The organism is Anaerobacillus alkalidiazotrophicus (genome assembly GCF_001866055.1).
Window position 1 is genome coordinate 1 of sequence record NZ_MLQS01000029.1, and the last position, 44,516, is coordinate 44,516.

41 protein-coding genes, 1 rRNA gene, 3 pseudogenes and 1 riboswitch are annotated in these 44,516 nt (G+C 36.0%); of the genes and pseudogenes, 40 read left to right on the forward strand and 5 right to left on the reverse strand.

All coding sequences use genetic code 11. The features are described from left to right. Window positions 1-111: 111 nt before the first annotated feature. Window positions 112-227, forward strand: a 5S ribosomal RNA gene (gene rrf, locus BKP45_RS15990). 413 nt (window positions 228-640) lie between these two features. Here rrf and BKP45_RS22215 read toward each other — a convergent pair. Beyond that, window positions 641-718: pseudogene (locus BKP45_RS22215) on the reverse strand (acetyltransferase); the annotation flags it as partial. Between the two features lie 318 nt (window positions 719-1,036). On the opposite strand from BKP45_RS22215, the gene BKP45_RS15995 reads away from it, so the two are divergent. The 14 genes from BKP45_RS15995 to purD all read left to right on the forward strand — a co-directional run bounded on the left by BKP45_RS15995 (window position 1,037) and on the right by purD (window position 15,060). After that, window positions 1,037-1,576, forward strand: a complete 540-nt coding sequence (locus BKP45_RS15995) for a DUF2179 domain-containing protein (RefSeq protein WP_139193857.1) — start codon at window positions 1,037-1,039, stop codon at window positions 1,574-1,576. Between the two features lie 8 nt (window positions 1,577-1,584). Continuing rightward, window positions 1,585-1,788 (forward strand): NETI motif-containing protein, encoded by a 204-nt coding sequence (locus BKP45_RS16000; protein WP_071390701.1) that lies wholly within the window; start codon window positions 1,585-1,587, stop codon window positions 1,786-1,788. Window positions 1,789-1,871: 83 nt separating this feature from the next. Next, window positions 1,872-1,973: riboswitch (purine riboswitch) on the forward strand. Window positions 1,974-2,178: 205 nt separating this feature from the next. Continuing rightward, complete coding sequence (gene purE, locus BKP45_RS16010; protein WP_071390703.1) at window positions 2,179-2,667, forward strand: 5-(carboxyamino)imidazole ribonucleotide mutase; 489 nt, start codon at window positions 2,179-2,181, stop codon at window positions 2,665-2,667. A gap of 5 nt (window positions 2,668-2,672) precedes the next feature. Continuing rightward, window positions 2,673-3,806, forward strand: a complete 1,134-nt coding sequence (gene purK / locus BKP45_RS16015; RefSeq protein ID WP_071390737.1) for a 5-(carboxyamino)imidazole ribonucleotide synthase — start codon at window positions 2,673-2,675, stop codon at window positions 3,804-3,806. Between the two features lie 4 nt (window positions 3,807-3,810). After that, a complete protein-coding gene (gene purB, locus BKP45_RS16020) occupies window positions 3,811-5,106 on the forward strand; it encodes an adenylosuccinate lyase (RefSeq protein ID WP_071390704.1) in 1,296 nt (431 codons plus the stop codon). A 77-nt stretch (window positions 5,107-5,183) separates the two neighbouring features. Continuing rightward, window positions 5,184-5,903: a phosphoribosylaminoimidazolesuccinocarboxamide synthase gene (gene purC, locus BKP45_RS16025; RefSeq protein ID WP_071390705.1), complete on the forward strand. Its 720-nt coding sequence runs from the start codon at window positions 5,184-5,186 to the stop codon at window positions 5,901-5,903. Further along, entirely contained in the window at window positions 5,896-6,150 is a 255-nt protein-coding gene (gene purS / locus BKP45_RS16030) for a phosphoribosylformylglycinamidine synthase subunit PurS (RefSeq protein WP_071390706.1), read from the forward strand. The genes purC and purS overlap by 8 nt, the downstream gene beginning before the upstream one ends. Then, window positions 6,147-6,830, forward strand: a complete 684-nt coding sequence (purQ, locus tag BKP45_RS16035; RefSeq protein WP_071390707.1) for a phosphoribosylformylglycinamidine synthase subunit PurQ — start codon at window positions 6,147-6,149, stop codon at window positions 6,828-6,830. Before purS ends, purQ begins: the two co-directional genes overlap by 4 nt. Then, entirely contained in the window at window positions 6,814-9,030 is a 2,217-nt protein-coding gene (gene purL, locus BKP45_RS16040) for a phosphoribosylformylglycinamidine synthase subunit PurL (protein WP_071390708.1), read from the forward strand. Before purQ ends, purL begins: the two co-directional genes overlap by 17 nt. After that, window positions 9,015-10,436: an amidophosphoribosyltransferase gene (gene purF, locus BKP45_RS16045; protein WP_071390738.1), complete on the forward strand. Its 1,422-nt coding sequence runs from the start codon at window positions 9,015-9,017 to the stop codon at window positions 10,434-10,436. Before purL ends, purF begins: the two co-directional genes overlap by 16 nt. A 116-nt stretch (window positions 10,437-10,552) precedes the next feature. Further along, window positions 10,553-11,593 carry a phosphoribosylformylglycinamidine cyclo-ligase gene (gene purM / locus BKP45_RS16050; RefSeq protein ID WP_071390709.1) on the forward strand — a complete coding sequence of 347 codons (1,041 nt, stop codon included), beginning with the start codon at window positions 10,553-10,555 and terminating at the stop codon, window positions 11,591-11,593. Beyond that, entirely contained in the window at window positions 11,590-12,177 is a 588-nt protein-coding gene (purN, locus tag BKP45_RS16055) for a phosphoribosylglycinamide formyltransferase (protein WP_071390710.1), read from the forward strand. Before purM ends, purN begins: the two co-directional genes overlap by 4 nt. A 6-nt stretch (window positions 12,178-12,183) precedes the next feature. Beyond that, the gene (gene purH, locus BKP45_RS16060; RefSeq protein ID WP_071390711.1) at window positions 12,184-13,716 is read left to right on the forward strand and encodes a bifunctional phosphoribosylaminoimidazolecarboxamide formyltransferase/IMP cyclohydrolase; all 1,533 of its coding nucleotides are present in this window, start codon (window positions 12,184-12,186) and stop codon (window positions 13,714-13,716) included. 75 nt (window positions 13,717-13,791) lie between these two features. Then, window positions 13,792-15,060, forward strand: coding sequence for a phosphoribosylamine--glycine ligase (gene purD / locus BKP45_RS16065; RefSeq protein WP_071390712.1), 1,269 nt, complete (start codon window positions 13,792-13,794; stop codon window positions 15,058-15,060). Window positions 15,061-15,184: 124 nt separating this feature from the next. Here purD and BKP45_RS16070 read toward each other — a convergent pair whose 3' ends face one another. After that, window positions 15,185-15,457: a YgaP family membrane protein gene (locus tag BKP45_RS16070; protein ID WP_071390713.1), complete on the reverse strand. Its 273-nt coding sequence runs from the start codon at window positions 15,455-15,457 to the stop codon at window positions 15,185-15,187. A gap of 209 nt (window positions 15,458-15,666) precedes the next feature. On the opposite strand from BKP45_RS16070, the gene BKP45_RS16075 reads away from it, so the two are divergent. The 15 genes from BKP45_RS16075 to gatB all read left to right on the forward strand — a co-directional run bounded on the left by BKP45_RS16075 (window position 15,667) and on the right by gatB (window position 34,599). After that, on the forward strand, window positions 15,667-17,409 hold the full coding sequence (locus BKP45_RS16075) for an adenine deaminase C-terminal domain-containing protein (protein WP_071390714.1): 1,743 nt from the start codon (window positions 15,667-15,669) through the stop codon (window positions 17,407-17,409). Window positions 17,410-17,449: 40 nt separating this feature from the next. Then, window positions 17,450-18,490 (forward strand): DUF3048 domain-containing protein, encoded by a 1,041-nt coding sequence (locus BKP45_RS16080; protein ID WP_071390715.1) that lies wholly within the window; start codon window positions 17,450-17,452, stop codon window positions 18,488-18,490. 19 nt (window positions 18,491-18,509) lie between these two features. Continuing rightward, on the forward strand, window positions 18,510-18,827 hold the full coding sequence (locus BKP45_RS16085) for a YerC/YecD family TrpR-related protein (protein WP_071390716.1): 318 nt from the start codon (window positions 18,510-18,512) through the stop codon (window positions 18,825-18,827). Window positions 18,828-18,988: 161 nt separating this feature from the next. Continuing rightward, window positions 18,989-19,261, forward strand: a complete 273-nt coding sequence (locus BKP45_RS16090) for a hypothetical protein (protein WP_071390717.1) — start codon at window positions 18,989-18,991, stop codon at window positions 19,259-19,261. Window positions 19,262-19,606: 345 nt separating this feature from the next. Continuing rightward, complete coding sequence (gene pcrB, locus BKP45_RS16095) at window positions 19,607-20,290, forward strand: heptaprenylglyceryl phosphate synthase (RefSeq protein WP_071390718.1); 684 nt, start codon at window positions 19,607-19,609, stop codon at window positions 20,288-20,290. A gap of 98 nt (window positions 20,291-20,388) precedes the next feature. Beyond that, a complete protein-coding gene (gene pcrA, locus BKP45_RS16100; RefSeq protein WP_071390719.1) occupies window positions 20,389-22,623 on the forward strand; it encodes a DNA helicase PcrA in 2,235 nt (744 codons plus the stop codon). 61 nt (window positions 22,624-22,684) lie between these two features. Then, window positions 22,685-24,685, forward strand: coding sequence for an NAD-dependent DNA ligase LigA (gene ligA / locus BKP45_RS16105; protein ID WP_071390720.1), 2,001 nt, complete (start codon window positions 22,685-22,687; stop codon window positions 24,683-24,685). A 125-nt stretch (window positions 24,686-24,810) separates the two neighbouring features. After that, the gene (locus tag BKP45_RS16110) at window positions 24,811-26,004 is read left to right on the forward strand and encodes a CamS family sex pheromone protein (protein WP_071390721.1); all 1,194 of its coding nucleotides are present in this window, start codon (window positions 24,811-24,813) and stop codon (window positions 26,002-26,004) included. A gap of 522 nt (window positions 26,005-26,526) precedes the next feature. Continuing rightward, complete coding sequence (putP, locus tag BKP45_RS16115) at window positions 26,527-28,008, forward strand: sodium/proline symporter PutP (RefSeq protein WP_211272984.1); 1,482 nt, start codon at window positions 26,527-26,529, stop codon at window positions 28,006-28,008. Window positions 28,009-28,255: 247 nt separating this feature from the next. After that, entirely contained in the window at window positions 28,256-28,927 is a 672-nt protein-coding gene (locus tag BKP45_RS16120; protein ID WP_071390723.1) for a PspA/IM30 family protein, read from the forward strand. A 9-nt stretch (window positions 28,928-28,936) separates the two neighbouring features. Beyond that, on the forward strand, window positions 28,937-29,470 hold the full coding sequence (locus BKP45_RS16125) for a hypothetical protein (RefSeq protein ID WP_071390724.1): 534 nt from the start codon (window positions 28,937-28,939) through the stop codon (window positions 29,468-29,470). Window positions 29,471-29,483: 13 nt separating this feature from the next. Continuing rightward, window positions 29,484-31,016 (forward strand): flotillin family protein, encoded by a 1,533-nt coding sequence (locus BKP45_RS16130; RefSeq protein ID WP_071390725.1) that lies wholly within the window; start codon window positions 29,484-29,486, stop codon window positions 31,014-31,016. Between the two features lie 374 nt (window positions 31,017-31,390). Beyond that, complete coding sequence (gatC, locus tag BKP45_RS16135) at window positions 31,391-31,681, forward strand: Asp-tRNA(Asn)/Glu-tRNA(Gln) amidotransferase subunit GatC (protein WP_071309505.1); 291 nt, start codon at window positions 31,391-31,393, stop codon at window positions 31,679-31,681. Between the two features lie 14 nt (window positions 31,682-31,695). Beyond that, window positions 31,696-33,153: an Asp-tRNA(Asn)/Glu-tRNA(Gln) amidotransferase subunit GatA gene (gene gatA / locus BKP45_RS16140; RefSeq protein WP_071390726.1), complete on the forward strand. Its 1,458-nt coding sequence runs from the start codon at window positions 31,696-31,698 to the stop codon at window positions 33,151-33,153. Window positions 33,154-33,165: 12 nt separating this feature from the next. After that, on the forward strand, window positions 33,166-34,599 hold the full coding sequence (gene gatB / locus BKP45_RS16145) for an Asp-tRNA(Asn)/Glu-tRNA(Gln) amidotransferase subunit GatB (RefSeq protein WP_071390727.1): 1,434 nt from the start codon (window positions 33,166-33,168) through the stop codon (window positions 34,597-34,599). Window positions 34,600-34,803: 204 nt separating this feature from the next. Here gatB and BKP45_RS16150 read toward each other — a convergent pair whose 3' ends face one another. Then, window positions 34,804-36,069: a DUF418 domain-containing protein gene (locus tag BKP45_RS16150; RefSeq protein WP_071390728.1), complete on the reverse strand. Its 1,266-nt coding sequence runs from the start codon at window positions 36,067-36,069 to the stop codon at window positions 34,804-34,806. 506 nt (window positions 36,070-36,575) lie between these two features. On the opposite strand from BKP45_RS16150, the gene BKP45_RS16155 reads away from it, so the two are divergent. The 5 genes from BKP45_RS16155 (at window position 36,576) to BKP45_RS22220 (ending at window position 40,946) form a co-directional block, all read left to right on the forward strand. Further along, window positions 36,576-37,496, forward strand: coding sequence for a diacylglycerol kinase (locus tag BKP45_RS16155; RefSeq protein ID WP_071390729.1), 921 nt, complete (start codon window positions 36,576-36,578; stop codon window positions 37,494-37,496). A gap of 147 nt (window positions 37,497-37,643) precedes the next feature. After that, entirely contained in the window at window positions 37,644-38,171 is a 528-nt protein-coding gene (locus BKP45_RS16160; RefSeq protein ID WP_071390730.1) for an RNA polymerase sigma factor, read from the forward strand. Beyond that, entirely contained in the window at window positions 38,172-38,972 is an 801-nt protein-coding gene (locus BKP45_RS16165; RefSeq protein ID WP_071390731.1) for a hypothetical protein, read from the forward strand. It begins immediately after the preceding gene. 148 nt (window positions 38,973-39,120) lie between these two features. Further along, complete coding sequence (gene rlmD / locus BKP45_RS16170; protein WP_071390732.1) at window positions 39,121-40,503, forward strand: 23S rRNA (uracil(1939)-C(5))-methyltransferase RlmD; 1,383 nt, start codon at window positions 39,121-39,123, stop codon at window positions 40,501-40,503. A 260-nt stretch (window positions 40,504-40,763) separates the two neighbouring features. After that, a complete protein-coding gene (locus tag BKP45_RS22220) occupies window positions 40,764-40,946 on the forward strand; it encodes a hypothetical protein (protein ID WP_139193858.1) in 183 nt (60 codons plus the stop codon). 195 nt (window positions 40,947-41,141) lie between these two features. Here the strand turns inward: BKP45_RS22220 and BKP45_RS16175 are convergent, their stop codons facing one another. Both BKP45_RS16175 and BKP45_RS16180 read right to left on the reverse strand, forming a co-directional pair. Further along, window positions 41,142-41,351: a helix-turn-helix transcriptional regulator gene (locus tag BKP45_RS16175; protein ID WP_071390733.1), complete on the reverse strand. Its 210-nt coding sequence runs from the start codon at window positions 41,349-41,351 to the stop codon at window positions 41,142-41,144. Window position 41,352: 1 nt separating this feature from the next. Continuing rightward, window positions 41,353-41,649, reverse strand: a complete 297-nt coding sequence (locus tag BKP45_RS16180; RefSeq protein ID WP_084788045.1) for a DUF6442 family protein — start codon at window positions 41,647-41,649, stop codon at window positions 41,353-41,355. A 651-nt stretch (window positions 41,650-42,300) separates the two neighbouring features. On the opposite strand from BKP45_RS16180, the pseudogene BKP45_RS21770 reads away from it, so the two are divergent. From BKP45_RS21770 to tnpA (BKP45_RS16190), 5 genes and pseudogenes are all read left to right on the forward strand, one after another. Beyond that, window positions 42,301-42,462 (forward strand): annotated as a pseudogene (locus BKP45_RS21770) (iron chelate uptake ABC transporter family permease subunit); the annotation flags it as partial. Then, window positions 42,462-42,619, forward strand: a pseudogene (locus tag BKP45_RS21775) (ATP-binding cassette domain-containing protein); the annotation flags it as partial. The pseudogenes BKP45_RS21770 and BKP45_RS21775, both read left to right, overlap by 1 nt. Window positions 42,620-43,182: 563 nt before the next feature. After that, entirely contained in the window at window positions 43,183-43,611 is a 429-nt protein-coding gene (locus BKP45_RS16185; protein WP_071390734.1) for a reverse transcriptase-like protein, read from the forward strand. A 213-nt stretch (window positions 43,612-43,824) separates the two neighbouring features. After that, a complete protein-coding gene (gene tnpA / locus BKP45_RS22680) occupies window positions 43,825-43,986 on the forward strand; it encodes an IS66 family insertion sequence element accessory protein TnpA (RefSeq protein ID WP_169824143.1) in 162 nt (53 codons plus the stop codon). Between the two features lie 127 nt (window positions 43,987-44,113). Continuing rightward, window positions 44,114-44,512, forward strand: coding sequence for an IS200/IS605 family transposase (gene tnpA / locus BKP45_RS16190; RefSeq protein WP_071390735.1), 399 nt, complete (start codon window positions 44,114-44,116; stop codon window positions 44,510-44,512). The last annotated feature ends 4 nt before the right edge of the window (window positions 44,513-44,516 follow it).

A 44,516-nucleotide genomic window follows, 5' to 3' on the forward strand; every position in this document is an offset into this window, starting at 1 on the left:
GATACTAATCGGTCGAGGACTTATCCTAAAATAAGAATTGAATTCACACTCAAGAAACTTATATGTATGTTATCTAGTTTTGAAAGAATGATTTCTTTCAATTAAATAATATCTAGTGGCGATAGCGAAGAGGTCACACTCGTTCCCATGCCGAACACGATCGTTAAGCTCTTTTGCGCCGATGGTAGTTAGGGGCTTCCCCTTGTGAGAGTAGGACGTTGCTAGGTAAAATGAAAAACACATTCCGATCGGATGTGTTTTTTTGTGTTTTCGGAAATCGAATATTTGCGTTAAGTGGTGCTGCATCTGCGTCTGCTAGTATCGCTTTGAAGTAAGTTTCCTCGATGCAAAGCAGCACGTAGTAAATTCAAAGAAGCAACTCATGAAGTGATTGAAGTCAGTAGCTTTTCTGCGTCTACGAGCATTGCTCCGATGAAGGCTTCCTTGATGCAAAGCAGCCATGTAGCCATTTCAAAGAAGTAACTCATGAAGTGATTGAAGTCAGTAGCTTTTCTGCGTCTCCTAGTATTGCTTCGAAGCGTGATTCCTCGTCGCAAAGTAGCATGTAGATAATTTCGATAAATAACTCACGGTGAGACTGAAGTAAGCCACACGATGAGAATTTTAAAAGTAAATATATTGTATAGATATGTACACCTGATGCAATAAAACAATTATCTCCTATCCGTACCTCGCAAACATCAAGAATAACGCAATCATTTGTATCACATTGATTATGTATAACTAAGGTGTTTTATAAAGCTGAACTTCAATCAGTGGGGGTCTTACTGCCCCTTAAGAGTGGGATAAATTACAATCTCGGGTAAAAGTGCTTCAAAGTTTATAACAACAAAAAGTTTTTTTAGGGGACATAAGGAATTGGATATCCTAATAATGGATCATAACATTTCCTTTTCATTCATTACTATTCATGTTATTCTTAACAGGATTTCGAAGGGTGCTAAAGCAATATCAATGGTACGAGGTGCGAAGGACTAGTATTCTTTCGATTAAATGTAATAAAGGAGGGTGTACAATGATTGAGTCAATATTAAATACCGCACTTGGAATGATTGTAATTATCTTAGCTATTAATATTGTTTATGTGACACTGTTTACGATACGTATGATCTTCACACTAAAGGGTCAACGATACTTTGCCGCATTAACAAGTATTGTAGAGGTAATTATTTATATTATAGGACTTGGATTAGTGCTTGATAATTTAAATCGAGTAGAGAACCTAATAGCATACGCAATCGGTTATGCTATAGGTGTTTTAGTAGGAATGAAAATAGAGGAAAAATTAGCATTAGGTTATATTACGGTAAATGTAATTACGAAGGAGTACGAACCGGATATTCCTAATGCTTTAAGAGATAAAGGTTATGGGGTTACTAACTGGGTTGCATATGGACGTGAAGGTGAGCGTATGATGATGGAAATTTTGACTTCAAGAAAATCGGAAAAATCACTATATAAAACCATTAAAGACTTAGATCCTAAAGCTTTTATAATCTCACACGAACCGAAGACTTTTTTTGGTGGGTTCTGGGTTAAAGGAATTCGGAGGTAGATTAAGTAATGGAAAAAAAATTAAAAAAGAAAAAGTTTTTTGTAGAGGAAGGCGAGACGCTTTCTCAATGTTTACACAGAATGGAAAAAGAAGGGTATTCACCAATTCGAAGAATGGAAGAACCTGTTTTTCATGAAATAAAAAAAGATGGAAAACTTGAAAAGGAAGTAAAAAAGCAAAGCATAGTATTTGAAGGGAAGTTAATAGAGTAAAAACGAACGATGTAAGCGTGTTAACCAAAAAACGTTCGATTTTTGATTGACAAATCTTCTTACAAACTGCTAAGATAAAACTGAAAAGAATACGTGAATTTCCTCATATAATATTGGGAATATGGCCCAGAAGTTTCTACCTAATGACCGTAAATCATTGGACTATGAAGGAAAGCAAATATACTTGTAGTTTATGGGGCATGTTAATTAAACGTTTATTTAATTTATGAAAGAGGTAAATTCTCTTTATAAAATAAAAACCCCATTTCTATATATTTAACTACAAATATAAGTCCAAGGATTGCTTTCTTCCATAAAGAATCAATACTTGGACTTTTTATTTTGGGTACAATATCAAATAGATTATTAGCTAATTTATAGGAGGGTTTTATGTCTAAGCCATTAGTTGGTGTAATCATGGGAAGTACTTCTGATTGGGAAACGATGCAGCATGCCTGTAACATTTTGGATGAATTAAAGGTTCCATATGAAAAAAAGGTTGTTTCAGCTCACCGCACTCCTGATCTAATGTTTAGTTATGCAGAAAGTGCAAAAGATAGAGGATTAAAAGTTATCATAGCAGGTGCAGGTGGTGCTGCTCATTTACCTGGAATGGTAGCAGCAAAGACTACTTTACCGGTTATCGGTGTACCAGTTCAATCTAAGGCACTTAATGGTCTAGATTCTTTACTTTCCATTGTACAAATGCCTGGTGGAATACCAGTAGCAACCGTTGCTATTGGGAAAGCAGGAGCAGAAAATGCGGGACTTCTAGCTTCACAAATGTTAGCGAATCAATTCTCAAAAATTGATGAAGCGGTACAAGCTAGAAGAGAGGCAATAACGAAACGAGTATTAGAAAGTAGTGAAGATCTGTGAGAGAAATGATCTTACCAGGAAGTACAATTGGTATTTTAGGTGGCGGTCAGTTAGGAAGAATGATGGCAATCTCAGCGAGAGAGATGGGTTTTGGAATAGCTGTACTTGAGCCAAGTGAAAATTCTCCATGTGGACAAATTTCAGACCTAGAAATTTTAACTGCTTATGATGATTTAGCTGGGGCAAAACAGCTCTTAGATAATTGTGATGTATTAACATATGAATTCGAAAATATTGATAGCTACACGGCTAATTGGCTTGAACAAAATGGAAATCTACCACAAGGAAGTAACTTACTTTCAACTACACAACACCGTGGTAAAGAAAAAAAAGCAATTGAAGCAACAGGAGTTAAAGTTGCTCCGTACCATCTAATTATGACAAAGGAAGATTTATTAGAGGGCGTTAACAAGTTAGGTTTACCTGCTGTTTTGAAAACTTGCAGAGGTGGATATGACGGAAAAGGACAATTTATCATTAGAAAAATTGAGGATATTGAAAAAGCCTATGAAGAGTTATCTACTCGCGGTGAACTCGTTTTAGAAAAATGGATTACTTTTGAAAAAGAGTTGTCTGTAATTGTATCTAGAAATAAAGCGGGGGAATTAAAAACATTTCCTGTCGCTGAAAATATCCATAAAAATAATATTTTGCATATGTCAATTGTTCCTGCTCGAGTTACTCAAGAAACGATAGGTAAAGCTGAACAGGTTGCTCTTCATTTAGCACGAAGCTTTGAATTAGTAGGAACTTTAGCTGTAGAAATGTTTTTAACACCTACAGGAGAAATTTATGTCAATGAATTGGCACCTAGACCGCACAATTCAGGGCATTACACAATCAATGCTTGTGAAACGTCGCAATTTGATCAACATATACGTGCAATCTGTAACTGGCCTTTAGGTAATACAAATTTACTTAAGCCGGCTGTTATGGTTAATATATTAGGGGAACATTTACCACAAGTACTACAAAGTGTACCAAACATGGAGCAATGTCATCTTCACCTTTACGGAAAAGAAGAAGCAAAGCAAGGAAGAAAGATGGGACATTTAACAGTGCTTGGCACTACTATAGATGAAGCAATGGAAGTAGTAGAAGCATTAAAAATTTGGAATGAAGAAAAGATGGGGGTTTAAACAGATGATTGAACGTTATACGAGACCGGAAATGGGAGCGATTTGGACAGACGAAAATCGTTTTAAAGCTTGGTTAGAGGTAGAAATCGTGGCTTGTGAGGCTTGGGCTGAATTGGGAGATATCCCAAAGGAAGATGTAAAAAAAATTAGAGAAAATGCTTCCTTTGATATAAAACGAATTTTAGAAATCGAAGAAGAGACAAGACATGATGTTGTAGCTTTTACCAGAGCGGTCTCAGAAACGCTCGGTGAAGAAAGAAAGTGGGTTCATTATGGCTTAACTTCAACAGATGTTGTTGACACAGCTATTTCTTATTTATTAAAGCAAGCAAATGAAATTTTAGAAAACGATATTAAAAATTTTATTGAAATTTTAAAAAATAAAGCAATTGAACATAAAGACACCGTAATGATGGGACGTACTCATGGGGTTCATGCTGAGCCTACAACGTTCGGATTAAAGCTTGCTTTATGGTATGAAGAAATGAAACGTAACCTAGAAAGATTTAAGCAAGCTGCAGAAGGTGTACGTGTAGGAAAGATTTCTGGAGCTGTTGGTACGTATGCAAACATTGATCCTTTTGTTGAACAATATGTTTGTGAAAATTTAGGGCTTGAGCGTGCTTCAGTTTCTACACAAACATTACAACGTGATCGTCATGCTAATTATATCGGCACACTCGCTTTAATTGGTGCTTCTATTGAAAAAATGGCTGTAGAAATTCGCGGGCTTCAAAAAAGTGAAACGCGTGAGGTAGAAGAGTTCTTTGCTAAAGGTCAAAAAGGATCTTCAGCAATGCCTCATAAGCGTAACCCGATCGGTTCTGAAAATATGACTGGACTAGCTCGTGTTTTACGTGGCCATATGGTTACTGCCTATGAAAATGTTGCACTTTGGCATGAAAGAGATATTTCTCATTCTTCAGCAGAAAGAATTATCATTCCAGATGCAACAATCGCCCTAAACTATATGTTAAATCGCTTCGGAAATATCGTGAAAAACTTAACGGTATTCCCAGAAAATATGAAGCGTAATATGACGAGAACATACGGATTAATCTACTCTCAACGTGTTCTTTTATCTCTTATTGATAAAGGGATGGTTCGTGAAGAAGCTTACGACTTAGTACAACCAAAGGCAATGGAAGCTTGGGAGCGTGGAGTTCAATTCCGTGAACTTGTAGAAGCAGATGAAAAAATTACATCTTTACTAAGTGAAGAAGAGATTAACGATTGTTTTGACTATAATCACCACTTAAAACATGTAGATACAATTTTTGAAAGAGTAGGATTGAAGTAATTTACAATTGAAGAGTGTAGAACGGTCTTAAATGTTAAGTGTTCTGCACTCTAAACCAAGATTTTGGAGGGCGAAACGTGAATAAAAATGGGCTTTTATACGAAGGCAAAGCAAAAAAGATTTATCAAACCGATGATCAAGATGTTTTGTGGATAGAATACAAAGACGATGCCACTGCTTTTAATGGGGAAAAAAAGGATAAAATTGCTGGTAAATCTAGATTGAATAATCTAATTACTTCCCAAATCTTTCAAAGCTTAAAGGAAGCGGGAATTAATAACCATTTTATTGAAAATCTATCAGATACTGAGCAGCTAGTACGTAAGGTGACGATCATTCCGCTTGAAGTAGTTGTTCGTAATGTAGCAGCTGGAAGCCTTTCAAAGAGACTTGGTTTGGAGGAAGGCGTTCAATTAAATACAACTATCGTTGAACTGTACTATAAAGATGACGCGCTTGGTGACCCTCTAATAAATGAAGATCATATCCGGCTTTTAGATATAGCAACCCCAGAACAATTAGAGATCATGAAAACTAACGCACTTAAGGTTAATGAGTTTTTATTAAAGTTATTTAAGGAAATAAACGTTCGGTTAATTGATTTTAAATTAGAATTTGGAATTACAGACAATGGAGAAGTTTTACTAGCTGATGAAATTTCTCCGGACACTTGTCGTCTGTGGGATATGGAGACAAATCAAAAGTTTGATAAAGATTTATTTCGACGAAACCTTGGCAGCTTAACAGAAGGATATGAAGAAATTTTAACAAGACTAGGAGGAACATCAAATGTTTAAAGTAAAGGTTTATATCACGTTAAGAGAAAGTGTTCTTGATCCACAAGGAAGTGCAGTAACAACATCGCTTCATGCTCTTACGTATGACGAAGTACAAGAAGTACGTATCGGTAAGTATATGGAGTTAACATTAAAGAAAAATGATAAAGATGTGGACGTTCGTGTGAAAGAAATGTGTGAGAAACTATTAGCTAATACAGTTATTGAAGATTACCGTTATGAAATTGAGGAGGTTATTCCTTCATGAGATTTGCATGTATCGTTTTTCCAGGGTCAAACTGTGATGTAGATATGTACCACGCTATTCGTGATGAACTTGGAGAAGAAGTAGAGTACGTTTGGCATTCTGAAACGGATTTAGATCGATTTGATGCTATTCTTCTACCTGGTGGTTTCTCATATGGAGATTATCTTCGTTGTGGAGCGATTGCTCACTTTTCAAACGTAATGGAGTCAGTGAAAAAAGCAGCTGAAGCAGGAAAGCCAGTACTAGGAGTTTGTAATGGATTTCAAGTTCTTGTCGAATCAGGTTTACTACCTGGTGCATTGATTCGTAATAAAAACCTTAAATTTATCTGTCGTCCTGCTACTCTTGTTGTTGAAAATAATGAAACGATGTTTACTTCTGGATATGAAAATAAACAAGAGATTATTATTCCTGTTGCCCACGGTGAAGGGAATTATTACTGTGATGCTGAAACGTTAAAAGCTTTAGAAGCTAATAATCAAATTGTTTTCCGTTATAAAAATAACTTTAACGGGTCTATTAATGACATTGCAGGAATTACGAACGAAAAAGGTAATGTTCTTGGCATGATGCCTCACCCAGAGCGCGCTGTAGATCAATTGATTGGTAGCGCCGATGGTCTGAACTTATTTAAATCAATTTTAAGAAACTGGAGGGAAGCACATGTCCTTAACGTTTAAAGAACCAACAGCAGAAATGATAAAAGAAAAACGTCTCTATGCCGACATGGGCTTAAGTGACGATGAGTTTCAATTAGTTGAAAATATTCTTGGTCGCCTTCCGAATTGGACAGAAACTGGATTGTTTTCTGTTATGTGGAGTGAACACTGTTCTTATAAGAATTCAAAAGTATTACTAAAAAAATTCCCCATCACTGGTGAGAGAGTACTTCAAGGGCCAGGAGAAGGAGCGGGTATCATCGATATTAACGATGAGCAAGCCGTAGTTTTCAAAATAGAGAGCCATAACCATCCATCAGCGATTGAACCGTATCAAGGTGCTGCAACTGGCGTGGGAGGAATTATTCGTGACGTTTTCTCAATGGGTGCGCGTCCAATTGCTTTATTAAATTCACTTCGCTTCGGTGAGTTAAAAACTCCGAAGGTTAAGTATTTGTTTGAAGAAGTAGTAGCTGGAATTGCTGGCTACGGTAACTGTATCGGTATCCCAACTGTTGGTGGAGAAGTTCAATTTGATCCTTGTTATGAAGGAAATCCACTAGTAAATGCAATGTGTGTTGGTTTAATTGATCATAAAGATATTCAAAAGGGTCAAGCAAAAGGTGTTGGCAACTCAGTGATGTACGTTGGTGCAAGTACTGGTCGTGATGGTATTCATGGTGCAACGTTTGCTTCTGAAGAATTAGATGAAGATTCAGATGCAAAGCGTCCGGCGGTTCAAGTTGGAGATCCTTTTATGGAAAAACTTCTCCTTGAGGCTTGTCTTGACTTAATTAAGTCAGATGCATTAGTAGGTATCCAAGACATGGGTGCTGCTGGGCTTACTTCTTCTTCAGCAGAAATGGCGAGTAAAGCAGGATCTGGGATTGAATTAAACTTAGATGAAGTTCCACAACGTGAATTAGGAATGACTCCATATGAGATGATGTTATCAGAATCTCAAGAGCGCATGTTAATTGTTGTGAAAAAAGGCCGTGAAGCAGAAATTAAAGAAATTTTTGATCGTTGGGGTTTATTATCCAAAATTGTTGGTAAGGTAACAGATGATAAAAAGCTACGTCTAATCTTTAAAGGTGAAGTCGCGGCTGAAGTACCTGTAGATGCATTAGCAGAAGATGCACCAGTGTATCATAAACCATCTCGTGAACCGGAATATTTCCAAAAGTTCCAACAACAAGAAGAAGTGGTACCGAAAGTAAATGATGTGAAAGAAACGTTATTAAGCTTATTGGCTCAACCGACAATCGCTAGTAAAGAATGGGTTTATGACCAATATGATTATATGGTTCGTACTAATACAGTTGTATCACCAGGATCTGATGCAGCAGTACTTCGCATTCGTGATACAAATAAAGCACTAGCTATGACTACCGATTGTAATTCTCGTTATTTATATCTAGATCCTGAAACTGGTGGGAAAATCGCAATTGCAGAAGCGGCTAGAAATCTGGTTTGTTCAGGTGCAACACCACTTGGGGTAACAGACTGTTTAAATTATGGTAATCCAGAAAAGCCTGAGATTTTCTGGCAACTTGAAAAGTCTACTGACGGATTAAGTGAAGCATGTCGTGTTCTTGAAACACCTGTTATCGGTGGAAATGTTTCTCTTTATAATGAAAGAAGTGGGGTAGCAGTTTACCCAACTCCTGTTATTGGAATGGTTGGACTTATCGATAACGTAGATTACATTACAACACAAAGCTTTAAAAATGTAGGAGACCTTATTTACTTAATTGGTGAAACAAAACCTGAATTTGGTGGTAGTGAGCTACAAAAACTACTTGATGGTGAGATTTCCGGTAAGTCTCCAAGTATTGATTTAGACGTTGAAAAAGAACGCCAACAACAGTTATTAACGGCAATTCGTTCAGGCGTAGTTGCATCAGCCCATGATGTTGCTGAAGGTGGTCTTGCTGTCGCAGTTGCTGAATGTATGATGGACGGAAATGTTGGTGCTAAAGTCTCATTTAGCGGTGAAGCTGTAACAGCATTATTTGCAGAGAGCCAAAGTCGTTTTGTTGTGTCAGTTTCAAAAGATAAAAAAGCAGAATTTGAACGTTTAGTAAATGCAACATGTATCGGTGAAGTTGTTGAATCAGGTCTTACAATTGTAAATGAAAGTGGTGAACCTGTTATTCAAGCGGAAACAAAAGAATTGCAAGAGGCTTGGAAAGGAGCTATTCCATGTTTGCTGAAATAAAAGGTCTTAATGAAGAGTGTGGAGTCTTTGGAGTATGGGGACATCCTGATGCTGCACAAATAACATACTATGGATTGCACAGCCTTCAACATCGTGGCCAAGAAGGAACTGGAATCGTTGTTACTGATGGTGAGACTTTAAATATTCATAAAGGTACTGGACTTGTAACTGAAGTGTTCTCTAAAGGAGAAATTGAGACGTTACATGGGAATGGTGCAATTGGTCATGTCCGTTATTCGACTGCTGGTGGTGGCGGCTTGGCTAATACCCAACCTTTATTATTTAAATCGCAAACAGGTAGTTTAGCATTAGCCCATAATGGAAACTTAGTAAATGCAAATAAGTTAAAACTTAAACTTGAAGAACAAGGAAGTATATTTCAAACGACTTCAGATACAGAAGTACTAGCACATTTAATTAGACGTAGCAGTGATTTACCGCTTGAGGAGAGAATGAAAAATGCTCTAAAACAAATTGAGGGTGCTTTTGCTTTCATGGTTATGACTGAAAATCAATTAATGGTTGCTCTTGATCCGAATGGATTGCGTCCACTTTCCATCGGTCGTTTAGGAGAAGCTTATGTATTTGCGTCAGAAACATGTGCTTTTGATGTTGTGGGAGCTACATTTGAACGGGAAGTAAAGCCTGGAGAATTAATCATTTTAAATGAAGAAGGTCTTCGTTCGGAACGCTTTGCTGACCCAATTCACCGTTCGATTTGTAGTATGGAGTACGTTTATTTTGCTCGACCTGATAGCAATGTAGATGAGATTAATGTTCATAGTGCTAGAAAAAGTTTAGGTAAACAACTTGCTATTGAATTCCCTGTAGAAGCAGATGTTGTTACTGGAGTCCCTGACTCAAGTATTTCAGCAGCGATTGGTTATGCTGAAAAGTCAGGTATTCCGTATGAGTTAGGATTAATTAAAAACCGTTACGTAGGTAGAACGTTCATTCAACCATCACAGGAACTTCGTGAACAAGGGGTGAAAATGAAGCTTTCTGCAGTACGTGGGGTTGTAGAAGGAAAACGTGTGGTAATGATTGACGATTCGATTGTACGTGGTACGACAAGTAGAAGGATCGTTACCTTGTTAAGAGAAGCTGGCGCAACAGAAGTTCATGTTCGTATTAGCTCACCACCAATTACAAATCCTTGTTATTATGGAATTGATACGTCAACAACGTCTGAACTTATCGCATCTTCACACAGCATTGAACAAATCAGACAAGAAATTGGTGCGGATACCCTCGCTTTCTTAAGTGTAGAAGGTTTATTGAAAGGAGTAGGTAGAAGTACTGATCAAGTTAACAACGGTCAGTGTCTTGCTTGCTTTACAGGAAAGTATCCTACTGAGATCTATCGTGGAAACAAAAATGAAGAAACAAAATTAGTGAAATGCTAATTTAAAAATATAGATTATTGAATGTAGAGTTTAGAATGAATAGGGTTGAGAAAGGTATTGATGCGCTTCTCAGCCCAATTCTACATTCTACATTTACATTTAACTTGGAGGTAACTATGTCTAGTGCATATAAACGAGCAGGAGTAGATATTGAAGCAGGATATGAAGCTGTAGAACGTATGAAAAAGCATGTGAAAAAGACAATCCGTCCTGAAGTTTTAGGTGGTTTAGGTTCTTTTGGAGCAATGTTTGACCTTACTAGTTTTAAGCATTTAAACGAACCTGTTTTAGTATCTGGTACAGACGGTGTAGGAACGAAATTAATGCTAGCATTTATGCTGGATAAACATGACACAATTGGAATCGATGCAGTAGCAATGTGCGTGAATGATATCGTTGTTCAAGGAGCTGAACCACTTTACTTTCTAGATTATATTGCTTGTGGGAAGGCTGAACCAGTAAAGATTGAAGCAATCGTAAAAGGCATTGCAGATGGTTGTGAGCAGGCAGGCTGTGCGCTTATTGGTGGTGAAACAGCTGAAATGCCAGGTCTTTATGGTGCTGATGAGTATGATCTTGCAGGTTTTTCTGTAGGTATTGTAGATAAATCAAAATTATTAACAGGCGAAAAGATTAACGAAGGTGACGTTATTGTAGGACTTTCTTCTAATGGCCTACATAGTAACGGTTTTTCTTTAGTGAGGAAAGTACTTTTAGAAGAAAGTAACTTAGATTTACAAAAGCAATATGGTAACCTTGAAAAGTCATTAGGTGAAGAATTGTTAACACCAACACGAATTTATGTGAAGCCGATTTTAGAAGTACTTAAAAAGTTTAATGTGAAAGGTCTTTCTCATATTACTGGTGGTGGTTTTTATGAGAATATTCCTAGAACCTTACCTTCTGGGTTAGGGGCAGAGATTGACTACGGCTCATGGCCAATTCAACCAATTTTTGACCTGCTGAAAGAAAAAGGCGAAATTACTTTTCAAGACATGTTCTCAACTTTTAACATGGGAATTGGGATGGTAATGGTTGTCTCTGAGGAGGAAGCTGTATCTGCTATTAAAGAGCTTGAGAAACTAGGAGAAAAAGCATATATTATTGGTCGTGTCTCTAAAGAAGAGGGAGTTCACATTGGGGGATTAGCAGAATGAGAAAGATAGCTGTTTTTGCATCAGGAAGTGGTACGAATTTTCAAGCCATTATCGATGCTACTTTAAGTGGACATTTGAAAGCAGAGATTGCTTTACTCGTCTGTGACAAACCTAATGCGCTAGCTATTGAAAGAGCAGAAAAGAATAATATAGAAGTTTTTCAGTTTATTCCGAAAAACTATGAGAATAAAGAAGCCTTTGAAAATGAAATTTTAAATAAATTGCAAGCTTTAAATGTTGAGTGGATTGCTCTAGCTGGTTACATGAGACTAATCGGTCAAACGTTACTAAAAGCTTATGAAGGTCGAATGATTAATATCCACCCTTCGTTGCTTCCGTCTTTTCCAGGAAAAGATGCGATTGGACAAGCTTATGATGCCAAAGTAAAAGTAACAGGTGTAACTATTCATTTCGTAGATGAAGGAATGGATACCGGTCCAATTATTGCTCAAGCACCAGTTTTTATTGAAGAAAATGATTCTATTGAAGAAGTTCGTTCGAAAATTCAAACAGTTGAACATAAGCTTTACCCTGAAGTATTAGAAAGTGTATTAAATAAACAGAAAGTCGAAAGAGAGGTTTAACAACAAATGAAACGTGCCCTAATTAGTGTGTCAAATAAAGAAGGCATTGTCCCTTTTGCTAAACAATTAGTCGAGCTTGGAGTAGAGATTATTTCTACAGGTGGAACAAAGAAAGCAATCCAAGAAGCTGGAATCCCTGTTATTGGTATTTCTGATGTTACTGGATTTCCAGAAATCCTAGATGGCCGTGTAAAAACGTTACACCCAAATATTCACGGTGGTTTACTGGCGATGAGAGAAAGTGCTGATCACTTAAGTCAATTAGAAAAGCACAACATTCAGCCAATTGATTTAGTTGTTGTCAATTTATACCCGTTCCAAGCAACGATTGCTAAGCCAGACGTAACATTTGCTGATGCGATCGAAAATATTGATATTGGTGGTCCAAGTATGCTTCGTGCTGCCGCCAAAAATCATAAGCACGTTACAGTTGTTGTTGATCCTACAGATTATGAAACTGTTGTTTCACAATTAAAAGAGGAAGGTTCTGTGAATAACGAAACTCGTGCACGCCTTGCTGCAAAAGTGTTCCGTCATACTGCTTCTTATGATGCTGTGATTGCAGAGTATTTAACGAATGAAGTTAAAGAAGAATCACCAGAGTCTTTAACAGTTACTTTTGAGAAAAAACAAGATTTACGTTACGGAGAAAATCCACACCAAAAAGCTGCTTTTTACAAAAAGCCATTAGGAGCAGAAAGTTCAATCGCTAAGGCAACTCAATTACATGGAAAAGAGCTTTCATACAATAATATTAATGATGCAGACGCAGCATTAGCATTAGTTAAAGAATTTACTGAACCAGCAGTTGTAGCAATAAAGCACATGAATCCATGTGGTGTTGGTGTAGGTGAAACAATTGAACAAGCTTATGATAAAGCATATTCTGCTGATCCAGTTTCAATTTTCGGTGGTATTGTTGCTCTTAACCGAGAAGTAGATGCAAATACAGCACTAAAAATGAAAGAAATCTTCTTAGAAATTATTATTGCACCTTCATTTAGCGAAGAAGCACTAGAAATTTTAACTTCAAAGAAAAATTTACGTTTATTAACTTTACCTATTACAACTGAAGCAAAAGTGGAAAAGCGTTTAACGTCAATTCACGGTGGTCTTCTCGTTCAAGATGAAGATACATTCGGTTTAGAAGAAGCGAATGTAACAGTTCCTACGAAGCGTGAACCAACAGAAGCTGAATGGGCAGCGTTAAAAATGGCATGGAAAGTAGTTAAACATGTGAAATCTAACGCAATTGTTTTAGTAAAAGACGATATGACTGTAGGAGTTGGAGCTGGGCAAATGAACCGTGTTGGTTCAGCAAAAATCGCGATTGAGCAAGCCGCAGGAAATGCAAGTGGGTCCGTTATGGGATCTGATGCCTTCTTCCCAATGAATGATACAGTAGAAGCTGCAGGTTTAGCTGGTGTAACTGCGATTATCCAACCAGGTGGTTCGATTCGTGATGAAGATTCAATTAAAAAAGCTGATGAGTTAGGAATAGCTATGGTATTTACAGGAGTAAGACACTTTAAACACTAGAATGTAGACCTTGTTTAAGGTTACTTTTATTACGTAACTAAAACATTTTACATCAATAAAAAGGTGGGAAACAGTTTGAAAATTTTAGTTATCGGTAGCGGCGGTCGTGAGCACGCAATTGCGTGGAAAGTTGCTCAAAGTAAAAAGGTAGAGCAAGTGTTTGTTGCTCCGGGTAATGATGGAATGACTGATGTTGCAAAGCTCGTTCCTATTTCTGAAAACGATCATACGGCAATTATCGATTTTGCCAAGCAAGAAAAAATTGATTTAACGATTGTAGGACCGGAAGTCCCTTTATTGAACGGACTTGTAAATGATTTGCAAGAAAATGGTTTACTTGCCTTCGGACCAAGAAAAGAAGCAGCTCTTATTGAAGGAAGTAAATCTTTTGCTAAAGAAATCATGAAAAAATACGATATTCCAACTGGTTTCTTTGAAACATTTACAACCTTTGAAGATGCTAAAGCTTATGTTGAAGAAAAAGGCGCGCCAATTGTTATTAAAGCCGATGGATTAGCAGCAGGTAAAGGTGTCGTTGTTGCTATGACAAACGAAGAAGCAATTTCTGCTCTAGAAAATATGTTGCAAAAAGACGCATTCGGTGACGCTGGAAAAAAAGTTGTTATCGAAGAATATTTAGCAGGAGAAGAACTATCTTTAATGGCTTTTGTTCATGATGAAGTCGTTATTCCAATGGTAGGAGCTCAAGACCACAAACGTGTCTTTGATGGAGATGAGGGGCCTAACACAGGAGGGATGGGTGCATACTCCCCAGTTCCTCAATTCAGCCAAAACGATGTTGATGATGCTGTTGAGAAGATTCTTATTCCTATGGCAAAAGCAATGAAACAAGAAGGTAGATTGTTCACAGGAATTCTTTATGCTGGATTAATGATGACAAGTAACGGAGCAAAAGTAATTGAATTTAATGCTCGTTTTGGTGATCCTGAAACCCAGGTTGTTTTACCAAGATTAGAAAATGATCTTGTTGATGTATTACTAGGGTTACTAAATGAAGAAAAAGTAGAGCTAACTTGGTCTGATAACGCTGTTGTTGGTGTAGTTTTAGCATCACAAGGTTACCCTGGTAGCTACGAAAAAGGTAAGAAGTTTACTGGGTTAGACAAGTTAGAAAAGGAAACATTGACTTTCCACGCTGGTACAAAGAAGGTTGATGGAGATTTTGTTACTAACGGTGGACGAGTATTATTACTTGCAAGAGCAGATCGTGACTTACTTGAAGCACAAAAAGCCGTTTATAAAGAATTAGTTCATATACAATCAGATGCTTTGTTTTATCGCAAAGATATTGGTAGCAAAGCGATTAAGACAATGAAAAAATAAAAAAAATGCTGACTCGAGATTCATGAGTCAGCATTTTTTGTTTGGGAATGCTTAAGTGGCAACAGTCCCGCTATCAGCTGTAAAAACAGTGATATTCGGACTCTCTGTCCACAAAAATCCCATTTTAACTAGGATTAATCAAGTTGTCGTATTGTTTGTCGTCTTTTTCATGCGCGTTTGTCATTTCTTCCATTCTCTCTTCAAAAAAATATGTTAATGGACAAAAACGGGTCATTCCTTCGGCAACTTTTAAAGCCCCCATCATAATTACCAATAATGGAGTATTACTAAAAGGACGTTTTACTAATTTTGATGTTCCCCAAGCTAGCATTGTAAATCCGCAAGTAATTCTTATTAATCCGTTAATTAATCCAATGTTAGGTGTAACTTTTTTCATGAAATGTCACCTTTCCTTCTGTTGTTAAATTTTATTTTGTAAATAAACTTTGATGTGCTAAATATAAAAAATATGTTACGATAGTAGAAACAAAATTTATCAAAAGTTAACAAGTATATGAAAAACTAGAGAGTCTTTTTCCGTGAAGACTTTCACATAGTTTCTACAATAGTTGAAATAAAGACAATTAAGAATTGGGTGATACAAAAATGGCTTACAGACTAGAGCGTTGGTCCAAAAAACAAATACGTAAGCAGCTTCAAATCATTCGAGGTGATGTTGCACCGACTATTGTTTTGAAAAATGCCACGTATTTAAATAACGCAAGAAAAAAATGGTTAAATGCAAATATTTGGATGTATGAAGATCGTATTATTTATGTGGGTAAAGATATGCCTGTAAAACTAGAGAAGACTGAGATTATTGACTGTAGTGATCGCTTTGTTGTTCCAGGGTATATTGAACATCATGCTCATCCCTTCCAGTTATATAATCCCCAATCATTTGCTGAATATGCATCTGTAAGAGGAACGACAACATTAGTAAATGATAACTTGATGCTGCTTTTAAACTCAGACAAAAAGAAAGCGCTTACTCTAATGGGGGGACTAGACGAACTTCCTACTACAATGTTGTGGTGGTGTAGATATGATGCGCAAACAGAATTTGTGCAGGAAGATAATGTTTTTTCCTACTCAAATATGAAAGCCTGGTTAGAACATCCACTTGTTGTTCAGGGGGGAGAACTTACTTCATGGCCAAAAGTATTGCTCGGCGATGATAGCATTCTCCACTGGATGCAAGAAACTAAAAAGCATTCTAAACCAATTGAAGGACATTTTCCAGGAGCTTCTGAAAAAACGTTAACTCAGATGGCACTTTTAGGAGTTAATAGTGATCATGAAGCAATGACTGGTGAGGAAGTATTAATGCGATTAGATATGGGGTATACGACTTCGTTACGTCACTCATCAATCCGTCCAGACTTACCAAAGTTACTTGAAGAATTAAAAGAGCTTGGTCTAGATGACTTTAGTCGTGTTTTAATGACAACTGATGGATCAACACCGAGTTTTTATGAACAAGGAGTTATGGATCTATTAATAAAGATTGCATTAGAAAAAGGAATTCCAGATACAGAAGCTTATGCGATGGCTACTTATAACGCAGCAAGACATTATAATTTAGATGATAGTTTAGGAATGATTGCCCCAGGGAGAATTGCACACATTAACATATTGGAAAGCAAGGATAAGCCTCTTCCTATTTCCGTCCTGGCTAAAGGACAATGGGTGAAAAAGGATGGAGTTAATTGTTATCCAGTTACAACATTCTCATGGGCTGACTATGATATTAATCCACTAGTAATAGATTGGGAATTAACGGAAGATAATTTACATTTTTCGATGCCACTCGGAATCGAAATGGTGAATTCAGTAATACTAAAACCGTATCAAATTGCTACTGATGTAACCCAGACGGAAATTCCTGATGATAGCTATGAATGTTATTTTATGATGGTTGATAAAAAGGGAAATTGGCTAATCAATACAGTGATCAAAGGTTTTGCTAATCATATATCTGGATTTGCCAGCTCATTTTCCAATACTGGAGATATATTTATCATTGGAAAAAATAAGAAAGATATGCTCCTAGCATTTCAGCAGTTGAAAAAGCAGCAAGGTGGGATCGTCTTAGTTGAGAATGGGGAAGTTATTAATACTGTTGAACTAGGTTTATATGGAGTAATGTCCGTTAAACCAATGGAAGAAGTAATGAAAGAAGAGAGAGAATTAACGAATGCATTAAAAGAGAGAGGTTATCTTTTTGATGACCCAATTTATAGTCTTTTATTCTTTAGTTCAACTCATTTACCATATATTCGTGTCACACAAAAGGGAATTTTCGATGTGAAAAAGAAAACTGTACTCTTTCCTTCGATTATGCGTTAAACTATAAAAGTAAAGAAAAAAGTAAAAGGAAGGTTTTTGTATGAAAAGGCTCACGTTTGGATTGGTTTTGTTAGTTATTATGGTATTTGTACTCGGATGTAATAAAGATGAAGATTCAAGTGCAGTTGAAACAGAAATTAGTCCGGAAGAAACTGTTGATACACCAGAACCAGAGCCTATTAAGGAAGAACCTCAAAATACTTTCCCGTTAACTGGCGTAGCTACAGATGACGATATCGATTATCGAGTATTTGGTGTAATGATCGAAAATTCCCGTGCGGCAAGACCGCAATCGGGATTATACCAAGCTGATTTGGTGTATGAAGTCTTATCTGAAGCTACAATTACTCGTTTACTTGCATTCTATCATAGTGAAAAACCTGAAATTATTGGACCAGTTAGAAGTGCGAGAGATTATTATATTAACTTAAACAATGGTTATAATGGTATTTACGTTTCTGCGGGGGGGAGCCCGCAGGCGTTTGCTATGTTTGAACGTGGACAAGTAGACTATATCAGTGGACTGGAATTTGATGGTAGTTATTTTTATCGTTCATCTGCTAGAAAAGCACCGCACAACATGTATACAACATATGATGACCTTATAAAAGCAGCAGAACGTAAAAATAGGTCCTTAATAGATGAAGTACCTTCATTACCATTTTTAGAAGAGGGTATAGCTGTGCAAGGAAAACAGGCTTCGGAAGTTGCAATCAATTACGGCAGTAGTTCCAATAATGTAGTATATAAATACGATGATGAGAACAATAAGTACATTCGTATCATTGGTGGAAAGCAGAGTCTTGATCTTGAGACTGAAAATCCAGTCTTAATTGATAACCTATTTATCGTGGAGATGACTCATAAAGTAATTGATAAAGTTGGTCGTAGAGAAATTGATATCTACTCTGGTGGGAAAGGCTTATTACTTCAAAATGGTGTTTATCAAGTTGTTGAATGGAAAAACGAAGGTGGACAAATATTACCGTTTCAAAATGAGAAAAGTTTAGGTTTCGTCCAAGGAAAAACGTGGATAAATGTTGTTCCTCATTTAGATGGAAATGTAAGCATAATAGACTAATTAGGGAGGGTGAAGAAGAGTGCAAATTGATAAATTAAGAGGAAAAGAGTTAGATCAATTATTCTCAGCGATCCTAAGCCTTAAGGACTTAGAGGAATGCTATCAATTTTTTGATGACCTTTGTACAATTAATGAAATTCAATCACTTGCTCAACGTTTAGAAGTAGCTAGAATGCTTCGTGAAGGCTTTACATATCAAAAGATTGAAGCTGAAACTGGTGCAAGTACAGCAACGATCTCTAGAGTGAAACGTTGTCTTAACTATGGTAATGATGGTTATGAAATGACATTAGAGAGAGTTAAAAACGAAATGAAAAATCAACTGAATAGTGATTAAGAAAAAATCCGGTATTGTTGTAAACAACGAATGCCGGATTTTTGATGTTTTAATAAAAAAATATTTAGCTTTTCGATAATAACTTTGTGTGTAAGCATAATCAAAACTTTCCTCAACTACATAGTATGATTATAAAGTAGGACAAAAAGGAGAGAGTGTAAATGAGTCGTTATTACGATCTATGCTGTCAACATAAAGGTAAAGTTGTTACAATTTATGAAAGAACAGGTAAGGTTCATGTTGGTAAAATTGTTGATGTAGATCAACAATACGTGTATATTCAGCCAGAGACTAGAGGAGTAAGAGGGTTTGGTTACGGATATTATGGTTACCCCGGTTACTATCCATACCCTTATCCTTATTATCCTGTTTGGCCTGTTGCACTAGCTGCAATTGGAGGTTTTGTTTTAGGTGCTGCTTTATTTTGGATTTAAATCATCCGCAAAAGGTGGAGTTAGGTCTAACAGCCGAACTTTCACCTTTTTTTTTTGTCCACTCTTAAGGGGGAGTTAATCCAATGATATTTAACTATACCTATTTTGAAACAAGCAATTAAAATCTAAGTATTATAGTTATTAGCGTGGGAAATCTGTATTATGAAATTCATTTAACGATAATTTATTATATGTTTTAATGAAGTGATTTCTTTATGTAAATATTCCTAAATTGAAAATATTTCTTGAATGATGAGTGAGTAAGTATTTTTTGTTATAATAATCGAATGAGGAAATTTGATTAACTGAAGATAACTCTGAAGGTATAAAAAAGGAGCCCGAAAAATGCTTGAATATCATGAATGGAAGCACGTATTTAAACTTGATCCTAATAAGGAAATTAGTGATAAAGATTTAGAAAGTATATGTGAGTCAGGAACCGATGCGATCATTATTGGTGGTAGTGATGGTCTGACTGAGGATAACGTATTAGACTTGCTGATGCGAGTAAGAAGATACTCAGTACCGTGTGCACTTGAAGTTTCTTCAATTGAGACTGTGACTCCAGGCTTTGATTATTACTTTATTCCATCAATTTTAAATAGTAGTTCGACAGAATGGATCATAGGGCTTCATCATAAAGCTGTAAAAGAATTTAGTGCGGTTATGAACTGGAATGAAATTCTGATGGAAGGCTACTGTGTTTTAAATCCAAATAGTAAAGTTGCTACATTGACGGAAGCTAAAGCGAAATTGACTGAAGAAGACGTTGTAGCCTATGCTGAAATGGCTGAAAAGATGTATAAATTACCAATATTTTATCTTGAATATAGCGGTATTTATGGTGACGTCGAGGTTGTAAAAGAAGTGAGTGATGTACTTGAGAAAACACAGTTATTTTATGGAGGCGGAATAGTGACGTTGGAACAGGCAAAAGAAATGGCGCAATATGCGAATACAATTGTTGTTGGTAATATTATTTATGAAGATATTAAACAAGCTCTTTCAACTGTTCGATGTAAAGATTAGATGAATTTTTTATCGAAACAAATTTAAATTGAGTTTGCTCTTACTTATAAATTGCATTAAAATAAAAGAGAACATACGTTTTGGTGGTGGGTGAAAAAATGAATGCACAATCAATGTTAGATGGATTGAATAAGGAACAAAGACAAGCAGTGAAGCATACGGATGGTGCTTTGTTAATTATGGCAGGTGCCGGATCGGGAAAAACGAGAGTATTAACTAATCGAATTGCTTATTTAATTGGTGAAAAAGAAGTTGCCCCATGGTCGATATTGGCAATAACGTTTACAAATAAAGCTGCTAAGGAAATGAAGGAACGTGTAAGAAAGATTATTGGACCAATGGCGGAGGATATATGGATATCAACGTTCCACTCGATGTGTGTCCGTATTTTAAGAAGGGATATAGATCGAATCGGTCTCAAGCGCAACTTTACAATTTTAGATCCAGGCGATCAGTTATCAGTTATTAAACAAATATTAAAACAAAAAAATATTGACTCAAAGAAATTTGAACCAAAAAGCTTGTTAGGCAGTATTAGTAGTGCAAAAAATGAATTAAAAACAGTGAAGGACTATGCCAAAATTGCTAAAGGGCCATATGAAACAACAGTTTCTGAAGTGTATGAGGCATATCAAAAAGAATTACGTAAAAACCATGCGTTAGACTTTGATGACTTAATAATGACGACGATACAGTTATTTAAACAAGTTCCTGAGGTACTTGAGTTTTATCAACGAAAATTTCAATATATCCACGTTGATGAGTATCAGGACACCAATAGAGCTCAGTATATGTTAGTGAGAATGATTGCTGAACGATTTAAAAATATTTGTGTTGTAGGTGATTCAGACCAATCAATTTACCGTTGGCGCGGTGCAGATATTACTAATATTTTATCGTTTGAAACGGACTATCCAAGTTCTACAACAATTATGCTAGAACAAAATTACCGCTCAACAAAAACAATTCTTAAAGCAGCCAACGAAGTAATTAATAATAATTTAAATCGTAAACCTAAAAACCTATGGACTGAAAACCAACAAGGTGAAAACATCGCTTGTTTTGTGGGCGATAATGAACATGATGAAGCATATTTCATTGTCGGGAAAATTAAAGAGTTAATGAATCAACATGACTATAAGCTTTCGGATATGGCTATTTTGTACCGAACAAATGCCCAATCTCGTGTGATTGAGGAATTACTTGTAAAATCTAATATTAATTATAATATCGTTGGTGGGACAAAGTTCTATGATCGTAAAGAAATTAAAGATGTTTTAGCGTATTTACGTGTTGTCGCTAATCCGGATGACGATATTTCGTTACGAAGAATTATTAATGTGCCTAAGCGAGGAATAGGTGCTGCTACTATAGATAAAATTGCAGATTTTGCTGCTTCGCAAGGGATTTCTATATTTCAAGCGCTACATGAAGTTGAACAATTAGGGTTAAGTAAAGGCGCTACAAATAAACTCGCGTTGTTTATCGACCAAATGCGAGGGTGGGTTGAATTAGAAGAATATTTATCTGTTACTGAACTTGTAGAAGAATTGTTAGAAAAAACAGGTTATCGAGAAATGCTCAAAAATGAAAAAACAATTGAAGCCCAAAGCAGACTTGAGAATATCGATGAATTTTTATCTGTTACAACAGAATTTGAAAAAAGAAATGATGATAAGTCGTTAGTAGCCTTTTTGACAGATTTAGCTCTTATTGCTGATATCGATAAGGTAGATGAAGAGGAGGAAGATCAAAAAGATTCAGATCGAGTATTACTAATGACACTTCATTCGGCAAAAGGATTAGAGTTTCCTGTCGTATTTTTAATTGGTATGGAAGAAGGAGTTTTCCCACATAGTCGTTCCTTGTTTGAAGAAGAGGAAATGGAAGAGGAACGAAGACTTGCATATGTTGGTATTACCCGTGCTGAACAGCGTTTGTACCTTTCTTGCGCAAAGATGAGAACTTTATTTGGACGTACAAATACGAATCCGCAATCACGATTTATTAATGAAATCCCTAGTGAAATGTTAGAGTCGCTAAATGAGAAAGAAGAACCAGCGCGGGCGAAAACCTCTCGATCTATTGGTGGAGGGTTTGCATCGCCGCAAAGGCCGAGAATGTCTACTATTTCAAAACCGCAAATGACAACAACAGGTGGAGATCAATTCACTTGGTCGGTTGGAGATAAAGCCGAACATAAAAAATGGGGAGTTGGAACGGTTGTCAGTATGAAAGGTTCAGGGGAAAATGTTGAGTTAGATATTGCCTTCCCTCAACCAATTGGAATAAAACGCTTAGTAGCTAAATTTGCCCCTATAAATAGAGTATAAATGCAAAAGGTAGAATGGCGCTAAAATAACAATCTACATTTGCAAAGGAAGGACGAGTAAAATGAATCGTATTAAAGCTGAAGAAAAATTAGGTCAATTAAGGGAAAAGCTTGAAGAATACGGTTATCACTATTATGTTTTAGACAACCCCATCGTGTCGGATTCTGACTATGACAAAATGATGCAAGAACTCGTTAGGATTGAAAGCGAGTTCCCGGATCTTGTAACTGAAGATTCCCCTTCTGTTCGTGTGGGAGGAGCTCCATTACCTCATTTTGAAAAAGTTGAGCATGAAATTCCTATGTTAAGTTTAGGAAATGCATTTAATGAGCAAGATCTTCGTGATTTTGATCGAAGAGTTACGGAAGGTGTTGGAGAACCTGTCTCATACGCATGTGAATTGAAAATTGATGGACTTGCTGTTTCTTTAAAATATGAAAAAGGTCGTTTTGTACTTGGCGCAACAAGAGGAGATGGAACAACAGGAGAGAATATCACGCAAAATTTAAAAACTGTTCGATCAATACCGATGCGTTTAAAGGAAGAAGTTGACATTGAAGTTCGTGGAGAAGCTTTTATGCCAAAGCAATCATTTGAGAAGTTAAATGAGGCAAAACGAGAAGCTGGTGAAGAACCGTTTGCTAATCCACGAAACGCTGCAGCGGGTTCATTACGCCAATTAGATCCTAAAATTGCTGCGAAACGAAACTTAGATATTTTCCTTTATTCAGTTGCTCAGATTAAAGAAAAAGTGTTACCGTCTCATACCGATGCATTAGAGTATATGAGTAAACTTGGTCTCAAAACAAATAAAGAAGCAAAGCATTGTAAGAATATAGATGAAGTTATTGAGTATGTAGAGGGTTGGTTAGATCGCCGTCCTCATCTTTCCTATGAAATTGATGGCATTGTCATTAAAGTAGACTCTCTTGAAGCGCAGAAAAAGCTAGGGTTTACTGCAAAAAGCCCGAGGTGGGCAATTGCTTTTAAATTCCCTGCTGAAGAAGTTGTGACAACTCTTGAGGGAATTGAATTAAGTGTAGGACGTACTGGAGTAGTTACACCAACTGCTTTATTAACTCCTGTTCAAGTAGCTGGAACAACAGTGAAAAGAGCATCATTACACAACGAAGATTTAATCCGCCAAAAAGATCTTAAAATAGGTGATAAAGTTGTTATTAAAAAGGCTGGAGATATAATTCCTGAAGTTGTTAATGTATTAGAAGATGTAAGGACCGGAGCAGAAGAAGAGTTTCATATGCCAACCCAATGTCCGGCTTGTGAAAGTGAGTTAGTACGTTTAGAAGAAGAAGTGGCTTTACGTTGTATTAACCCGAAATGTCCAGCCCAAATTCGTGAAGGATTAATTCACTTTGTCTCAAGAAATGCAATGAACATCGATGGGTTAGGTGAAAGAGTAATTACTCAATTATTTGACCATGGATTGATCCAAGATGTTGCAGACCTCTATAAACTAAAGAGAGATGAACTTCTAAAGTTAGAAAGAATGGGTGAAAAATCAGTAGAAAACCTCTTATATGCTATTGAGGTTTCAAAAGAGAATTCTTTAGAGAAATTATTGTTTGGACTAGGAATTCGTTTTGTCGGAGCAAAAGCGGCAAAAACATTAGCACAACATTTTGAAACGGTAGAAGGAATTCAAGCAGCTACAGAAGGAGAGCTAACAGCCATAAATGAAATTGGAATAAAAATGGCTGGTTCAATTTATAGTTATTTTGAAAAGCCCGAGGTTACTAACTTAGTTAACGAATTAAAATCGTTAGGAGTAAATACTGAGTACAAAGGAAAGAAATTAGAAATAACTGGTGATTCCATTTTCTTAAATAAAGTTATAGTATTAACAGGTAAGCTAGAAATCTTAACAAGAGAAGAAGCAAAAGAAAAAATAGAATTATTAGGTGGAAAAGTAACTGGTAGCGTTAGTGCTAAAACAGATCTTTTGATTGCTGGAGAAAAAGCTGGTTCAAAGTTAACTAAAGCCGAAAGCTTAGGAATAGAGGTTTGGGATGAAGCTAAGTTAATAGAAGAGTTAAATAAATGACGAAACGGTGGTGGTTCATGTAATTGGGCCTCCTTCCGTAACTTTTCAAACTTATTTGCATGGTACGTTTTTTTAGCTTAGCCTCGCAGTTGCTATGCTTTTCTACAAGAGGAGGGTTGTTTTTTATGAAAAAATTATTCGGTTTATTACTGGTCTTTATTTTTGTTTTATCTGGCTGTTTAAACGTCTTGGTTAAAGAAGAAGAAGTAATGGTTTTTGAAGATCCGGAAGAAAATGAGCACGTCATTATTAGTCCTAACTTAAACACGCCTGAAAACTATTACCAAACGGTATTGCTTGATGGTAGGTATCGATATAGTGAGGCTAGAGGTTTAGTACCTCATGCAATTAATAATCGGATTGATATTAATCAATTAGAAATTGGTTTAATGGAAGTAGCATCCACAAGATTTCCTCAAGACGGATACTTCTTTCAAGAAGGACAGTATTTAAAAAGCTCAGTAATTAATGGTTGGTTACGAAGGTATGATGAAGATCGAAAAGATCATATGGAAGGGCTAAACCCACCTTTACCAGAAAGCACAAAAGATTTAGATAAAATGGAAAACTGGGAACGAGTACGTTATGAACGAAACCGTCATGAAAGTCAGCCATCATATTTATCTCATATAATGGAACATAATTATTTACGAGAAGCGGATAACGGCACTATTGAACTAGGGGGATTAGTGTTAGGTATTTCATTAAATTCGGTATACTATTATAGAACTGAAGACTACGGAGCTGTATTTGATTTGGCTCTTGATGATGATGAAATTTTTGAAGAGGGTAAAAGAATAGCAGGAGAGGTTCTTGAACGTGTTAGAAAACAAGATAATCTTGCCAATGTACCAATTATGATTGCTTTATATCAAGAAGAACGACGCCAATCTATCGTACCTGGAACTTTTATCGCTTTGACAGTGGTAGAGCCAGGCAAAAGAATTGATAAATGGGAAAAAATCAGTGATGCTCACTTTTTCTTCCCTTCTAGTAGAGCAACTTCTATGCACCGCGAAGACGCCAACCGTTTTGATAATTTTAAACAAGATATAGATGGTTTTTTTGATAATTATATTGGAGTTGTTGGAAAAGCAAGGTACAAAAATGAACAAATTCAAGAACTTACAATAGATATTAATTTACAAACAAATGGGAAGGCCGAAATAATTGCGATGACACAATATGTAACTGATCGAATGAATAAGTATTTTCCACCGGATTTAACAGTTCAAGTGTATATTTCTTCATTGGAAGGTGCGGAAAGTATTATTGTCAGTCATCCAAACGAACAACCATTTATTCATATTTATCGATAAGAACCCTTATTTGAGGGTTCTTTTGTACTTACTTAAATGGATTGAACTTCTATCTTTTCTCGAGTGAATATGAATAAAATTTAAATCGAATGTTTTGTTTTTAAGTGTTTTTACTTAAGAAATTAACAAAAATCAAAAAAAGTTCAAATTAATTTAAATAATTCTTCATGAATATATATTCTTATATAGCAAAGAAAGCGCTCGATTATGTCGGAAGTGTGAATAAAAATCCATGTAAATCTTATTAAAATAATAATTAGAATGTTCTGTTTATTATAATGTGTTATATTATCAACTGTTACCATGTTATTGCTGTTTTTCAGTATAGAATTAATTTTCAATCTAATGAATAAAGGTGAATATTAGGGAAATGTCGAATAGGTAGAAAAAATGTAAGGAAGGTGGTGTAAAGAAGATGGAACACACGCTAACAGCAGCTACTTGGTTTTGGTTGTTTGTACCGATGCCGCTATTGATTGTTTTATCTGTTATTACTTACTTTACTGAGAGGAGAGAATAAATTTGCAATCTGCAACGTTAGTTACATTTATTGTTTATTTAATAGGAATGTTAGCGATCGGTTTAGTAGCCTACCGACTAACTAGTAATTTATCAGATTATGTATTAGGTGGAAGAAGATTAGGGGGAGGAGTTGCTGCTTTAAGTGCCGGAGCTTCGGATATGAGTAGCTGGCTACTATTAGGTTTGCCAGGGTACGCCTATGTGGCTGGTATGGAAGCTATTTGGATTTCTGTTGGTTTAGCTGTAGGTGCCTATTTAAACTGGCAGTTCGTAGCAACGCGCTTACGTAAATATACCGAAATTGCTGGTGATTCTATAACGGTCCCTGACTTTTTAGAAAATCGTTTCCACGATAAATCAAAGATATTAAGAGTTATATCTGCTTTTGTTATTTTAATTTTCTTTGCTTTTTATACTTCATCAGGACTTGTTGGTGGTGCACTATTATTTGAAGCGTCGTTTGGCTTATCGTATACTCAAGCTTTATGGATTGGTGCTATTGTTATTATCTCATATACGTTTTTAGGTGGCTTTTTAGCAGTAAGTTGGACTGATTTTTTTCAAGGAATTTTAATGTTTTTAGCTCTAATTATCGTTCCAATTGTAGCTATTTCTGAGATGGGTGGCTGGAGTAAAACTGTTAATGCAGTTGGAAATATTGATTCTTCACAATTAGATGTTTTTGCTGGAATGACAGGAATTGGGATCATTTCGCTTGCGGCATGGGGGCTAGGTTATTTTGGTCAGCCACATATTATTACCCGATTTATGGCAGTTAAATCTTCAAAAGAAATTCCAAAAGCTAGATTAATCGGAATGTCCTGGATGGTACTTGCATTAATGGGTGCTATTTTCACAGGGTTTGTAGGAATTGCCTACTTCTCAGAGTTTGGTCCTGGTGTTGATCCGTTAGCCGATGGGGCTCATGAAACTGTTTTTATTTTATTTACACAAATTTTATTTAATCCTTGGGTATCAGGATTTTTATTAGCAGCTATTTTAGCAGCTATTATGAGTACGATTGACTCACAATTACTCGTATCATCTAGTGCAATAACAGAAGACTTCTATAAAGCTATTTTTAGAAAAAATGCAAGTCAAACTGAACTTGTATGGGTAGGTAGACTTGGTGTTGTAGTCATTGCAATTATTGCGATTATTTTAGCTTATAATCCAGAAAGTACAGTTTTGGAATTAGTTTCTTATGCTTGGGGTGGTTTTGGAGCAGCTTTTGGTCCAGTTATTATCCTAGCACTATTTTGGAAACGGATGACTAGAAACGGGGCTCTAGCTGGTATGATTGTTGGTGCGATCACTATCTTTATATGGAGTGAACTTACAGGAGGATTGTTTGACGTTTATGAAATTGTACCTGGGTTCATTTTCGCTTGGATAGCCATTGTTATTGTAAGTTTGATTGATAAAGAGCCATCAAAAGAAATTCAAGAAGAGTTCGATAGTGTAAAAACAAGTAAGATATAAGTTAGGAAAAAAATCAGTGGCCAATGAGTTACTGATTTTTTTCGCTATCTATATTTGAAATTTTTGGAAGGGAGTAAGTTGTCTAACATCAAACTACATGCCTTTAGATCTTTTGTAGATAATTTTTTTAAAAAATACAATAACAGTGAAACTTTATATAAAGAAAACACGTAAATAATTACTGAATAAGGAAAAAAATCATTATTTTTCTATTTTTTAATATCATCTATTTTAGGGGGGGATAAATTTGTTTGAATTTTTCAGACGCGTAAAAACAGTGGTAAGCTCTGAGCTTTATAACATGCTAGAGAAAGCGGAAGATCCAGAAAAAATGTTAGATCAGTATGTAAGAGAAATGGCTAGTGAAATTAAGGAGGTAGAAGCAGCTACGGCAAAAATGATTGCTGAAGAAAAATTATTTAGTAAGAAAGTCCAAGATGCTAAAGAGATGGTTGAGAAACGTGAGCAACAAGCGTTAAAAGCACTTAAGGCAGGTAATGAAGAGTTAGCGAAACGAGCCTTAGAGGATAAAAACAGAGTAGCAAAAGAGTATTTACAATTAGAAGCATTACATCGAGATGTTGTCCTTCAGGCAGAAGAGTTAAAAGAAAAATTGAAGCAAATGAAATCGGAATTTCGAGAAATGGAATTAAAGAGAGATACGTTGAAAAGTAAAGCTGGAGCAGCAAAGGCAAAAGGGCAAATGAACCGATCACTATCATCGATGAATAACGAAGGTTCCAAGCAAGGTTTCGAACGAATGGAAAAAAAGGTGATGCAATTAGAAGCGGTGGCAGAGGCTAGTGAGGATTTGAGACTATCTAACCAAAGTTTAGATCAAGAACTTGAAGCACTCGATCAAGAGAATAGTATAGATAAAGAGTTGGCACGTTTAAAAGAAAAATTAAAAGATGAATGAGGGTAACTGATGGAGCTTTTCGGGTATTCTTTAGAAACGGTTTATTTGTTCGGGTTTATTATTGGTGGAAGTTTAACCTTACTTTATATTTTATTTGGTGATTTAGTAGAAGGAATCTTCGAGATCTTTTCAGAAGGTCCTATAAACCCGACACTTATTTTATCTTTTATTACTATTTTTAGTTCAATGGCTTATTTAATGGAGAAGTTTACAACAGTTCATAGCCTTATTATATTTATTGCCTCAATTGTGACCGCACTTATTTTAGTCACATTACTAAATGTGTTTGTTCTCATTCCATTATCACAAGCGGAGGCGACACTAGCTTACTCTGATGAAGATTTGCGGGGAAGAGTTGGGAAGGTAATTATCTCAATCCCAGAGGATGGATTCGGAGAAGTTCTTATTCAAGGTAAGGGTGGAAATATTTCGAAGTCTGCGGTTAGCTTTGAGAAAAAAGCGATTCAGTATGATGAGGATGTATTGGTAATTGAAGTGAAAAATGGGGTATTACACGTGCTCCCACATGAGAAATTAGATTAATTTGGAGGTTTTTATGGAACTTATTTGGATTGTTTTAGGTATTGTAGCTGTTTTAATTCTTACGCTTATTGGTGTTTTTGTTTCGAAGTATCGAACTGCAGGCCCTGATGAAGCCTTGATCGTAACTGGAAGTTATTTAGGTGGAAAAAATGTAAACATTGATGAAGCGGGTAACCGGATAAAAATCGTTCGTGGTGGCGGTACATTTGTATTACCGGTATTCCAACAGGCAGAATCTTTAAGTCTATTATCTAGTAAAATTGATGTATCTACTCCTGAAGTGTATACCGAGCAAGGCGTACCTGTAATGGCAGATGGAACTGCTATTATAAAAATTGGTGGTTCGATCGGTGAGATTGCCACGGCTGCAGAACAATTTTTAGGGAAAACAAAAGCAGATCGTGAAAACGAAGCGAAAGAAGTATTAGAAGGTCATTTACGTTCTATTTTAGGTTCTTTAACAGTAGAAGAAATTTATAAAAATCGTGAAAAATTCTCTCAAGAAGTACAACGAGTAGCCTCTCAAGACTTAGCAAAAATGGGATTGGTCATCGTTTCATTTACGATTAAAGACGTACGTGATAAAAATGGTTACTTAGAATCGTTAGGGAAACCGCGAATTGCCCAAGTGAAGCGTGATGCTGATATTGCGACAGCAGAAGCAGATAAAGAAACAAGAATTAGAAGAGCGGAAGCTGATAAAGAAGCAAAACGTGCCGAATTAGAAAGAGCAACAGAGATTGCAGAAGCAGAAAAGGTTAATAAATTAAAAGTTGCCGAGTTTCGTAGAGAGCAAGATGTAATGAAGGCGAGAGCCGACCAAGCGTATCACTTAGAAGAAGCGCGTTCGAAACAAGAAGTTATGGAACAACAAATGCAAATTCAAATTATTGAGCGTCAAAAGCAAATTGAATTAGAAGAAAAAGAGATTGCCCGTCGTGAGAAACAGTACGACTCTGAAGTTAAGAAAAAGGCAGATGCCGATCGTTATGCGGTCGAACAATCTGCAGAAGCAGAAAAAAGAAGAAAGCTTGCTGAAGCAGATGCTAAGAAATATAGTATAGAAGCAATGGCAAAAGCAGAAGCTGAAAAAGTACGTCTTGACGGTCTTGCCTTAGCAGAAGCACAAAGAGCAAAAGGTGAATCAGAGGCAGAAGTTATTCGCTTAAAAGGTCTTGCTGAAGCAGAAGCGAAAGAAAAGATCGCTGAAGCATTTGAGAAGTACGGCCAAGCAGCAACATTAGATATGATTCTAAAAATGCTTCCGTCTTATGCGAAGGAAGTTGCGAGCCCATTATCAAACATCGAAAAAATTACCGTTGTTGATACAGGGTCAAGCGGTGAAAATGGTGGAGCAAACAAAATTACTGGCTATGCTACAAATCTAATGTCTACATTGCAAGAATCACTTAAAGCCTCTTCGGGTATAGACGTAAAAGAATTAATTGAAAACTTCTCTGGAAAAGGGAATGTTAAGGCAAGCATTGATCAGTTATCAACAGATCTAGCAAAAAATACTATAAGAGAAAAGAAAAAAGAAAAATAATTAGTAGAAAGTCAGCAGAAATGCTGGCTTTTCTACTTTGTATATTTGAGATAGTTTTCGGTTAAATGGAATATTTCTGCCCAGTTGATCAAACTGATTTGAACTTAAGGGTTATAGACCCCCACCTCTAAGCGTAGCGTAGGTGGGAACTTCCATTCAGGTGGAGTTGAGACTCCATCTGAATTTCCGATGTTCTAGCGAAGCTAGAACGAGTTCTCTAGATTCCTATTAAGAAAGCTTTATTATATTTTTAAATTTAACGTTTAATTAACTCGAAACATCTAGGCTTTATTGAATAAAGAGGGGTTGTTTGGTATTATCTATATATTGTAATAATGGATTGCTTTAATTGGATAAATTGTGGAGGTGGAATGATGGCTCGAATTACAAAAGATCAAGTAAAGCACGTGGCTCACTTAGCTCGTCTTTCAGTTACTGAAGAGGAAGTAGAGCAATTTACAGAGCAGCTTGACAAGATAATTAGCTTTGCAGAACAATTGAATGAATTAAATACAGAAGGAATTGAACCGACAACACATGTGTTAGACATTAAAAATGTTTTACGTGAAGATGTTGTCAAAGAATCTTTAAAAAATGAAGAAGTGTTAAAGAATGCACCAGATGAACAAGATGGACAAGTGAAAGTACCATCAATTATGGAGTAAAGGAGGTTTTTAGGTTGTCATTACTAGAACAAAATGTTTCATCTTTACATAAACAATTACGTGATAAAGAAATTACCGTATCTGATTTAGTTGATGCATCATATAAACGTATCGCAGAAGTAGACGATAAAGTAAAGGCATTTCTTACTCTTGATGAAGAAACTGCTCGTAATTATGCTAAACAGTTAGATGAAGCATTACCAGAAAGAGTAGAAAAAGGTCTGCTTTACGGCTTACCAATTGGAATTAAAGATAATATCATTACAAAAGGTTTAAGAACAACATGTGCTAGTAAAATTCTTGGGAATTTTGAACCTGTACACGATGCAACTGCTATGGGGAAAATTCGTTCTTCTGAAGCAATTATGATCGGAAAATTAAACATGGATGAGTTTGCTATGGGGTCATCTACAGAAAACTCTAGCTTTTTCCGTACGAGAAATCCATGGAATCTTGATCATGTTCCAGGTGGGTCAAGTGGTGGGTCCGCAGCAAGTGTCGCTGCCGGAGAGGTATTATTTTCATTAGGTTCTGATACAGGTGGTTCCATTCGTCAACCGGCTTCTTATTGTGGTGTCGTTGGACTTAAGCCTACATATGGTCGTGTATCTCGTTTTGGTCTTGTTGCCTTTGCATCGTCTCTTGATCAAATTGGACCAATTACAAGATCTGTTGAAGATAATGCGTATTTATTACAAGTTATTTCAGGTTATGATCATATGGATTCCACAAGTGCAAATGTTGATGTTCCAGATTATTTATCAAGTTTAACAGGTGACATTCAAGGCTTAAAAGTTGCTGTTCCAAAAGAATATTTAGCTGAAGGTGTTAATGAAGACGTTAAAAACAAAATTTTAGATGCATTAAAGGTGTTAGAAGGATTAGGAGCTACGTGGGAAGAGGTTTCTTTACCACATTCGAAATACGCAGTAGCTACGTATTATTTACTTGCTTCTTCAGAAGCATCTGCAAATTTAGCACGTTTTGATGGTGTTCGCTATGGTGTTCGTTCAGATAACGGAGCTAATTTAATTGAAATGTATAAAGAAAGCCGTAGTGCAGGTTTTGGCGATGAAGTAAAACGTAGAATTATGCTTGGTACGTTTGCGTTAAGCTCTGGTTACTACGATGCTTATTACAAAAAAGCTCAGCAAGTTCGTACATTAATTAAAAAAGATTTTGATGATGTATTAGAAAAGTTCGATGTTATTATTGGACCAACTGCACCAACAACTGCTTTTAAAATTGGTGAGCAAGTTGATGATCCATTAACGATGTATGCAAATGATATATTAACTATTCCTGTCAATTTAGCAGGAGTTCCAGCCATTTCTGTCCCTTGTGGTTTATCAAATGGCTTACCAGTTGGTCTGCAAATAATAGGTAAACACTTTGATGAGTCTACGGTGTATCGTGTTGCCCACGCTTTTGAGCAAGCAACTGAACATCATAAGGCCAAACCACAATTGTAAGGGGGGACAAGCATGAACTTTGAGACGGTTATTGGATTAGAAGTCCACGTAGAATTAAAAACAAATTCGAAAATATTTTGTGGTTGTTCCACTGAGTTTGGTGCACCACCAAATACCCACACATGTCCGATTTGTTTAGGACACCCTGGAGTTTTACCAGTGTTAAATAAACAAGCAGTAGAATATGGGCTGAAAGCTGCAATGGCACTTAATTGTGAGATTGCTTCGATTACGAAATTTGATCGTAAAAATTACTTTTATCCGGATAGTCCGAAGGCGTACCAAATTTCTCAGTTTGATAAGCCAATTGGAGAGCACGGATGGATTGATATTGAAGTAAACGGTGAAAAGAAACGGATTGGAATTACTCGTATCCACCTAGAAGAAGATGCGGGGAAATTAACTCACTCTGAGTACGGTGATTATTCATTAGTCGACTTTAACCGTGTTGGAACACCGTTAATTGAAATCGTATCAGAGCCAGATATTCGTACTCCAGAAGAAGCATATGCTTATTTAGAAAAATTAAAAGCCATTCTTCAGTACACAGAAGTTTCTGATTGTAAGATGGAGGAAGGTTCACTTCGTTGTGATGCTAATATTTCTATTCGACCAGTAGGCCAAAAGGAATTTGGTACTAAAGCAGAAATTAAAAACTTAAACTCATTCGCTCACGTGAGAAGTGGTTTAGCTCATGAAGAAGTTCGTCAAGAAGAAGTCATTACATCTGGTGGTGTAATCGAGCAAGAGACGAGACGTTGGGACGATAATGGTAAGAAAACGATTTTAATGCGTGTAAAAGAAGGTTCTGAGGACTATCGTTACTTCCCAGATCCTGACTTAGTTGATTTCCATATTGATGATGAATGGAAAGAGAAAGTACGTGCGACAATTCCAGAACTTCCAGATGCTCGTATGGAACGTTACATTAGTGAGTTAGGTTTATCTAGTTATGATGCTGGGGTATTAACTCAGTCTAAGGCTATGGCTGATTTTTTTGAAAAAGGACTTACGTTCGAAGCACCAGCTAAACAGCTTGCTAACTGGTTAATGGGTGAAGTAAATGCGTATTTAAAAACAGCCGCTAAAGAGATTGAAGATGTACCTTTGACACCTGAGGCACTAGCGAAAATGATCGCTTTAATCGAAAAAGGAACAATTTCTTCTAAGATTGCTAAAGACGTTTTCAAAGAGTTAATCGAAAACGGTGGCGACCCAGAAGCAATTGTTAAAGATAAAGGTCTTGTCCAAATTTCTGATGAAGGTGAAATTCGTACAATGATCACAGGTATTCTTGATCAAAATCAACCATCGATTGATGATTATAAAGCTGGAAAAGAGAAAGCCATTGGTTTCTTAGTCGGACAAGTGATGAAAGCATCTCGCGGAAAAGCGAATCCGCAACTAGTTAATAAGCTTCTCGTTGAAGAATTAAAACAGCGGTAGTCATTAAAAAACCCTAGTCTATTGATTGATCATTAGGCTAGGGTTTTTAAATTATTTTGCATGTGTAAATGTGTTAAGGGTTATATTCCCTCATCTCAATGCGTAGCGTAGGTGGGAACTTTTAATCAGGTAGAGTCGAGACTTCATCAGGTTTCTCTAGTTTTTAGCTTGTTGAAACAAGTTCGCTTGTTTTATGATTACGAACTATGAAAGTTGTTGGGCTTTTTTCTTCAACGGCTGACGGCGTAAGTACGTTCCGTTCCTCCAAACCCATTCCATTGGACCGAATTTGAAGCGTTTCAGCCACCAGCGACTAAATGCAATTTGGATAATAATGAATGCTAGTGCTAATAATGTTCCGATTAATATGCCCAGTTTACCGAACAATCCAAGTCCATAGCCATAAAAAATTGTCGTCATGACCACGGATTGTAGTAAATAGTTTGTTAAAGCCATTCGCCCAAGATAAGCTAAATGACGGAATAGTGAAGATGAACTAAACTTCGTAAACAGAAGTGCAAACGCTGCAATATAACCGATTGCTGTAAGTGGTCCGCCTAATACATAACCCATAGCCCATAATATAGCGTTATCTGTAAAGATGATAAATACTTTTAAGCTTAAACCAATAAGTAAAAAGAACATGGTAGCTCTTTTTAGAGCTTGTTTATTAGCAGCTAAATCATGTAACAATCGTTTTTTGGCAATATATCCACCAATTATTAATAGGGTAAGCATTTGAATAGCACCGGTAATAATTACGAGAAACATCATAAACGAAGCATTTATTTCTTGTTCTTCTGAACCTATATCTTCGTTGAAACCATTTTTACTAAAAGGATTATCATTAAGGCGATGATGAACAACGTCAAAATAAGAGCCTTCAGTAAGGATCTTATTTTGATATTCTGCAAATGGTGAGAAGTCAGTTCCTTCTCCAGAGCCACGATCTAAGAGACCGGGACCATTCATTAACACGACTATAACAATTGCCCAAATTAATAGTGTTTTCGGCTTCCGCTTCATAAATAACATAAAAATAATTCCAGCTATTGCATAGGTTAATAAAATGTCACCGTCCCAGATGAAGTAATAGTGTCCAAGTCCGAATAGTAATAATAGTAGCATACGCCGAAAAAACACTCGCTTAAATGGATGCCTTTTTGTTTGGGCTCTTTCCCACATCATTACAGCTCCGAAACCGAACAAGATCGAAAAAATCGGATAAAAGCTTCCTAGGAAAAACCATTCAATAAGAGAAAGTGTGGCTTTATCGTATAATGCTAGATCAGTAAGTCCTAGAAGTCCGAATTGGAATCCAGCGGTCCCATATTGGAACGCTAGCATGTTCACGATTAATATTCCTAATAAAGCAAAACCTCTGAGACTATCAATGTGATGCAAGCGATCACGAGAATCGATAGGTGTTAATTTTTCAACCAGTTCATTTTGAGTCTTTTCTTGAATCATTTGTTTACCTTCTTTCTTGAATTTTTTAAAGCATAAGTTCATGTTATCTTACTGCATCTATTGTTAAAATATAACAATTAATATTGTAGAAAATATAAATGAATAAGTAAACGATAAATATACTACAAGTCATTTACGGAATGAAGGAAAAGAAGTTCGTAAAATTTAGTATTTTTTGTGAACAGATTAGAAAGTGAAACTCTCATTGATTTTACAAATCTGAATGACAGCTATTTGCTGCCACCATCTTTAGTGATGTCGACCGAATTCTCTCACTACACGTGAAACTCTAACAACTTTCAGTAGCTCGTTCAAGATTTCGGTAGACAAATACTATTTCCCCCAAAAATGTCGAATTAGTTATTTAGACCAGTAAAAATGATACTTTGTAATATATTAAAACATCGGTTAAAATAGTAATAATTATATGTTAAATGATGGAATTGACATAAGTGATAGAGCGCTTTCGTATTAAAACAATAGATAATAAAAAAGGGGACGTTTTTATGAAACGGGCACGTCTAATTTATAATCCGTCAGCAGGTAGGGAACAAGTAAAACGACAATTGCCGTATATATTAGAAAGACTTGAAAAAGTAGGTTATGAAACGTCGGCTCATGCAACGACGGGTCCAGGTTGTGCAACAAAGGCAGCAAAACTTGCTGCTGAACGAAAATTTGATTTAGTCATTGCAGCAGGTGGCGATGGCACAATTAATGAAGTAATTAACGGTTTAGCTGAATTACCATACCGACCGAAGTTAGGAGTTATTCCTGCTGGAACAACGAATGACTTTGCGCGTGCGATTGAAGTACCGAAATCGATAGAAACAGCATGTGATGCGATATGTGGCGGCTTTGAAATGCCGATTGATATCGGTAAAGTAGGTGACCATTATTTCATTAACATCGCTGGTGGCGGTACACTAACTGAATTAACGTATGAAGTTCCGAGTAAGTTAAAGACAATGATAGGACAGCTTGCCTATTATGCAAAAGGAATTGAAAAGCTTCCGAAAATCCATCCGGTTAAAGCTCGAATTGAGTACGATGGAAAACTTTTTGAGGACGAGATTATGCTGTTTCTCGTTTCCAATACAAACTCAGTAGGTGGCTTCGAAAAGCTTGCACCTCAAGCATCATTAAATGATGGGATGTTTGACTTAATCATTTTGAAAAAAACAAATTTAGCGGATTTCGTTCGATTGGTGAGTAATGCGGTTCGTGGTGAACACATAAATGACCCATCCGTCGTCTATGTACAAGCAAATAGAATTAAAGTTTATGTCGCAGAAGAAGTAGTCCATCTAAATTTAGATGGAGAATATGGTGGTACGCTACCAGGAGAGTTTGTTAACTTAAGGCATCACTTTCAACTTTTCGTACCAGAAAAACGCTTTCGAAAATACGAAGAACTTGAGGACTAATTACCAAAAATGTAATAGTCCTTTTTAATTTGAAGAAAAGAAGGAATATTTTGGTTGGTAATTATTTTTCATTTTTGAAAACTATTTAATAAATGCAAGGGTATATAAAGTGAAAATATAAAGCAAGGAAGAGAAAGGAGTGGGAGAATGACAGATCTAGAAATTATTAAAGAAATACAAAATGGCAACCAAGCTGCCTTTAAAGATTTGTATGACAAATATTTCGATTATGCGATTCGAGTAGCAACGATCGTCATGAACCGTCAAGCAACCTACGCTGGTGATGCAGTCCAAGAAACCTTTATTCGTGTTTATCAAAATATTCACTTATATGAAGGAGACCGACCGTTTAAACCATGGTTTTATAAAATTCTAATAAATGAGTGCAATCGAATTTTGAAAAAGAACTCAAAGGTAGTTAGTGTAGCTGAAATTATTGAACGTGAACAAACGCAAACAGATCCTGACTTCGTTGAATACGAAGATTTATACGATGCCATTAAAGGACTTGAACCACACAACCGGGTACCGATTGTTTTAAAGTATTTAAATGGATTTAAAGAACAAGAAATCGCAAATATATTAGAGGAAAACGTAAACACAATTAAATCAAGATTGTTTAAAGGAAGACAAAAACTGAAACAGTTTTTAGAAGCTAAGCAGGAGGCGAACTAAATGGAAGATAAAAACGTCGATAAAAAAATAAAAGAAAGCTTACTAAAAAATACAGATGAATCTCTACAGCAGAAAGATGAGATTTGGAAAAATATTGAGAGGAAACTCGCTTCTAGTGAAGAGAATAGTAGAAAGAAAATAACCAACATGGAGGAGAACAACATGAAAATTGAACAAAATGTAAGAAAGAATAGGAAGTCGAAAGGTTGGGTAACAGGGACGGTTGCGGCTGCGTTGTTACTGGGGATTTTTGCAACATCTACAGATACAGGTCAGGCTTTTGTTAATAATATTAGAGAATATTTTGCGCCACAAAAGCAAGTAGTCGAAGAAATTGAAGGTATGCCAGAAGAAAAAGAAGTCGTGTTAGAAGAAGGGGAAGCTGGATACATCATTTATATTGATGCCGAAAGATATGAAATGGTCAAGGAAAAAGGTGTAGATACAATTGTCTTTAAGGAGGAATTAGACGAAAGATATCCGGAAGTATCAATGTCAATTAGACAAGTAGAAGACAAAACCCCACAACAACTAGCAGATGAAATTCATTCTGAGTTAAAAAAATCGTTTGCTACTGTTGATGAAATTACTAACGTCACTGAACCGGTTGATGGCCTATTCATTCATGCGATTGATGGGTACGAATGGAATAGTCCCGTAACTCAAGTGTACATTGTTTCAAACGAAAAAGAAGGTAGCTTTGTTATCGAACAAAAATTCTTCCTTGAAGCAGCTGAAGGTCATGGTATGAGATTTGATCATATGCTAAATGAGTTTAAAATTGTGGAAGTGGTAGAATAATAACAAACTAACAAAAAAGAGTAGAAATATTTCTACTCTTTTTTGTTAGCTACTAAATTTTGAAATTTACTCAGTTGGCATTTCTTGTTTTTTTTATGATAAAATCAACACTAGTATAAATAGAACGTAAAGGAAGTCGAAATGAAAAATGACAAAAGGAATTGCACCAGTTACTAAAAATGAAATAGTAGAAGTTATAATAGAAGATTTAACCCATGAAGGAGCAGGAGTTGCTAAAATTGATGGGTATGCGCTTTTTATTCCAAAAGCACTTCCTGGTGAACGAGCGAGGGTAAAGGTCATTAAAGTGAATAAAGGTTATGGATTTGGAAAGCTCATCGAAGTAATAGAAAAAAGCGATGAGCGGATTGATGATATTCCTTGCCCTATTTTTCAAAACTGTGGAGGGTGTCAACTGCAACATTTAAGCTATGAAGGGCAATTGAAGCAAAAGCAAAAACAAGTACGTGACGTGTTAGAGCGGATTGGAAAAATTACAGATGTGACCGTTCACCCGACATTGGGAATGAGTGAACCTTGGCGTTACCGAAACAAAGCGCAAGTTCCATTCGCAGATAGAGAAGGGGGACTTGTTGCAGGGTTTTATCAAGAAAGAAGCCATGAAATCATCGACATGAATGCTTGCTTAATCCAACACGAAGAAAACGACAAAGTCGTCCAAGCTGTGAAAGAAGTAGCTAGTAAATTTGGTGTCCGTGGTTATGACGAAAAAAGTCATAAAGGAACTTTACGCCACGTTGTTGCCCGTTACGGTGTAAACACAGGCCAATTAATGGTCGTATTAGTGACACGGTCAAAAGAATTACCGAATAAAACGAATTTAATTGAAGAGATTAGAGAAAAGCTTCCAAACGTAACCTCAATTGTACAAAATATTAATACCAAACGAACAAATGTCATTTTTGGAGATCAGACCGTTGTGTTATGGGGAGAGGATTATATTTATGACATGATAGGCGATGTGAAGTTCGCCATTTCTGCTCGATCTTTTTATCAAGTAAACCCAGAGCAAACAAAGGTCCTTTATGATAAGGCATTAGATTATGCCGAGTTAAATGGTAGTGAAACGGTAATTGATGCTTATTGCGGAATCGGAACAATCTCATTATTTTTAGCACAAAAAGCAAAACATGTTTACGGAGTGGAAATTGTCCCAGAAGCGATCGATGACGCAAAACGAAACGCGAAATTAAACGGCATGACGAACGTCGATTTTGCCGTTGGCGGAGCAGAAAAAGTTATCCCATGGTGGTACACCCAAGGAATTAGAGCTGATACAATCGTTGTTGATCCACCACGAAAAGGCTGTGATGATGCTTTACTTGATACCATTATCAAAATGAAACCAAAGCGAGTGGTGTATGTATCCTGTAATCCAGCAACATTAGCGAGAGATTTACGAGTGTTAGAAGATGGTGGTTATAAGACGGTTGAAGTGCAGCCGGTGGATATGTTTCCGCATACGACACATGTGGAGTGCTGTTCACTACTAATTTATGAAGGTAAATAAAAGATGTAACAGTGAGTTAAGAGCCTTTTTAAGCAATTGAAAGGCTCTTTTGTTTATAAAGAATAATAAAAAACGGAACTAATTTATTATGTTTTCTTCCACTTTTATGTAAAAAATTATGGTAATATTAAATAAAATGTAGATTTAATATTTTAGCCGTTATTCAACTAACGAAGCAGGTTTGTTTAATAAGAATGATTCATAGCCAATATGAATATTTTGTATAAACCGCATTTTAGGAGAGATGTAGAGATGTAGAAATGAGGTTATTACAAAGATTACGGAATGACGTTTGGGAACTCTTAGTAATGTTTGTTGGCTGGATAATTGTTTTTCTTGCAAATATACCTATAAGTTTTTTAACGATTTTTGTGGTGACAATAATAGGATATTTAATGGAGACCTTATCAGGCTGTTTGTTTATATGGCAAAAAAAAAAGTAACAAAATAAGAAGTTTACTGAACCTTATTGAACTAACAGGGGAATAGTAAAAAAAGTGTACATTAAATGAACTTCTTTTTCTTCTGTAAAAACTCAATGGATATTCAGAATATATTCCCTTAAGGTAGTCACCAAAAACCTCTTACAGAAGTTTACAGTATATGTTAGACTCTCAGTGGAAAAGGAGGAAAGTCTTTTAAAAATAAAATAAATCTTCAAATTTTTTATCTAAAGCTAAACAAAGTAATAATGCTAGTCTGGCTGTAGGAACAAACTCACCAGTTTCAATATTACTAATGGTTTGACGCGATACCCCTACCATTTCGGCTAATTTAGATTGACTTAATTTTTGTTGTGTACGTACCGTTTTTAAATTGTTATGAAGGATTAATTTCTCTTTTGTCATTTTATAATCCAGACATAAACACTATGCCTGCTCCTGAAAGTAAAATAGCCGCTCCAAATAACCAATACTTTTTAGAACTCGAAACAAATTTCCCATAACAAAAAGCTCCAACCATACCAATGAATAGACTAAGTAAATCACCGTAACTTTCATTGATTACATACCTATACAAAATCATAATGCTGGTACCTATTATAGCAAATGCCCCTACAGTTCCTAATGCAAAGTCATTAATATATTTGCGACCTTCATCCAATTTTTGATTTTGCGCAACTTTCAATATTTCTTCCTTTTTCATTTGGCCACCTCCACTATTTTTGACAAGTTTATTTGACAATATAATCTTATTTAATATTTGTATTGTTGTCAAGTTTATTTGGCAACGATACAGGTTTAAATTTTAGTATCTTACTATTTTATTTGGGATATCAACCTATCCAATCACTGGAAATGCATTTTGTGAAAAGGTGTACTGCGCGAAACGTTTCCTTATAAGTGCCAAAGCACAAAATAGGAGAATTGCTAATATGCAATTACAATTGATTAATCGAAATTCGGAATGAAAGCCGTCATGTTTAGCTGAAACGAGTTATCTAATAGATAATATATTTATCGAAGTGACTTTACTCTTTCGAAAGTAGGGACACAGTACCGTTGAAACGTGTAACGAGCGTGGAGGGATAGTCCCAAGTCTTCTCTTTGAAAACTAACACAACTAAATGAAACTCACAGGTTCGAGTAAGACGATGGGATTTTCCGCAAGGAAGGAGAAACAATCCATCGGTGAGTACAGCGTTACGACATACAGAATACTATAATATGCAAGGTATACTTGATGAACTCTATGAACGAAGCAGAAACAACGCTACAAAAGGTCTCAGGTTATATGAACATATTATATCGAAAGATAATATCTTATTAGCCTTTCGAAATATCAAAGCGAATACAGGTTCCAGCAGGGCTTGTTGGGATCATTTTAGTTTTAGCATCAGATCTTATTGGACAATTTGCATTCGTTGCTAGATACCCTGTAGGTGTAATCACAGGTATTCTTGGTGCGCCTTACTTGATCTACTTGCTAATCCGAATCAATCGAAAGGGAGATTTATAATGAAACCAACACATATTTTTCAATCTGAAGGAATCACTGCTGGATATGATAATAAAACAATTTTACACAACGTAAGTATATCAATTCCAAGTAATAAAATAATAAAATAAGCATAATTATTGGGTCCAACGGTTGTGGGAAATCGACACTACTTAAAGTATATTACGAAAGAACTCAATAAACCGACTGCTGCTAATGTAGTTTGAATATTATTATGAGTCACAAAAAACTAAAAGAATTTCCAATGTTAGGTTTAGAATTATCATTTGACGCGACACTCTAAATAAAATGAGTCACAATTGAAGTAGAAGATTCATTAAACCTTTATTTAAGTAAAATAAATAAAAACGCTTAGTAAAATTAATAATGAATAAAGTTGTCAACAAATGCATTTGTAAAAAAGGTAAACATCCCTACTAATTGTTATTAGTCAGGGGTGTTGTTTTTTTCTTAGGTGGTATTAAACCAAAACGTATAAAATTTCTTACTTGAAGACGAAGAAACACATAAGAAATCAAAGAGCAGAACGCTTCTTTCCGATCTTCCAGTGTTTATCGCCGATAGATGGCTGCCTTGCAATTTTCTTAACGAAGTGGTTTGGCGAAGGAAATCTCTTAGTTTTAAGAGTTTCATTTTTGTTAGTTAATTAGTTTCTAATCACAGTATAAAAACAATTAATCTAGTAAATACTAAATATATAACTTTAAGGTGGTGTTAATAATGAAGTACATCGTCGAGGGATCTTTCAAAGGAATTGTCACAGGAGCTGGTATTGTTGTTATTGAAGATAATGGAAAGGCTAAAGAATATAGTTTTAAGGAACTTAGGGTAGATCCGAATTCCCTTATAGCAGAGGCTTTTGCCATTAAATGCGTAATCAAGTTAATCTTAGAAACGAAAAAACGTCAAGAAAACATTACGATATGTACCAATAATATGGGCTTATTTAACTATCAAAACAACAGCGTTGATACTCATTTCGAATATGTAAATGACGTGATAGAGAAAATAAATTTATTGAAAAAATATGCTAATCTAACTATCGAAGGAATAAGTCCTCAAATTGAACTGGAAGCTAGATTTGCACAAAGCTTAAGTAGAGAATATTTAAAAGATGAAACATACTCTCTTTTACCAAATGGCCTCTAGCAAAGAGTTTGTACTTGCTATTCATGTTGGAAGTATAGCTGAGCGAAGGAAAAGAATGATAAATAGTAAAAATATAAGAATGGTAGTTTTGGGGAGGAGTTGTTTCTCTTACCTTTTACTCCTTATATAACTGTAAGCGTCAAGCCATCCCTACCTTCTAAGGAAATGTGTTTATGCCATAATCTCCTCATAATCATTTTGAGGAGTTTTTTTATGTCAAAAATCGAGGAACTTAAATTTCACCGGAAGGAGAGAGTGGCTGACTTTAGAAAAAGTGGTCAAAGCATGAGTAAGTGGTGTAAAGAAAATACTCTAAAAGTTCATCAATTACAGATTTTCCGAACGAGAAAGCCCACTCCTTTAGGTGTGGGATGATAGTGAGTTCAAATACGGAGTGCCACTGATAAACCGAAGGTTTGTGGTACTTCAAGTATTTGAAATTTCATTCCTTTTTTATTGTGTATTTGTTGCAGTTTCGTTTAAGAATTGATACAATAAGTACATGGATGAATATAGAAGAACAAACACAACCGTTTCGTTATTAAACTATCATTTCGTTTTCTGTCCTCGTTATAGAAGGAAGATTTTTCTTCGGGAAGATGTAGAAAATCGTTTTAAAGCATTAGTGCAAGAAGTGTGCGAAGAATTAGAGATAGAAATTGTAGCTGTTGAATGTGATAAAGACCATACGCACATGTTTCTTAATGCCCTACCTAAACTAAGCCCTTCGGACATTATGGCAAAAATTAAGGGATTCACTTCAAAAAAACTAAGAGACGAATTCCCTCACCTTCGGCATTTGCCGAGTCTTTGGACTCGTTCGTTTTTTGTTTCTACCGCTGGCAATGTTTCGAGTGAAACCATTAAACGATATGTAGAAAATCAAAAGAAAAGGAATTAGAAAG

Excerpts from the sequence above, each read along its gene's own strand:
- gatC (WP_071309505.1), top strand. The coding sequence starts at position 31,391 with ATGGCTCGAATTACAAAAGATCAAGTAAAGCACGTGGCTCACTTAGCT.
- BKP45_RS16160 (WP_071390730.1), top strand. The coding sequence starts at position 37,644 with ATGACAGATCTAGAAATTATTAAAGAAATACAAAATGGCAACCAAGCT.
- purS (WP_071390706.1), top strand. The coding sequence starts at position 5,896 with ATGTTTAAAGTAAAGGTTTATATCACGTTAAGAGAAAGTGTTCTTGAT.
- purE (WP_071390703.1), top strand. The coding sequence starts at position 2,179 with ATGTCTAAGCCATTAGTTGGTGTAATCATGGGAAGTACTTCTGATTGG.
- pcrA (WP_071390719.1), top strand. The coding sequence starts at position 20,389 with ATGAATGCACAATCAATGTTAGATGGATTGAATAAGGAACAAAGACAA.
- purB (WP_071390704.1), top strand. The coding sequence starts at position 3,811 with ATGATTGAACGTTATACGAGACCGGAAATGGGAGCGATTTGGACAGAC.
- BKP45_RS16185 (WP_071390734.1), top strand. The coding sequence starts at position 43,183 with ATGAAGTACATCGTCGAGGGATCTTTCAAAGGAATTGTCACAGGAGCT.
- BKP45_RS16110 (WP_071390721.1), top strand. The coding sequence starts at position 24,811 with ATGAAAAAATTATTCGGTTTATTACTGGTCTTTATTTTTGTTTTATCT.
- rlmD (WP_071390732.1), top strand. The coding sequence starts at position 39,121 with ATGACAAAAGGAATTGCACCAGTTACTAAAAATGAAATAGTAGAAGTT.
- BKP45_RS16000 (WP_071390701.1), top strand. The coding sequence starts at position 1,585 with ATGGAAAAAAAATTAAAAAAGAAAAAGTTTTTTGTAGAGGAAGGCGAG.
- purN (WP_071390710.1), top strand. The coding sequence starts at position 11,590 with ATGAGAAAGATAGCTGTTTTTGCATCAGGAAGTGGTACGAATTTTCAA.
- tnpA (WP_169824143.1), top strand. The coding sequence starts at position 43,825 with ATGTCAAAAATCGAGGAACTTAAATTTCACCGGAAGGAGAGAGTGGCT.
- ligA (WP_071390720.1), top strand. The coding sequence starts at position 22,685 with ATGAATCGTATTAAAGCTGAAGAAAAATTAGGTCAATTAAGGGAAAAG.
- pcrB (WP_071390718.1), top strand. The coding sequence starts at position 19,607 with ATGCTTGAATATCATGAATGGAAGCACGTATTTAAACTTGATCCTAAT.
- BKP45_RS16070 (WP_071390713.1), bottom strand. The coding sequence starts at position 15,457 with ATGAAAAAAGTTACACCTAACATTGGATTAATTAACGGATTAATAAGA.
- BKP45_RS16155 (WP_071390729.1), top strand. The coding sequence starts at position 36,576 with ATGAAACGGGCACGTCTAATTTATAATCCGTCAGCAGGTAGGGAACAA.
- BKP45_RS16165 (WP_071390731.1), top strand. The coding sequence starts at position 38,172 with ATGGAAGATAAAAACGTCGATAAAAAAATAAAAGAAAGCTTACTAAAA.
- BKP45_RS16175 (WP_071390733.1), bottom strand. The coding sequence starts at position 41,351 with ATGACAAAAGAGAAATTAATCCTTCATAACAATTTAAAAACGGTACGT.
- BKP45_RS16090 (WP_071390717.1), top strand. The coding sequence starts at position 18,989 with ATGAGTCGTTATTACGATCTATGCTGTCAACATAAAGGTAAAGTTGTT.
- purQ (WP_071390707.1), top strand. The coding sequence starts at position 6,147 with ATGAGATTTGCATGTATCGTTTTTCCAGGGTCAAACTGTGATGTAGAT.
- BKP45_RS16180 (WP_084788045.1), bottom strand. The coding sequence starts at position 41,649 with ATGAAAAAGGAAGAAATATTGAAAGTTGCGCAAAATCAAAAATTGGAT.
- BKP45_RS22220 (WP_139193858.1), top strand. The coding sequence starts at position 40,764 with ATGAGGTTATTACAAAGATTACGGAATGACGTTTGGGAACTCTTAGTA.
- BKP45_RS16080 (WP_071390715.1), top strand. The coding sequence starts at position 17,450 with ATGAAAAGGCTCACGTTTGGATTGGTTTTGTTAGTTATTATGGTATTT.
- BKP45_RS15995 (WP_139193857.1), top strand. The coding sequence starts at position 1,037 with ATGATTGAGTCAATATTAAATACCGCACTTGGAATGATTGTAATTATC.
- purL (WP_071390708.1), top strand. The coding sequence starts at position 6,814 with ATGTCCTTAACGTTTAAAGAACCAACAGCAGAAATGATAAAAGAAAAA.
- gatB (WP_071390727.1), top strand. The coding sequence starts at position 33,166 with ATGAACTTTGAGACGGTTATTGGATTAGAAGTCCACGTAGAATTAAAA.
- purK (WP_071390737.1), top strand. The coding sequence starts at position 2,673 with ATGATCTTACCAGGAAGTACAATTGGTATTTTAGGTGGCGGTCAGTTA.
- purF (WP_071390738.1), top strand. The coding sequence starts at position 9,015 with ATGTTTGCTGAAATAAAAGGTCTTAATGAAGAGTGTGGAGTCTTTGGA.
- BKP45_RS16075 (WP_071390714.1), top strand. The coding sequence starts at position 15,667 with ATGGCTTACAGACTAGAGCGTTGGTCCAAAAAACAAATACGTAAGCAG.
- purM (WP_071390709.1), top strand. The coding sequence starts at position 10,553 with ATGTCTAGTGCATATAAACGAGCAGGAGTAGATATTGAAGCAGGATAT.
- BKP45_RS16150 (WP_071390728.1), bottom strand. The coding sequence starts at position 36,069 with ATGATTCAAGAAAAGACTCAAAATGAACTGGTTGAAAAATTAACACCT.
- BKP45_RS16130 (WP_071390725.1), top strand. The coding sequence starts at position 29,484 with ATGGAACTTATTTGGATTGTTTTAGGTATTGTAGCTGTTTTAATTCTT.
- purH (WP_071390711.1), top strand. The coding sequence starts at position 12,184 with ATGAAACGTGCCCTAATTAGTGTGTCAAATAAAGAAGGCATTGTCCCT.
- tnpA (WP_071390735.1), top strand. The coding sequence starts at position 44,114 with ATGGATGAATATAGAAGAACAAACACAACCGTTTCGTTATTAAACTAT.
- BKP45_RS16125 (WP_071390724.1), top strand. The coding sequence starts at position 28,937 with ATGGAGCTTTTCGGGTATTCTTTAGAAACGGTTTATTTGTTCGGGTTT.